The sequence below is a fragment of the Streptomyces gamaensis genome, from assembly GCF_042656465.1.
Lineage (GTDB): Bacteria > Actinomycetota > Actinomycetes > Streptomycetales > Streptomycetaceae > Streptomyces > Streptomyces gamaensis.
Genome location: NZ_JBHSPB010000029.1, coordinates 1 through 57,671, shown reverse-complemented (window position 1 = coordinate 57,671; position 57,671 = coordinate 1). Strand labels below are relative to the sequence as shown.

At 72.6% G+C, this 57,671-nt stretch carries 45 protein-coding genes and 1 pseudogene (1 of these 46 running past the window's edge); 24 read left to right on the top strand and 22 right to left on the bottom strand.

All coding sequences use genetic code 11. From position 1 onward, the window contains the following. A protein-coding gene (locus ACFP1Z_RS30685; protein ID WP_390320990.1) for a sensor histidine kinase crosses the window boundary here: on the bottom strand, nt 1-315 show its 5' end (the start). The gene continues 954 nt to the left of window position 1, outside the view; the window shows 315 of its 1,269 coding nt (coding positions 1-315); its start codon is at nt 313-315; its stop codon lies beyond the left edge, outside the window. Between the two features lie 329 nt (nt 316-644). Here ACFP1Z_RS30685 and ACFP1Z_RS30680 point away from each other — a divergent pair, with 329 nt between their 5' ends. The 3 genes from ACFP1Z_RS30680 (at nt 645) to ACFP1Z_RS30670 (ending at nt 3,931) form a co-directional block, all read left to right on the top strand. Beyond that, nucleotides 645-1,322 (top strand): response regulator transcription factor, encoded by a 678-nt coding sequence (locus ACFP1Z_RS30680; RefSeq protein ID WP_390320989.1) that lies wholly within the window; start codon nt 645-647, stop codon nt 1,320-1,322. A gap of 672 nt (nt 1,323-1,994) precedes the next feature. Beyond that, on the top strand, nt 1,995-3,281 hold the full coding sequence (locus tag ACFP1Z_RS30675; protein WP_390320988.1) for a sensor histidine kinase: 1,287 nt from the start codon (nt 1,995-1,997) through the stop codon (nt 3,279-3,281). After that, complete coding sequence (locus ACFP1Z_RS30670; RefSeq protein ID WP_390320987.1) at nt 3,278-3,931, top strand: response regulator; 654 nt, start codon at nt 3,278-3,280, stop codon at nt 3,929-3,931. The genes ACFP1Z_RS30675 and ACFP1Z_RS30670 overlap by 4 nt, the downstream gene beginning before the upstream one ends. An 80-nt stretch (nt 3,932-4,011) precedes the next feature. On the opposite strand, the gene ACFP1Z_RS30665 is transcribed toward ACFP1Z_RS30670, so the two are convergent. Beyond that, the gene (locus ACFP1Z_RS30665) at nt 4,012-4,827 is read right to left on the bottom strand and encodes an NAD(P)H-binding protein (protein WP_390320986.1); all 816 of its coding nucleotides are present in this window, start codon (nt 4,825-4,827) and stop codon (nt 4,012-4,014) included. A gap of 73 nt (nt 4,828-4,900) precedes the next feature. Here ACFP1Z_RS30665 and ACFP1Z_RS30660 point away from each other — a divergent pair, with 73 nt between their 5' ends. Both ACFP1Z_RS30660 and ACFP1Z_RS30655 read left to right on the top strand, forming a co-directional pair. Next, entirely contained in the window at nt 4,901-5,884 is a 984-nt protein-coding gene (locus tag ACFP1Z_RS30660; protein WP_390320985.1) for an AraC family transcriptional regulator, read from the top strand. A gap of 143 nt (nt 5,885-6,027) precedes the next feature. Then, entirely contained in the window at nt 6,028-6,942 is a 915-nt protein-coding gene (locus ACFP1Z_RS30655; protein ID WP_390320984.1) for a hypothetical protein, read from the top strand. Nucleotides 6,943-7,168: 226 nt separating this feature from the next. Here ACFP1Z_RS30655 and ACFP1Z_RS30650 read toward each other — a convergent pair whose 3' ends face one another. Beyond that, the gene (locus tag ACFP1Z_RS30650) at nt 7,169-8,515 is read right to left on the bottom strand and encodes a hypothetical protein (protein WP_390320983.1); all 1,347 of its coding nucleotides are present in this window, start codon (nt 8,513-8,515) and stop codon (nt 7,169-7,171) included. Between the two features lie 370 nt (nt 8,516-8,885). Between ACFP1Z_RS30650 and ACFP1Z_RS30645 the strand changes: the two genes are divergently transcribed. Beyond that, nucleotides 8,886-9,461: a TetR/AcrR family transcriptional regulator gene (locus ACFP1Z_RS30645; RefSeq protein WP_390320982.1), complete on the top strand. Its 576-nt coding sequence runs from the start codon at nt 8,886-8,888 to the stop codon at nt 9,459-9,461. A gap of 105 nt (nt 9,462-9,566) precedes the next feature. Here the strand turns inward: ACFP1Z_RS30645 and ACFP1Z_RS30640 are convergent, their stop codons facing one another. Then, nucleotides 9,567-10,226, bottom strand: coding sequence for a signal peptidase I (locus tag ACFP1Z_RS30640; RefSeq protein ID WP_390320981.1), 660 nt, complete (start codon nt 10,224-10,226; stop codon nt 9,567-9,569). 161 nt (nt 10,227-10,387) lie between these two features. Between ACFP1Z_RS30640 and ACFP1Z_RS30635 the strand changes: the two are divergent. Then, nucleotides 10,388-10,514, top strand: a pseudogene (locus ACFP1Z_RS30635) (IS5/IS1182 family transposase); the annotation flags it as partial. Nucleotides 10,515-10,593: 79 nt separating this feature from the next. Here the strand turns inward: ACFP1Z_RS30635 and ACFP1Z_RS30630 are convergent. From ACFP1Z_RS30630 to ACFP1Z_RS30610, 5 genes are all read right to left on the bottom strand, one after another. Then, nucleotides 10,594-10,833 (bottom strand): peptidoglycan recognition protein family protein, encoded by a 240-nt coding sequence (locus ACFP1Z_RS30630; protein ID WP_390320980.1) that lies wholly within the window; start codon nt 10,831-10,833, stop codon nt 10,594-10,596. Nucleotides 10,834-11,400: 567 nt separating this feature from the next. Next, on the bottom strand, nt 11,401-11,967 hold the full coding sequence (locus ACFP1Z_RS30625; protein WP_390320979.1) for an RNA polymerase sigma factor: 567 nt from the start codon (nt 11,965-11,967) through the stop codon (nt 11,401-11,403). Nucleotides 11,968-12,575: 608 nt separating this feature from the next. Continuing rightward, entirely contained in the window at nt 12,576-13,028 is a 453-nt protein-coding gene (locus ACFP1Z_RS30620) for a hypothetical protein (protein WP_390320978.1), read from the bottom strand. A 97-nt stretch (nt 13,029-13,125) separates the two neighbouring features. Next, nucleotides 13,126-13,782 carry a class I SAM-dependent DNA methyltransferase gene (locus tag ACFP1Z_RS30615; protein ID WP_390320977.1) on the bottom strand — a complete coding sequence of 219 codons (657 nt, stop codon included), beginning with the start codon at nt 13,780-13,782 and terminating at the stop codon, nt 13,126-13,128. Nucleotides 13,783-13,857: 75 nt separating this feature from the next. Next, nucleotides 13,858-15,354, bottom strand: coding sequence for a pyridoxal phosphate-dependent aminotransferase (locus ACFP1Z_RS30610; protein ID WP_390320976.1), 1,497 nt, complete (start codon nt 15,352-15,354; stop codon nt 13,858-13,860). Between the two features lie 218 nt (nt 15,355-15,572). Between ACFP1Z_RS30610 and ACFP1Z_RS30605 the strand changes: the two genes are divergently transcribed. Further along, entirely contained in the window at nt 15,573-16,442 is an 870-nt protein-coding gene (locus ACFP1Z_RS30605; RefSeq protein WP_390320975.1) for an AraC family transcriptional regulator, read from the top strand. A 173-nt stretch (nt 16,443-16,615) separates the two neighbouring features. Here the strand turns inward: ACFP1Z_RS30605 and ACFP1Z_RS30600 are convergent, their stop codons facing one another. After that, on the bottom strand, nt 16,616-17,617 hold the full coding sequence (locus ACFP1Z_RS30600) for an Lrp/AsnC family transcriptional regulator (protein ID WP_390320974.1): 1,002 nt from the start codon (nt 17,615-17,617) through the stop codon (nt 16,616-16,618). A gap of 124 nt (nt 17,618-17,741) precedes the next feature. On the opposite strand from ACFP1Z_RS30600, the gene ACFP1Z_RS30595 reads away from it, so the two are divergent. Beyond that, nucleotides 17,742-19,286 (top strand): MFS transporter, encoded by a 1,545-nt coding sequence (locus tag ACFP1Z_RS30595; RefSeq protein ID WP_390320973.1) that lies wholly within the window; start codon nt 17,742-17,744, stop codon nt 19,284-19,286. Here the strand turns inward: ACFP1Z_RS30595 and ACFP1Z_RS30590 are convergent. Together ACFP1Z_RS30590 and ACFP1Z_RS30585 are read right to left on the bottom strand one after the other, a co-directional pair. Next, on the bottom strand, nt 19,225-19,710 hold the full coding sequence (locus ACFP1Z_RS30590; protein ID WP_390320972.1) for a MarR family winged helix-turn-helix transcriptional regulator: 486 nt from the start codon (nt 19,708-19,710) through the stop codon (nt 19,225-19,227). The genes ACFP1Z_RS30595 and ACFP1Z_RS30590 overlap by 62 nt on opposite strands. Before the next feature lie 97 nt (nt 19,711-19,807). Next, nucleotides 19,808-20,299: a phenolic acid decarboxylase gene (locus ACFP1Z_RS30585; RefSeq protein WP_390320971.1), complete on the bottom strand. Its 492-nt coding sequence runs from the start codon at nt 20,297-20,299 to the stop codon at nt 19,808-19,810. A gap of 376 nt (nt 20,300-20,675) precedes the next feature. On the opposite strand from ACFP1Z_RS30585, the gene ACFP1Z_RS30580 reads away from it, so the two are divergent. Further along, nucleotides 20,676-21,575 carry an LLM class flavin-dependent oxidoreductase gene (locus ACFP1Z_RS30580; protein WP_390320970.1) on the top strand — a complete coding sequence of 300 codons (900 nt, stop codon included), beginning with the start codon at nt 20,676-20,678 and terminating at the stop codon, nt 21,573-21,575. A gap of 292 nt (nt 21,576-21,867) precedes the next feature. Here ACFP1Z_RS30580 and ACFP1Z_RS30575 read toward each other — a convergent pair whose 3' ends face one another. Together ACFP1Z_RS30575 and ACFP1Z_RS30570 are read right to left on the bottom strand one after the other, a co-directional pair. Beyond that, on the bottom strand, nt 21,868-23,127 hold the full coding sequence (locus ACFP1Z_RS30575; protein ID WP_390320969.1) for a cytochrome P450: 1,260 nt from the start codon (nt 23,125-23,127) through the stop codon (nt 21,868-21,870). Between the two features lie 42 nt (nt 23,128-23,169). After that, nucleotides 23,170-24,450 (bottom strand): MFS transporter, encoded by a 1,281-nt coding sequence (locus tag ACFP1Z_RS30570; RefSeq protein WP_390320968.1) that lies wholly within the window; start codon nt 24,448-24,450, stop codon nt 23,170-23,172. A 234-nt stretch (nt 24,451-24,684) separates the two neighbouring features. Here ACFP1Z_RS30570 and ACFP1Z_RS30565 point away from each other — a divergent pair, with 234 nt between their 5' ends. The 3 genes from ACFP1Z_RS30565 to xylB all read left to right on the top strand — a co-directional run bounded on the left by ACFP1Z_RS30565 (nt 24,685) and on the right by xylB (nt 28,084). Next, nucleotides 24,685-25,500 carry a DeoR/GlpR family DNA-binding transcription regulator gene (locus tag ACFP1Z_RS30565; protein WP_390320967.1) on the top strand — a complete coding sequence of 272 codons (816 nt, stop codon included), beginning with the start codon at nt 24,685-24,687 and terminating at the stop codon, nt 25,498-25,500. A gap of 111 nt (nt 25,501-25,611) precedes the next feature. Continuing rightward, a complete protein-coding gene (locus tag ACFP1Z_RS30560; protein WP_390320966.1) occupies nt 25,612-26,610 on the top strand; it encodes a zinc-dependent alcohol dehydrogenase family protein in 999 nt (332 codons plus the stop codon). Nucleotides 26,611-26,644: 34 nt separating this feature from the next. Beyond that, a complete protein-coding gene (gene xylB, locus ACFP1Z_RS30555; RefSeq protein WP_390320965.1) occupies nt 26,645-28,084 on the top strand; it encodes a xylulokinase in 1,440 nt (479 codons plus the stop codon). A gap of 49 nt (nt 28,085-28,133) precedes the next feature. Here the strand turns inward: xylB and ACFP1Z_RS30550 are convergent, their stop codons facing one another. Continuing rightward, nucleotides 28,134-29,132: a carbohydrate-binding protein gene (locus ACFP1Z_RS30550; RefSeq protein ID WP_390320964.1), complete on the bottom strand. Its 999-nt coding sequence runs from the start codon at nt 29,130-29,132 to the stop codon at nt 28,134-28,136. Nucleotides 29,133-29,419: 287 nt separating this feature from the next. On the opposite strand from ACFP1Z_RS30550, the gene ACFP1Z_RS30545 reads away from it, so the two are divergent. The 7 genes from ACFP1Z_RS30545 (at nt 29,420) to ACFP1Z_RS30515 (ending at nt 46,193) form a co-directional block, all read left to right on the top strand. Continuing rightward, a complete protein-coding gene (locus tag ACFP1Z_RS30545) occupies nt 29,420-29,653 on the top strand; it encodes a hypothetical protein (protein ID WP_390320963.1) in 234 nt (77 codons plus the stop codon). A 161-nt stretch (nt 29,654-29,814) separates the two neighbouring features. Next, nucleotides 29,815-31,338, top strand: a complete 1,524-nt coding sequence (locus ACFP1Z_RS30540; protein ID WP_390320962.1) for a glycosyltransferase family 39 protein — start codon at nt 29,815-29,817, stop codon at nt 31,336-31,338. Between the two features lie 1,026 nt (nt 31,339-32,364). Then, nucleotides 32,365-39,339, top strand: coding sequence for an SDR family NAD(P)-dependent oxidoreductase (locus tag ACFP1Z_RS30535; RefSeq protein WP_390321014.1), 6,975 nt, complete (start codon nt 32,365-32,367; stop codon nt 39,337-39,339). Continuing rightward, a complete protein-coding gene (locus ACFP1Z_RS30530) occupies nt 39,336-43,961 on the top strand; it encodes a type I polyketide synthase (protein WP_390320961.1) in 4,626 nt (1,541 codons plus the stop codon). The genes ACFP1Z_RS30535 and ACFP1Z_RS30530 overlap by 4 nt, the downstream gene beginning before the upstream one ends. After that, complete coding sequence (locus ACFP1Z_RS30525) at nt 43,958-44,254, top strand: acyl carrier protein (RefSeq protein WP_390320960.1); 297 nt, start codon at nt 43,958-43,960, stop codon at nt 44,252-44,254. The genes ACFP1Z_RS30530 and ACFP1Z_RS30525 overlap by 4 nt, the downstream gene beginning before the upstream one ends. Before the next feature lie 11 nt (nt 44,255-44,265). Next, nucleotides 44,266-45,042: an alpha/beta fold hydrolase gene (locus tag ACFP1Z_RS30520; RefSeq protein ID WP_390320959.1), complete on the top strand. Its 777-nt coding sequence runs from the start codon at nt 44,266-44,268 to the stop codon at nt 45,040-45,042. Beyond that, nucleotides 45,039-46,193: a glycosyltransferase gene (locus ACFP1Z_RS30515; protein WP_390320958.1), complete on the top strand. Its 1,155-nt coding sequence runs from the start codon at nt 45,039-45,041 to the stop codon at nt 46,191-46,193. Before ACFP1Z_RS30520 ends, ACFP1Z_RS30515 begins: the two co-directional genes overlap by 4 nt. 14 nt (nt 46,194-46,207) lie before the next feature. On the opposite strand, the gene bla is transcribed toward ACFP1Z_RS30515, so the two are convergent. Together bla and ACFP1Z_RS30505 are read right to left on the bottom strand one after the other, a co-directional pair. Further along, nucleotides 46,208-47,134: a class A beta-lactamase gene (bla, locus tag ACFP1Z_RS30510; protein ID WP_390320957.1), complete on the bottom strand. Its 927-nt coding sequence runs from the start codon at nt 47,132-47,134 to the stop codon at nt 46,208-46,210. Between the two features lie 128 nt (nt 47,135-47,262). Next, nucleotides 47,263-48,318, bottom strand: coding sequence for a class I SAM-dependent methyltransferase (locus ACFP1Z_RS30505; protein ID WP_390321013.1), 1,056 nt, complete (start codon nt 48,316-48,318; stop codon nt 47,263-47,265). Nucleotides 48,319-48,541: 223 nt separating this feature from the next. Between ACFP1Z_RS30505 and ACFP1Z_RS30500 the strand changes: the two genes are divergently transcribed. Beyond that, nucleotides 48,542-49,201, top strand: a complete 660-nt coding sequence (locus ACFP1Z_RS30500) for an NADPH-dependent FMN reductase (protein ID WP_390320956.1) — start codon at nt 48,542-48,544, stop codon at nt 49,199-49,201. Between the two features lie 40 nt (nt 49,202-49,241). On the opposite strand, the gene ACFP1Z_RS30495 is transcribed toward ACFP1Z_RS30500, so the two are convergent. Beyond that, nucleotides 49,242-49,673, bottom strand: coding sequence for a phosphatase domain-containing protein (locus ACFP1Z_RS30495; RefSeq protein WP_465269295.1), 432 nt, complete (start codon nt 49,671-49,673; stop codon nt 49,242-49,244). A gap of 211 nt (nt 49,674-49,884) precedes the next feature. Between ACFP1Z_RS30495 and ACFP1Z_RS30490 the strand changes: the two genes are divergently transcribed. After that, the gene (locus tag ACFP1Z_RS30490) at nt 49,885-51,039 is read left to right on the top strand and encodes a site-2 protease family protein (RefSeq protein ID WP_390320954.1); all 1,155 of its coding nucleotides are present in this window, start codon (nt 49,885-49,887) and stop codon (nt 51,037-51,039) included. A 90-nt stretch (nt 51,040-51,129) separates the two neighbouring features. Further along, the gene (locus tag ACFP1Z_RS30485) at nt 51,130-51,570 is read left to right on the top strand and encodes a universal stress protein (protein ID WP_390320953.1); all 441 of its coding nucleotides are present in this window, start codon (nt 51,130-51,132) and stop codon (nt 51,568-51,570) included. A 96-nt stretch (nt 51,571-51,666) separates the two neighbouring features. Here ACFP1Z_RS30485 and ACFP1Z_RS30480 read toward each other — a convergent pair whose 3' ends face one another. Beyond that, on the bottom strand, nt 51,667-52,461 hold the full coding sequence (locus ACFP1Z_RS30480) for a G1 family glutamic endopeptidase (RefSeq protein ID WP_390320952.1): 795 nt from the start codon (nt 52,459-52,461) through the stop codon (nt 51,667-51,669). Between the two features lie 461 nt (nt 52,462-52,922). Here ACFP1Z_RS30480 and ACFP1Z_RS30475 point away from each other — a divergent pair, with 461 nt between their 5' ends. Then, nucleotides 52,923-53,474: a hypothetical protein gene (locus tag ACFP1Z_RS30475; protein WP_390320951.1), complete on the top strand. Its 552-nt coding sequence runs from the start codon at nt 52,923-52,925 to the stop codon at nt 53,472-53,474. Between the two features lie 45 nt (nt 53,475-53,519). Here the strand turns inward: ACFP1Z_RS30475 and ACFP1Z_RS30470 are convergent, their stop codons facing one another. The 3 genes from ACFP1Z_RS30470 to ACFP1Z_RS30460 form a co-directional block, all read right to left on the bottom strand. Beyond that, nucleotides 53,520-54,074, bottom strand: a complete 555-nt coding sequence (locus ACFP1Z_RS30470) for a DUF6328 family protein (RefSeq protein ID WP_390320950.1) — start codon at nt 54,072-54,074, stop codon at nt 53,520-53,522. 11 nt (nt 54,075-54,085) lie between these two features. Continuing rightward, nucleotides 54,086-55,093 (bottom strand): non-homologous end-joining DNA ligase, encoded by a 1,008-nt coding sequence (gene ligD / locus ACFP1Z_RS30465; RefSeq protein ID WP_390320949.1) that lies wholly within the window; start codon nt 55,091-55,093, stop codon nt 54,086-54,088. 120 nt (nt 55,094-55,213) lie between these two features. After that, on the bottom strand, nt 55,214-57,671 hold a 2,458-nt coding region (locus ACFP1Z_RS30460), incomplete at its 5' end, for a LuxR C-terminal-related transcriptional regulator (protein ID WP_390320948.1).

Sequence of the window (57,671 nt, the reverse complement as noted above, 5' to 3'; positions counted from 1 at the left end):
TGGCATGACCGGCGCCACGTGCAAGTGCAACAGCGCGTACTGCGCGGCGACCATGAACAACAGCGTGGAGCGGGGCGCCGCGCTGCGGCACGCCAGCGCCGCGTCGGTGAGCAGCACCAGCGTGGAACCGGCCGCGCCGAACGGGGCGGAGTTCTGCATCCGCCACACCGAGTAGGCCATGAGGCTCGCCGCGAGCGTGATGTCGAGGGCGAGCGGCCACCGCAGGAGATCGGTCGCGAACCAGGCACGGAACCTGGCGCACAGCCCGCCGATGAGCCGGACCGCGGAGCGTCCAGCCGACTGAACCACCGTCATCGCCCTTCCTCGTACGGACCCGTGTCCCCGATGCTGACCAGAAGATGTGAGGGAGATGTCAGGCAGGTGTGTGGCCACGCTGATACCCCGGTGTTGTTCCTGGGCATACGACAGTACGGCCGTGCAACGACAAAGCAAATGTGTGTTCTCGGCATATAGAGCCGGTTTGCCTGTGCGGAGCTCGCCTCTGGACCCGGTAAACCTCGGTAGTAGACCCAAAGGTGTAAAGGGCGGCCGGTGATTGCTTGAGTATGATTGCGCCGGTCCGGCCGGTATCTTCAATTCGCCGGCACCAGCGCGAACCAAGGGCATTTCACATGATTCGAGTCGTGCTCGCCGATGACGAGGAAATCGTCTGCGAAGGGCTGCGTGCGGTGCTGGGTGCGGCGGAGGACATCCAGGTCGTCGCCACGGCAGGCTCCGGAACGGAGGCGCTGACCGCGGTCCGCGAGCACGTACCCGACGTCCTGGTCCTGGACCTGGACATGCCCGGCATGAACGGCGTCGCGGTCGCCCGGCGGCTGCGCGAGACCACCCCCAGGCCGGGCGTCCTCATTCTCACGGCCCACAGCGACGACGAGATGCTGGCGAAGGCATGGCGGGCCGGGGTGTGCGGGTTCATGCTCAAGAGCTCGTCCACGGCCGACCTGTTGCACGCGGTGCGCAGCGTCGCCGCCGAGAGCGCGGTGCTCGCCCCCGCGCTCGTCAGAACCTTGATGGACCGCTTCGCCGAGAACAACGAGCGCCGCCAGACCGACTTCGAGCGGCGCCTGGAGACCCTCTCCGGCCGCGAGCGGGGCACCGTGGTCGGTATCGCGCGAGGGCTGACCAACCGGGAGATCGCCCAGGAGCTGGGCGTCGCCGAGGGAACGATCAAGGCGTACGTGTCGCGCTCTCTGCGCAAGATGAAGCTGCACAACCGCACTCAGCTCGCCGTCCAGGCCAACCGCAGCCTTCCGGTGCCGCCCGGGCCCGGTGACGTCATGTCGACCGGCAGGAGTAGCTGAACGCGCGGGAGTTGAGGGACGGCGCCGTTCGCCGGCCCGGCCGTACGTGGCCGACGGGCTGCGGGTCCATCAGATCGCCCCCGCACTGGGCCGGGAGACGGCGCCCGCCCGCGTAACCGCAGTCCGCCCTCACCAGACGGACGGAGACGTACCTGGCGCGCAGCTGCTCGGGCAGCGGGACGGCGGCATCGCGGTTCTGAACGCTCGCCGCGGTCGCGAGTACAGCCAGGACCGGGCCGAGGCCGTCCACTGCTTACGTACTGGCCGCAATTGCTGTCACTGCCGCTTTGAATTCTGCTGTCGAGTCGGGGGCTGCGTACAGCAGCGAGAATTCGCGGAAAATCTGCTTGGTGAGCTGGACGTCGCGCGGGGTGGCCGGTGACATACAGCCGGGATTGATTCGGTTTGACAGGCGCGAGGCTCAATGCCTAGGGTGTCCAGGCTTCAGCAGAATGGTCCGGCCCTCCCGGCAGCGATTAACTTCAAGATCGTTTCCAGATCATTCCCGAGTTGACGATGCCCATCAGGGACCTCCTGTCCGTGGACAGTTCTTTCCCTGCCCCGAGCACCGTCCGTACCCGGCCGGAGCCGTAGGCGATGCCGCCGGCTCGGGAGGGCCCGCGCCAGTGCTTCGCTGCCGTGCACCATGCCTTGAAGAAAGCGGTAGGCCACGTGAGTGTCGCCGACTGCGATCCCGTAGGTTACCGTGATAATTTCTCGATTCCGGCGGCACGGCTGGGAAGGTTGTGGATGACTTTTTCGATTTCCCCTGGCTCCGGGTGGAGATTTACCCGTGCAGAGTATCTTCCCGCCCTGGCAGCCGCCCTGTTCAATTCTTCGGAGATTCTTACCGACACGGGCAGGGCCCTGGTGCAGCAGCGGACGCTGCACGCGGTGCTGGCCGGAGCGGTGGGTCTGCTCATGATCTTCAGGCTGCGGCTGCCGAGGGCAACAGTCCTGCTGGCCGTGGTCGGGGACTGGTTCGCCTATGCGCCGGCCGCCGTGCTGCTCGCCCTGTTCACACTGGCTCACCAGGGCCAGGTGCGTACGGCACGTACCGTGGCTGCACTTGTTGTGCTGATCGGCGCATTCACGCCGTGGATAACCGGCTATCCGCCCTACGACGCACTGTTTTTCCTTGGCTACCTCGCGGAAGTGATCATCTTCATCGTCGCGCCGGTCGCGGTGGGTTCGTACCTGCATGCCGGGCGTGTGCGGATCATCTCTCTCTCGGAGCACACCGCCCGGCTCGAACGGGAACAGCAGCTGCTTGCCAAAGCCGCCCGGAGCGAGGAACGCACCCGCATCGCCCGGGAGATGCACGACGTGGTGGCGCACCGGGTCACCCACATCGTGATGCACGCGGGCTCGCTGCAGATGAACGTGGGAACGCGTACCCCGGAATGGGCTGCCGGACAGGCCGAGCTCATCAGGACGTCCGCGACCAAGGCGCTGGAAGAACTGCACGACATCCTGAAGGTCCTGCGCCGGGGCCGTGAAGGCGCCGTGCGGCTGGCACCACCGCCCGGGATCGAGGCCGTCGTTCCGCTCATCGAGGAGACCCGCAAGGTAGGGCTCCGGATCGACTACGCGTGCGACGGCGAACAGCGCCCGCTTTCGGCCCAGTTGGGGCAGACGATCTACCGTCTGGTCCAGGAGACCCTGACCAACGCCCTCAAATACGCCGGTGACGCGCCCGTCGTCGTGCGCATCGGCTACCGGCCCGACCGGGTCGACATCAGCGTGAACAGCGGCCCCTCCGCCATGACCGGTGACTCCGGTGTGCCGAGCGGTGGCCAAGGGCTGATCGGGCTGACCGAGCGGGTCGAACTGCTCGGCGGCACCGTCCGCTACGGGCCGACATCGAAGGGAGACTTCCGCTTCGAGGCGTCCCTGCCCACCCTCGTCACGCCACCGCGAGACAGCGGCACACCGCCCCAAGGAAGAGAGACAACATGATCAGAGTGGTTCTCGTCGACGACGACCCCATCGTCCTCCAGGGACTGCGCGGCATCCTGGAATCACAGCAGGACATCCAGGTCGTCGCGGAGGGCCAGGACGGTCTGACGGGCATCGAACTGGCCCGGTCGACGCGCCCCGACGTGGTGCTCACCGACATCCGGATGCCCCGCATGGACGGTCTCGCGCTGACTGCCAAAGCCACTGCCCTGCCCGTACCGCCCAAGGTCATCGTCCTGACCACCTTCGGCGAGGAGGAGTATGTGCGCACGGCGCTGCGCAACGGCGCGGTCGGCTTCCTCCTCAAGGGCGCGGGACCGGGCGAGCTCATCCACGCGGTCCGCGTAGTGGCGGAGGGCAATGCGATGCTCTCGCCGGAGGTCACGATGGGCATGCTCGAAGAATTCCGGGACGCGCAGTGCAGCGCTGTCTCGGCCGACCAGCAGGCCCGTCTGGACACGCTGACCCCCCGGGAGCTGGACGTTCTCGGCGCGGTGGCGCAGGGGCTGTCGAATCTGGAGATCGCCAGGGCCCTGCACATGAGCGAGTCGACGGTGAAGACCCACTTCAGCCGAGTGCTGAGCAAACTGGAGCTCACCAATCGTGTACAAGCCGCGATCCTGGCCCGCGACGTGGGGATGGTCGGCTGACCCGCCCGCGGCCCGGTCGGCTTGCTGGGCGTTCCGGTGCGTGCCGCTGTGGAGGGCGGCACGCACCGGAGGGGGTGGGCTCAGGTCCAGATTCCGGTCGCTGCGGTTGTCTTCACGTAGTCCTCGAAGGTGCGCGCTGCGCGACCGAGGACGTCCTCGACGCCGGTGCTGACGTAGTCGTCCTTGCCCTGGCGGATCTGGTCGAGGAAGGCGGCGATGGCTGCGGCTTCGTCGGCCGGGTGGCCGTGGGCGATCTGGTCGCGTGTGTAGTCGTCGGGGTGCTGGTACTGGTGGTGCAGGGTACGGCCGGTCGCAGTGCCGATGATGGTGAGCGCTTCGGTGAAGGTGAGGGACCGGGGGCCGGAGAGGTCGTATGCCTTGCCGACGTGCACGGGCCGGGTCAGGGCTGCCACCGCCACGTCGGCGATGTCCTCCGCGTCGATGAAGGGTTCGCGGCCGTCGCCGGCAGGGGTCTTGAGGTCGCCCGAGCGGACCCCGGAGAGGAAGAAGTCCGGGGCGGCGAAGTCCTGGGCGAACCAGCACGGTCGCAGCATCGTCCACTCAAGGCCCGAGTCACGGACCGCCGCCTCGGTCCCGGGCACGGTGCCGTCGGTGTCGAGGCCGCGCACCGACAGCTGGACGATCCGCCGCACTCCGGCCTTGCGGGCCTCGTCCACGAACGCGGCACGCTCGGACAGGCCGAGGAGTTCGGTCGGTACGAAATAGACCGCCTCGGCCCCGGTCAGGGCGGGCTGCCAGGTGGACGGGTCGGCCCAGTCGAAGGGGGTGGCGCTGGAACGGGAGGCGGCGCGGACACTGTGGCCCAGCTCCTTGAGGCGGGGAACGACACGGCTGCCGGTCTTGCCGGTGGCACCGGTCACGAGAATCTCTGTCATGCCTTCAGGCAACCACCCCGGATCGGTGCATTCCATGGCTGAAACACGTATATCCATTTGCGATAGTTCCATCATGGATGTTCTGGATGACTACCTCGCCCGTGTGCGGGCGCACGGGGCAGTGTTCTGCAGCACGGTGAGTGTCCCGCCCTGGGGCCTGCGCTTCACCGAACCGGCACCACTCGCCCTGGTCGCGCTGCCCCGTGGCACCGCCTGGATCGTCCCCGACGACGGCCCCCCGGCCGAACTCCGGCAGGGCGACATCGCCCTGGTACGCACCCGGCAGCCCTACACCGTGGCCGACCGGCCCGAGAGCACACCCCAGGTACTGGTCGACGGCGCCGACCACTGCACGATGGTCGGCGGCCCGCACGAGCAGGGGCACAACTGGCGGACGGCCGGACGCACCATCGGACACCCCGCCGACAGCACCACAGACCTCCTGATCACCGCGGGCTACCGGATCGGCGGCCAGCTCTCCCGGCCACTCCTCGACATGCTGCCGCCCGTCGCGGTCGTACGCCCCGAACACCCCGCCGGCGCGCAGCCCCCGCCGGGGCCCGCCGCACTGCTGAGCCTGGTCACCGCCGAGATCGAGCGCGACGCCCCGGGCCAGCAGGTGATCCTGGACCGCTACCTCGACCTGCTGCTCGTCCAGACGCTGCGCTCCTGGTTCGACCGCCCGGACACCCCCGCGCCGACCGGATACCGGGCTTTGGCCGACCCCGACATCGGCCACGTACTGCGCCGGGTGCACGAGGATCCGGCCCGGCCGTGGACCGTCGGCTCGCTGGCCCAGGAGGCAGGCATGTCCCGCACCACATTCGCGCGGCGCTTCTCGGCCCTGGTCGGTCTGCCACCGCTGACCTACGTCACCCAATGGCGCATGGCCCTGGCCGCCGACCGGCTCCGCGCCCCCGGAGCCACGGTCGCCGCGGTCGCCAGGAGCGTCGGATACACCGACGGATTCGCCTTCAGCGCCGCCTTCAAACGCGTACAGGGCATCAGCCCCTCAGCCCACCGGGCCGGCCCGCCCCCTTCCGACACCATCCTGTAGAACGCTGTGCCACGAAAGTTGCATGCCGGTCTCCGCTGAAAGTTCAGGGAAGCGGGTGCGATCGTGTGACGCGCGAAGCCGGGGCCGATCGGAATCATGGACGAGTAACGCCATCACCCCGGATTTTATCGAAGGAATTCTTTATGAAGCGCGTCAGTTCCCGTCGTGGTCACGTCCTTGCCGCTGTTCTCGGCGGTTCGGCCATCGTCTCGATCGCGATGACGGGCATCGCCCAGGCCGCCCCGGCCGGCAGCGGTTCCGGCATGCAGGTGGTCTCGGACCAGACGCAGGCTGCCGACGGCCTGGACGGCCTGAAGGTGCTCCTGGAGAAGCACGGTCTGACGGGCAAGTCGATTGCCAAGGACGCCTCCGGCAGCATCGTGGCCCGGGACGCCAAGACCGGTGCGGAGACGGTCCTGGTCGACAGCACCAAGGGTGCCTACCAGGGGTCGGACTTCCGTTACCTGGGCGAGCAGTCCACCACCGGCGTCCTGCTGTTCCAGGACGCGGTGTCCGGCAAGGTCTTCAAGGTCGATGTCCGCAAGGGCTCCGTCACCGAGATCACCAGCAAGCGCATCCCCGTGACGGTCAGGACCGCCGACGGCAAGTACGCCACGTACGTGGTGGAGAAGGGGGAGAACGGCACCACCGTCACGGACAACAAGGGCAAGCCTGCCCTTGACCTTGAGCAGCGTGAGCCGAAGCCCTCGGTCGGCACGCAGACCGAGGAGACGAAGCCTGGGGCCGAGGGTGGTGACCTGGGTTCGATCCTGGATGGTATTGAGCTGCCGGACTTCTCGGACGAGGCGAATCTGGTGGAGTGGGAGAAGCAGCACAAGGAGTACGAGCAGAAGGCCAAGGAGGCCAAGGGGACCGAGGGAACGAAGCCTGGGGCTGAGGGTGATGGCCTGGGTTCGATCCTGGATGGTATTGAGCTGCCGGACTTCTCGGACGAGGCGAATCTGGTGGAGTGGGAGAAGCAGCACAAGCAGTACGAGCAGAAGGCCAAGGAGGCGGAGTCCAAGCCGGGCAATGGCCCGCAGGCCCAGATCGGCTAAGAGCTTCTGACGCCCTTGGGCGCCCTGTTGCGGGAGCCACCGACCGCCCGGACCTGTCCGGGCGGTCGGTGGCCCACAGCTCGTTCAGCAGCACCCCGCGCGAGACAGCGCCCTCACGGTCTCCGGCTGCGGAACGACGCCCCAGGCCGGCTCTCTCTCGGCCCAACTCATCGGCTCACGAGCCAGTTTGGAAAAGACGGGCTCAACGGGCCTCCACGCAGAGGTGCTAGAGGATGTGGCATACGATGTTGAAGAACGCCCCTGGGTAGAGATGTGTCTGGGCGCTGCCCTGCGACATCTCCGTACCCACGGAGAAGAACGTCTGGTAGGTCTGGTCCCCTCCCGCGTTCATCCAGTCGGAGGATCCGACCGAGGCCGGCTTTCTGCTCGCCTCCTTCTGACTGCGCGACGTTTCACCGTTAAAGACGACGGCCTCCATGGACGGTGGGTAGTCATCGGGCAGCTTCCAGTGCCAGTAACCCGCCCTGCTCGTCCACTTGGTCGTGCAGCCGAATACTTCAGGTTTCGGCAGGCTCCAGCGCTCGGGCGGGATGGTGTTGTGCTCAGCGCTCCGCTTCGCGCTGGTGAGTGTGGCATTCAGCTTCGGCGTGGCGAGATCGTCGTCCTTGAGCTTCACCTTCACCGTCGCCTTGCGCGTGCCGGAAGCCGGGATCGCGCCCACTGGGCAGGTGAGTTTGGTTCCGCTCGCCGTACAGGAAGCACCGCCGTCCACCGATCCCTGAACCTTCGCGAAGCTGCCCGCGAGATCCACCGTCAGAGTTGTCCGGTCGGCGGGATGCTTGGTGTCGGGGTTCGTGACCGTGTAAGTGAAGACGTTGCCCCAGCCGTTGTCCTTCTTCCACGACGGTCCGCTGACGCGGGTGCCGGAGAGCGACAGGTCGGCCTGCTTGGTGTCCTTCACGGAGAAGTGAACCGGCCCGGTGAGCGGGATGTAGTACGTCTCATCACTGTGTGCGATGAGGTAGGCGTCATACGTGCCCTCGGGCAGTCCGGAGGCGGAGACGGAACCGCGCGTGGCACTGGCGGCCGGATCTCTCAGTGAACGGACCGACCCGACCGGGACGCCCCTCTTGTACACACCCACCCAGGTACTGCCGCGGCCTTGAGAGGCCGTGTAGTTGAACTTGACGGACTCGTTCGGTGTGAACTCGGGCTTCGCCGCGGAAAGCGTTCCGGACAGCACGGTGAGCGACGCCGGTTTCGCGATCTGCTGGTAGTCCTTGCCGTCGATGACGGTGAGCAGATGGACGTCGTACTCACCCGCGGTCAACTTCGGGAACGAGAGCGAACCGGACTTGTCGGGCGCCTTCCGCCAGCCAACCCGCTTGTCCTTGTCCGGGCTGGCGCCCTTCTTGTAGACGCCGACCCACGTCTCGCTCCGTGCGACCGAGGCCTTATAGGCGATCTTCGCGTTTCCCTCCGCCACCACGGACGGCGACGGCTCGATCGTCCCGGAGAGCCAATGCCCCGCGCCGAACTGCCCGGACTGTGCCCCCTCGGTCCTGGACCACTTGGCCAGCGCCCCTTGCGCCGGCAGGATCCCCACGGCCACGACTGCGACCGCGATCCAGAGCCATTTCCTGCGTGCTCCCGTGAACCAGCGTCTGCCCAAGGCTCCAAAGCCACCCTTCGGCACCATCGCCTCCCTTCTGTTCAGCGGAGGCCGCCAAAGGGGAGGGAAGCGCGGTGAGCGGGCACATTGCTTCATTCCGCGATTCGGCTCCGGACGGCCAGCCGCACGTTGCACGAGCAACTATGTCGGCGGAAAAGCAGCGAAAGGCTTCGGCCCGAGCGTCATCGCGTAAGCGAAGGGCAACCACCGTCACCGGCGCCGGAGCCACCCGCAGTGACCTATCCTGCGGACTGAGTGAAGTTTCAGTCCGTACGCCGCCGACGCGCGCCCTGAGCACCTGCGAGGCCCCATGCCCGACCGTCAGACCGCCATCCTGGAAGCCGCCGTGCGCGTCATCGCCCGCAGCGGGGTCCGGGGGCTTCGCGTGGAGGAACTGGCCGCCGAGGCCGGGGTGTCGACCGCTCTGATCTACTACCACTTCAAGGACCGCGCCGGGCTGGTGCGCCGGACCCTTGAGTTCGTCAGCCACCGGGCGGAGGAGTACACCGGTGAGGAGCTGACCGGCGACGAGGACCCGCGCACTGAGCTGGAGCAGTGGCTCCTGATGGAGGTGCAGGACACCGCACGGGTGCGCGAGAACAGCATCGCCTGGGGCGAGTTGGTGGCCACGTCGGTCTTTGACGACGGGCTGCGGGCCACGCTGGCCGAGTCCACGCGTACCTGGGTCGAGGACATCGCCGAGTTGATCCGCGAGTCCCAGCGGGCGGGGCTTGCCGATGCCGACGCCGACCCGGTGGAGTCGGCCGAGCGGCTGACCTGCCTGATCGAAGGGATCAGCGGGCGCTGGCTCAGCGGGTCGATGCCCCTGGAGCGGGCCCGGGAACTGATCTCGGGAGCGGTGGACGTGGAACTCGGCACCCGTTGAGACTCCGGGGAGCCCCCGCATCCACCATTCAACACCGTCGCAGGTGTTCCCCCAGGACGGAGAGGATCGTGGGCAGGCGGTGCCGGTGTCGGCGCGCCGGGTGGGTCATGCCCTGCCTCTGTGCCTTCGGTGCGTGACGGTGCGGCGACGGCCGTGTCGCGCGGTGCGCGAACGGTCGTACGCTCCCGGGCCGTACGAAGAGCGGGGGCCGGCGGCCGCGTGGCGGTACAGCGTGGTCACGGCCCAGAGCGCGACGCCGCCGCCGACGGCCGCGAGAGCCCCGGGCATGCCGAGCCGTGCGGCCTGGTGGACCATGCCTCCCACCCCCCGTACGGTGTGGCGGACTTCGTGGTAGCTCCCCTTGCTCAGGTCGATGGACCAGGGATCGACGTCCTGGTTGGCGTCCCCCTTGGTCTTCATGACGCGGGTGCCGTCGCGTTCCTCGACCGAGCGGACGCGGTGCACCACGGGCAGGCCGCCGGGCGGTGTGTAGGGCGGCGGTGGCAGGAAGGCGACGACCTCCCCGACGCGGATGTCGGCCGGATCCATGGGAGAGGTGACCACCAGATCGCCCTGGGCGATCTCCGGGGTCATCGAACCGGTCAGCACCGGAAGGTAGTTGACGTGGAGGAAGACCTTGAGACCGAGCAGGGCGACCACCGCGGTGACGACGAGCAGTGCGGCGGCGCGCAGCGACCACAGGACGGTCGCCACGAGCAGCCGGGTGCGCAGGCGCTCGCGGCGGTGGCCCTTGCGGTGGGACACGGGGATGTCCCGTCCGGCAGCGAGGACGGGGCCTGCGGCAGGTTCGGAGTGCTCCGGCGCTGCGGACAAGGGAATCAGCTCCAGGGCCTCGCGGAGTGCGCGGGCGAGGCGATGCGTTCAAGGACGGATGACGTCGCACGGGACGGGATCGCATGCGGCGCCGGCGGCACGGGGGCCGTGAAGTGCCCGCCGCGATCGTGTTCGTTGCCACGTCGCGTTGCACGTGGCGGCGACTTCCTCCCGGTTTCGGTACGTCCGGGCGTCACCGCATACCGGTGCTTCGCCGAGGGGACCCGTAGCGGCGGCCTGGGGTGTTTTGCTGACGCCCGCACCCACCGGCATCCGGACACTCCGGGACCGGCTTGGGTCACTTCATGCGGTCGGCGACCTGCCGGCGCAGCTCGGGAAGGAAGTCGTACATCTTCTGGCCGGGGCACAGCGTGCTGTTGACATCGCGGTGGCTGGTGATGACGTCGACAGTGAGTCTGGTACCCGACGGGTGCGGATTTCCGCTGCCGCCGCGTGAGGTGAGTTCGGTCCTGCCGAGCGGGTCGAGGTGGTACTGGTCGAGCTTCCAGGCGAGCAGATCGGCGATGCTCTGCTTCATCGCCTGGCTCGGCTCGGGATCGGGGCCGGTGTCCTCGCCGCCTTCGTCGTTGTTCGGTTCGAAGTTGCCGAGTGCCGCGACACCCTTTCGTCTGCGCCCCAGGCGGCGCGTGAGTTGATGTGCGGCCGGCTCGGACGGCCTGTCGTGGCTGTCGGCAGGACGCGCTTCGGCCCGGAGGCTGCGGGGGTCTTCCCCGGGTTGACCATAGCGACCCTCAGGTCCTGCGGCAGGGCTCCGCCCGGGCTGGTGACAGTGAACTCGACGCCGTCGACGTCGCCTGCGAAACAGCTCGGTGCTGCGGCCCGCTCGGCGGCCTCGTTGACCGATTCCTCCTCGGACCCGCTTGCCGACGAAGCAGCTGCCTTGTCGGTCGACTTCCCTGCCCGGTCTGTGAGCGAGACGAAATCGACTCCCCGGGCTTCGGCCGGCTGAGCGGCGGGAGTCGCAGCGTAGGCCGCGGTAGAGGCAGGTGTAGCGATGGCGGCGAGCCACATGCATATCGTGGAAATCTTCCGGCGCGTTCTCATGTTTTCTCTTTCTGCTGGTTGCAGCTTGCTCCGGGCGTACTCAGCCGCGGCCGCGGGAGGCGCCCTGGCAGTGGTTCCGGTCGAGCCGGTGGAGCCTGAAACGGGTGCGGTAGAGGAGCGCGGACACCGCGTTGGCGGTCATACCGAACTGCTCGGCCACGTCCTTGGCGGATCGGCCCTCGACGGCGGAAAACCAGAGCACGGCGCGGGTGCGCACGGGCAGTTCGGCGAGGAGATCGGCAAGGTGACAGCGGTCGGCGACGCGGTCGGGGATCTGGGGACGCGGTTCGGCGGTGTCGTACCGGCTGAAGGTGTCCACCAGGACCTCCTGCGCCATCCGGTGGTGGCGGCGGTTGGCCGCGTTGCCGACCACGGACAGGAGGTAGGAGCGGAACGAGGTGTCGGGGCCGAGTCCCTTGCACAGTGCCTTGAAGACCTGGAGGAAGGCGTCGGCGGCCAGGTCGTCGGCGTCGTGGACGTGGGGCAGCGACCTGGCGAAGGCGAGGGCGGCGCCGGAGTGCCGTCGGTACAGCTCGGCGAACGCCTCGCGGTCACCGGAGCGAGAGCGTTCCAGGAGCTCGGCTTCGGCGTCTTGCTGGGCAATCATGGGGTGCCTTGAGGGGAGAGCAACAGGCTGGCCGGGTCGGGGAGTCGGGGGTGGCCACAGGGGTGCGGAGTCGTGCATCTGGTACGGCTCACGGTTGCTCTTCTCCGGGAAGAAGCCCGGTCGTCGCCGTTCATGCCGTAGCCGATCTCCAGATCCCCGTGCGCGGGGATGGCGGCCATGCCCTTCTTGGGGGTGATGGCGACGTGGTGACCCTTGAGGCGGCGGTCGCGCCCGCCATGATGAACTTCTTGCCGCGACGAGGCAGTTCCATTTCCATCCTTTTTGCGGTCCGGGTAACCGGATAGGACAAGCGCACGGCCCGCATGACTCATTGACGGTGATGCGTGTACGCAAAACCGGCGTACAGGACCTGGATTGCTCTCACGGTATCTGTGCACCGCTTTTCCCCCATCAGACCCGGGGGCGATATCCGTTCTACAGTGTGAGTTGACCAAGGTGTATCGGAAATTGCTTCACCAGTTATCCACGGCGCCGCGGGCGCCCGGGGCCTCGGCGTTCGGCCGTGATGATCGTGCCGCGCCCTCGGCCTCGGCGAGCACGGCGCGCCGGCTCCCTGATTCCTGCGGAGGGTCTCCGCACGGGAGTTGTCACCTCAAGTAATCGCGCACGACGTCCAGGAACTCCCGTCGGCTGGCCCGGATGTACGCCCAGACCTTCTCGTCCTGTGGCTCTCCCGGATCGCCGGGGCCTTCCCTGATGACGTCCTGAATGTCGAACGCGAAGCGCCGTGCCGCCTCGTTGATCTCGGGCGCGCAGAGCATGTGAATCGTCTTCTGCGTGACCCACACCCGGTCAAGGGTCTGTTTCGCCCTCGCTTGCCACTGTTCGTCGGCCAACTTGTGCTGATAGCGGTCCACCGCTACGCGTTCGGCTTCCTGCGCCGCGGACAGGAAGGCGATGAGGTGGGTGAGGCGCTCCTTGCGGCGCGCCTCGCGTACCTCGGCTCGTTCTGATACCCGTTCCGCCGAGTGCTGGGCCAGCCATGACACAAGCCCACCGAGGACGACGCCGATGAGCGGCGCGAGCGTTGTCCATGCCACGCCTCACTGTGGCACTCGCGCAGGCGATGCCGCGGTCCCCTTGGGCATTTCATGGGAGTCCGGCCGGCCGTGCGCGTACCCCGCGGCCGGGCCGCCCTCAGCCCCGCTTGCGGGCGAGCAGGAACGCCTGCGGTGTGCGTTCGGCGAAGGGGCCGTCGTCGGGCTCGCGCAGCGTCCGCGCGCGGACCTCCAGGTCCGCTCGTTCCAGCAGCTCCGCCATCTGCTCCGGCTGCCGCCGGTGGAAGTCGAGTTCGACGGGGCGGCCGAACGCCGTCCGCATCCGCAGGGGCTCGTCGCCGACCTGGAACGCGAGCAGCGCGTACCCGCCGGGCGACAGGATTCGGTGGAACTCGGCGAAGGCCCGCGGCAGTTCCTCCAGCGGCAGGTGGATGGTCGAGTACCAGGCGACGACGCCGCCGAGCGCCCCGTCCGGCACGTCCAGCGCGGTCATCGACCCCACGGAGAAGGACAGCCCCGGGTGCTCGCGCCGGGCTACCTCGATCATCCCCGGCGACAGATCGATCCCGGACACGTCCAGCCCCAGGGCGCGCAGGTGCGCCGTCACGCGGCCGGTCCCGCAGCCGAGTTCGGCGACCGGGCCGCCGCCCGCGCCCCGTACGAGCTCGGCGAAACCGGCGAGCAGCGCGCGGTCGAGGGGCTTGGCGGCCAGCTCGTCGCGGGCGAAGTCGGCGTATTCGACGGCCATGGAGTCGTAGGAGGCGCGGGTGGCGTGCAGGAAGTCGGGTTCGGTCACGGGGAGGCACCGTACCGCACCGGTGCCCGGCCGGCGCTGCCCCGTCCCCGTGCGGGGAGCGGCCGGTGGCGGCCCTCAGCCGAGGGCGGCGACGATCCGGCGGATCGCGTCGGTGACCTCACCGGTGTCGACCGCCGTGTAGCACAGCCGGAAATAGCCCGGCTCCGCGCAGGACAGCAGCTGGCCCGGCAGCAACTGCACCCGCGCGTGTTCGGCGAGGTGCCGGCGCAGCGCCTCCTCCCTGGCGTCGATGTGCGGGAAGAGCACCGGCTGCGTGAGCCCGGCCCCCGGCTTGCTGTCCGACTCGCGCGCGAACTCCCCGGGGATCTCGTCGGGTTGCGGGAAGTACGGTCCGCTGTGCGAGGACATCCCCGCCAGGCCGGTCACCGGCAGGTGCGCGCGCAGGTCGAGCCAGAAGAACTGCGCCGTGTTCTGGCCCTGCCGGTAGCGGTAGGGGATACGGCCCCGGTCGAGCTCGGCGCGTACGCTCCGGAACGCCCCGGAGAGCAGCTCCCGGTACTGCTTCATCAGTTCCAGCGGGTAGGGGGCGTCCCCCACGCGGGTCCGCAGCATCGCGCCGATGACCATCTGCTGGAGGGAGGCGAACGGGCTGAACCAGGAGTACGTCTCCTGCTGGTCCTTCACGCCCGTCATGGCCGACCGCACCACCGGCGACTTGGAGATCACGACCCCGGCCTTGAAGCCTGACAGGCCGAAGTCCTTCGCGAAGCCCCAGACGACGTGCACGCGTTCCCGCGCGTCCTGGATGTCCCGGTAGGCGTCGAGCGCGAGCGCGCTGACGAAGTCCGGGGTGGCGTCGGTGAGCTGGGAATGCGCGTACATCTCGTCGGAGACGATGTGCATCCCGGTCTCGGTGAGCGCCCAGGTGTGGATCTCTTCGAGCAGTTCCTTGGGGTAGTTGACGCCCAGGGGGTTGTGGGGGTTGGTGAGGACGAGCAGCTTCGGTGGCTCGGGCTGGGTGCGGTACGCGCGCTGGAGGTCCTTCAGCGTCAGCTCGAAGTTCTCCCTGCCCGCCTCCCGCAGCTCGACGGGTACGCACAGCAGCCCCGGCCGTTGCTCGAAACACCAGTTGAAGCCCTGCCAGTACGGCGCGGGCAGCAGCACCCGGTCGCCGTCGCGCAGGATCCCGCCGTCCTTGAGCGCGAACGCCAGGCACTCCAGCGCGGCCGAGACCCCGGAGGTGCCGAACACGTCCTGCCAGTCCAGACGGTCGGAGAACACCGGCCGCAGCATCGCGGCGATGTCCTGGCGCAGGGCGTCGCCGCCGTACGCCGGCGCGTACTTGGCGTCCTTCTGCTCGATAACGCCGAGCCGGGAGAACACGTTGTCCCTCAGGGACGGGTAGACGAGGACGTTCTCCGCCGTCGCGAGGTTGGTGACGTCCGGGAACAGCTCCTGGTACAGGGCGAGCCGGTGCTCGGGGTCGGCGGCACCGGCGAGCCGGGCGAGCAACTCGTCCGGGGACCTGCCGTCGGCACCGGAGCGCGGGGCGCGGCTCTTCCCGTTCTTCGCGCTCTTCCCGTTCTTTCCGTTCTTCGCGTGCGTGGCCATGATCCGTTCCCTCCTGGGGTCGGGGCGCCTCCGCCCGGCGGGCGGGCGGCCCCACAGCCTGCTGGAGACCGGGCGGCGGGCCAAGGGGGCGGGGCGCGGAACGGGACACCGCGCGGCGTCCGCGGGTGGCCGATACCGTGCTGCCGTTCCGCGCGCCCCTTGGCGATCATGGTGTGGACGGCGGTCGTCGTCGGACCGGAGCGACCAGGAGGAACGCCGTGACGGACAGCAGGACGCCCGGCCGCTGGCGGATGGTGACCGAGGTGGTGGCCGTCCGTCGGCCGCACCCCCGGCTCACCGGCCATGTCTCGGCCTACGTCGGCGTGGACCAGCTGATGAACCCGCCGGTGCGCCGGCGCATGGTCGCCAGGGCCGCGCCGGCCGTCGTGATCGATTTCGACGCGGCCGTCCGGCGTACGTACGGGCCCGACGGCACGGAACAGTTCTCCCCGCTGCCCTCCCCGGTCAGCGGGGTGCTGGACGCGCCCGCCGACGTCGAGCTGGCCGGGAAGCACTTCGGGGTCGCCCTCTTCCTCACACCGCCCGGTGCCTTCGCGCTGCTGGGCGTCCCCATGCGCGAACTCGCCGGCGTCCACGTCCCGTTGGCCTGCGTCGTGGGGGACCGGCCCCAGGACCGCCTCGCCGACCGGCTCGCCTCCGCGCCCGACTGGCCCGCCCGCTTCGACCTGTTGGACCGCCTGCTGCCCGTGCTCCTCGCGGCGGGCCCCGCCCCCGCCCCGGCCGTCCTGCGGGCCTGGCACACGCTGGAGGAGACCGCCGGGCGGATCCGGATCTCCGAACTCGCCGACGGAGCCGGACTGAGCCGTCGCCGCCTGGAAGCGCTCTTCCGGGAACAGATAGGGGTCTCGCCCAAGACGGCCGCCCGCATCCTGCGCTTCCACCGGGCCTTCCGGATGATCACCGACGAGACGCGCGACGTCGGTCTCGCGGTCGTGGCCGCCCGGTGCGGCTACGCCGACCAGGCCCATCTCTCCCGCGAGGTCCGCGCGCTCTCCGGTGACTCCCCGGCCCGGCCGTCCCAGGACGTCATCCAGCCCACGGCCGTCGGCCCGTCCCCCGCCGGGTGAGCGACGACCTCTTTCTTCAAGACCTTGTTTCAACACCTTGTTTCAACGACGACGCATTTCTTCAAGACCGCCCCACCCGGGCGGACGTACAAATGGACTGCGGGGGACGCCCCCTGGCCCCTCGGGGGGCGGCCAGGGGGCGCGCGATCCGGGAGCGTGAGCGCTCCCACCGCTCAACGCGGCGGATCGAAGAGGCGGTTGCCGTCGCTGAGCAGCCCCGCCCGTTTCACGTGCCGCAGCACCGGGAGCACCTCCAGCCGGTCCACGGTCCGCAGCCCGCCGATGCCCTCCGTCATGTACGTGTACAGGTCGCGCTCGTCGCGGCAGAGCACCGTCGCGGCGAGGTTCGCGCTCCCCGTCGTCGCCGCGACGAAGGCGACCCGCGGGTGCCGGGCGAGCGCCCGGCCCGCCGCGTCCAGGTCACCGGGCGCGACCGTGGCCCACAGCGCGGCCTCGGTGTGATAGCCCAGGTGCCGGGGGAGCACCTCGATGTCGAGGACGAGCGCGCCGGTGCGGCGCAGTTGCTCCAGACGGCGCCGCACCGTGGATTCCGAGCGGCCCGCCGCCTTCGCGAGCTCCGGATACCCGGCCCTGCCGTCCTGGGCCAGGACCGCCAGCATCGCGCGGTCCGGGCCGTCGAGCCGGACCGTACCCGCCTCCTCGGCCGGCGGCGGGGCGAGCGCCGACCGCTGCTCCTCGCTCAGCATGCCCGGGGCCGCCCAGTGCTCCGGCCCGATCGGGAACTGGCGCAGCATGCTCTGCGCGGAGACCCCCGTGACCTGCTGGGTACGCGGCAACTTCCGCAGCAGCAGCGCCTCGTGGTCCTCGCGCGTGGCCGAGGCCACCAGGCAGCCGACCTCCGTACCGCCGGAGAAGATCTTGACCCAGCCGGTGTCGGGGCGGCGCGCCAGTGACTCGGCGATCGCCACGGCCGCACCCGGTACGCACTGGATGCGCAGCCGCGACTCGAACCGTCCCACGCGTTCGGCGACCGGCAGCCCCAGCACCCGCAGCAGCCCGGCGCCGCGCAGCCGCCGGTAGCGGCGGATCACCGTCTGGTCCGTCGTGCCCAGCACGGCGGCGATCCGGCTGAAGGCCGCACGCCCGTCGATCATCAGGGCCTGCACCAGCTGCCGGTCCAGCAGGTCGAACTCCTCGCCATCCATGGTTTCCATCTTCACACGGCCTTGTACGTCGGATTCCGCCGCAGCAGAGGTGCTGGGTTCCGGTAAACGCCACCGTGGTGCGAGTTTCGACGGCATTGTTCGAGTTGTCGACGACGGAACCGTGGAGGTCCGGATGCGCAAGTGGCTGCCGCTCACAGCGGTGTGCCTGGGGACGTTCATGCTGCTGGTGGACGTCACGATCGTCGTGGTGGCCCTGCCCGACATGGCCGGAAGCCTGCACACGTCCTTCGCGGACCTGCAGTGGGTGATGGACCTGTACGCGCTCGCGCTCGCCGCGCTGCTGCTGGGCGTCGGCGCCCTCGCCGACCGGATCGGCCATCGGCGGGTGTACGTGGCCGGGCTGGCCCTGTTCGCCCTGGCCTCGCTCGCGTGCGGGCTGGCGGACGGCCCGGCGGTCCTGATCGCCTTCCGGGGCGTGCAGGGCGTCGGCGGTGCCGCGATGCTCGCCACGACCACGGCCCTGATCGGCCGGCTCTACCAGGGCCGGGACCGGGGCGTCGCCTTCGGCGCGTGGGGCGCGGTCAGCGGGGCCGCCTCGGCCGCCGGGCCGGTCCTGGGCGGACTGCTGACCGAACACCTCGACTGGCGCTGGATCTTCTTCGTCAATCTGCCCATCAGCGTGCTCGCCGTCGTCATGACGCTGAAGTACGTCGCCGCGCTGCCGGGCGCGCCCGCGCGCCGGGTCGACCTGCCCGGCACGGCGGCCTTCACCGTCGCCGCCGGAAGCGCCACCTACGCGCTGATCAAGGGCAGCGACCTGGGCTGGACCTCGGCGCCGACGCTGGGCCTGTTCGCCCTCGCCGCCGTCGCGCTCCTCGCCTTCGTCGGCGTCGAACGGCGCCGCGAGCAGCCGCTGTTGGACCTGGCGCTGTTCCGGCGCGGCACGTTCTCCGGGCTGATGGCCGCCGGTGTGCTGCTGTCCGTGGCCGCCTTCTCCTACCTCGCCTACATCTCGCTGTGGCTGCAGTCGGTCAAGGACATGGGCCCGGTGACCGCCGGGCTGGCCTGCGTGCCCATGAGCGCGGCCGCGTTCGTCGTCGCCTCGCTCTCGGGCCGTTTCCTGCACGGGGTCTCCCCGCGCTGGACGATCGGCTCGGGCATGCTGCTGATCGGCCTCGGCGCCTTCCTCCAGGCCGTCGTGGACGCGGACGCGGACTGGCTCGTCCTCTTCCCCGGCCTGACCGTCACCGGCGTCGGCGTGGGCCTGACCACACCGGTCCTCGCCTCGACCGCGATGGCCTCGGTCACGCCCGACCGCGCGGGCATGGCCAGCGGCGCCGTCAACACCGCCCGTCAGCTCGGCAACGCGCTGGGCATCGCCGTCCTCGGCGTGGTCTTCCACGCCGGGCTGTCCGGCGCGCTCGCGGACCACGGGTCCGCCGTGGCCGATCCGTCGGCGACCGCCGACGCGCTCGCCGGGGGCCAGGCCGCCGCCGTGGCCGCCCACGCGGGCCCGGGGGCGGGGGAGTTGGTGGGCGAGGCCTTCGCCGCCGGGCTGCGGCAGACGTTCCTCGTCTCCGGGACGCTGGGCGTGCTGGGCGGCCTCGTGGCCCTGCTCCTCGTGCGCCGCCCCGTGACCCCGGCGGCGCCGGCGGTCAGCGGTCGGCCCGCAGCTCGGGAGGCAGCGGCGCGGGGCTCAGGTGCGGCAGCACGCTGAGGGCGATGTCGACCAGGTTGGCCTGCTGCTGCGGGGTGAGGTGGTCCAGCAGGTACCGGCGGACGCCGCGTACGTGCACGGGGGCCGCGGCACGCAGCGCCTCGACGCCCCGGTCGGTGAGGACGGCGTGGGCGCGGCGGGGGTCGTCCGCGTCGTCCGCCCGTACCACCAGGCCGCGCTCCTGCATACGGCGGATCTGGTGGGAGACCCGGCTCTTGGACCACTGGGCCTCGGCGCCCAGCTCGCCCAGGCCCAGCCGGTGGCCGGGGGCCTCGGAGAGCAGCACGAGCACGGTGTAGTCGGCGCTCGACAGGCCCGCCTTGCGCAGGTCCTGGCTCAGCCGCGCCTCCAGCATCTCGCTCATCGCGACGTAGCCGCGCCAGGCGCGGGCCTCGTCCCGGTCCAGCCACTCGGTTTCGCTCACGTCGGCACACTGTAGTGAACGGGCCGGGCCGCCCCGGAGGGCGGTCCCGGCCGGACCGGGACGAGGGCGCGGGCGTACCCCGCCTTCGGTACGGCCCTCAGCACGCGACGTCGAAGGTGCCCTTGAGGTCCATCCGCTGCTTGGCGCCGTCCTGCTCGAACTCGATGACGGCCGTCACCGTGTCGTCGTTCCAGTTCTGCACCTGCTCGACGGTCGTGCCGTCGGCCTCGGTCCACTTCAGGCGGTAGACGCCCTCGGACTCCTCGCGGTGCTCGACCTTCACCGTGCCCTCGGCCGGGTCCTGTCCTGCCACGACCTTCCAGTGCGCGGTGTCCGCGCCCTCGAAGCGCAGCTCGAACTTGTAGCCGTTGTCGTAGGAGATCCGCAGGGTCTCGTCGGCGAACTCCGGCTCGGCGTCCTGCGACGCGGCGGTCTGCAACGCGGCGGAGGCCGCGGCCGCCGCCGGGAACCGCTCGGTGTGTGCCGGGGTGTCGGCCTGGGCCATGACCGGCGTGAGGGCCAGCAGTGCGGTGGACAGTGCGGCGGTGGCTCCGAGACCGAGGGCCAGGCGGCGGTGCTTGCGGTTCATGGGGAACCCCTTCCGTTGAGTTGATGTGTCAACCGTGACGTTACGGACCGGGTGGTTGATGTGTCAACTGTGGAGGTCGGCGGCACCGCGCCGGAGCCGGTCGCCACGGTCCCCGGCCCCGTCCCGGGAGGACGGTGCACGGCGGAAAATCGGTGGACGGGGCGGAGTCCGGGCCGGATAGGGTGATCCCACTCCGAAGATCACGCTCCTGGAGAAGGACGCCGCGCGACAGGAGCGGGCCGGTCGACCGTGGGCCGGTCGTGGAGGGGCGGCACCAGGCAGTCCGTTCCCTATGTCCGTTCCATAGGCCCGTTCCATAGGTCCGTTCCGTAGGCCCTTTTCGTCTGCCCTCCCGCCTCCCGAGGAGATGCGTGTCATGAACTCCCGCCCTGCGAGCGCCGGTTCCGAGCGCGACGACCGCCCCAAGGTCGGTCTCGGCCTGCCCGCCGCCGACCCCGCCGTCCTGCTCGACTGGGCCCGGCGCGCGGACGCCGGGCCCTTCAGCAGCCTCGGCCTGCTCGACCGCCTCGTCTACGACAATCCCGAACCGCTCGTCACCCTCGCCGCGTTGGCCACGGCCACCTCGCGGATCCGGCTGCAGACCGAGGTGTTGATCGCCCCCGTGCACAACACGGCGGTGCTCGCCAAACAGACCGCCACCCTCGACCGGATCGCCGGCGGCCGTTTCACGCTCGGTATCGGCGTCGGCGGACGCGAGGACGACTTCCGCGCCGCGGGCACCGACGTCCGCCGCCGCGGGAGCCGGCTCGACGAGCAGATGGCGCTGCTGCGCCGCACCTGGGCCGGCGAGCCCTACGGCGAGGACGCCGGGCCCATCGGCCCGGCTCCGCTCACCCCGGGCGGCCCCGAGGTCCTCTTCGGCGGCTTCGTCCCCGCCGCGCTGGAGCGGGTCGCCCGCTGGGGCGACGGCTTCCTCGGCGCGGGCCTGCCCCCGCAGGCCATGGACGATCTCTTCCGCCAGGTAGAAAGCGTCTGGGACCGGCACGGCCGCGCCGGCCGTCCGCGGCTGGTCGCCCAGGTCAACGCCGTCCTCGGCCCGGACGAGGTGATCGCCGAGGCCCGGCGGAACGCCCACCGCTACTACTCCTTCGGCGGAGACCTCGCCGACCAGGTCGTCGAGAGCATGCTCACCACGGCCGGGCAGATACGCGCCGCCGTCGACGCGTACACCGGCATCGGGGCCGACGAGGTCGTGTTCTACTGCTGGGGAACGGACCCGGGGCAGGTCGAGCGGCTGGCGGAGACCCTGTTCTGAAGGGCTGTCGGCCATCGGCGGCAAATTACCGCTGTTGCCCAGGGGTTGACCCGTCGTATGGTGGACGCGCAGCACGCACCCCGGCCGTGACGGCCGGGCGTTTTCCGAGCAGGGGGAGAAAGGTGCGTGCCCGATGTTCGTCGGGCTTCTGTCTGCGATCGGCGTCCTGGTCTACACGGCGCTCGTCTCCGTTCTCGCGCTCACCGCCACCTTCGCGCGGCGTCCGGCGCTGAGGCGCGAAGCGCGTACCACTTTGGCCGTTCTCCTTCCCGCCCGGGGGGCGGGGCGGGTGTCAGGGCCGGAGAGGGGCGCGCGGCGGTAGGCCCGGGGCGGTCTCCACCCGCAGCTCCGCCAGCCCCCGGATCACGTACCCCTTCTTGCGGCGCGGCTCCGCCGCGAGCCGTATCCCCGGCGCCCGCCGCAGCAGCGCCTCGCACACCGCGCTGAGTTCGAGGCGGGCGAGCGGGGCGCCCAGGCAGTAGTGGACACCCGCGCCGAAGGAGAGGTGGGGGTTGTCGGGGCGGGTGATGTCGAAGCGGTCGGGGGCGGGGAAGCGGGCCGGGTCGCGGTTGGCGGAGCCGAAGAGGAGGGCGACCTCGCTGCCGCGCGGGATACGGGTGCCGGCCACGTCGATGTCGTCGAGGACCCAGCGCTCGAAGAGGTGCAACGGGGTGTCGTAGCGCAGCAGTTCCTCCACCGCGCCCGGCAGCAGTCCCGGGTCGGAGCGCAGCGCGGCGAGCTGCTCCGGGTGCCTCAGGAGCGCGAGCCAGCCGTTTCCGGTGGAGTTGACGGTGGCCTCGTGGCCGGCGTTGAGCAGCAGGACGCAGGTGGAGACCATCTCTTGTTCGGTCAGCCGGTCGCCCGCGTCGTGCACGGCGATCAGCGCGCTGATCAGGTCGGGGCCCGGGGTCCGGCGGCGGTCGGCGATCAACTCGCGCAGGTACGCGGAGAATTCCACGGAGGCCCGTACCGCCCGCCGGGCCGTCTCCTCGGCCGGGTTGAGTTCGTACATCCCGCAGATGTCCGCCGACCAGGGCCGCAGGAGGGGGCGGTCGGCCTCGGGGATGCCGAGGAGATCGGCGATGACGGCGACGGGCAGGGGCTCGGCGACGGCGGTGACGAGGTCGCCGCCGCCGTCCGCGACGAGCGCGGCGACCAGTTCGTCCGCGCGGCGGGTCACGGCGGGCGCGAGTTCCCGTACCCGGCGCGGGGTGAAGGCCTGCGAGACCAGGCGGCGGATCCGGCCGTGGTCGGGGTCCTCCAGGTCGAGCAGCCCGTGGTCGTTGAGGGTGTGGAAGGGCTCGTGCGCGGCCGGGGGCGGGGTGCGGCCGAACTCCTCGTGCGTGAAGCGGTGCAGATACGTCCGGCCCAGGCGGCGGTCGCGCAACAGCGTCTGGACGTCCTGGTGGTGGGGGATCAGCCACTGGCCGGTGGGCTCGTACCAGTGGACGCGGCCGCTCGCGCGCAGGGCCGCGTAGGCGGGGTAGGGGTCGGCGGCGAAGGACGGGGACTGCGGGTCGAAGGCGGTTGCCGTGCCGGTGACTTCGCTCATGCTTCCGGACTGTAGTGGGGGGTCCGGAAGCATGGGGAGCCGTCAGGAGGGTTCCGGCAGGAAGCGCACCAGCACGCTGCTCAGGACGTGCAGCCCCGCGTAGATCCACACCACGCCCGCGACGCCCAGCGGGCCGAGGAACAGGGTGCCCAGCAGCGGGCCGAGGGCCACGCTCGCTCCGGCACCCAGGCTGTAGGCCGCCATCACCTGGCCCTTGCGCTCGGGTGCCTGGGCCGTCATCAGGGGCGGCAGCGGTACGTACCCGGCGAGCCCCGCGCCGAACAGGCCCGCGGCGAGGGCCGCCACCAGGAAGTCGGGGCCCGCGGCCGTGGGCAGGTAGTAGAGCGCGAGGCAGCCCGCCGCGCTGAGGACACCGCCGCACCACATGACCGTCCGCCGCTTGCTCCAGCGGTCGCCGAGCCGCCCGAAGATCAGCACGAAGACGAGGTTGGCGCCCATCATGACCGACAACAGCCGCAGCCACTGCGAGAGTTCGAAGCCGAGCGAGTCGGTGAAGTAGAACGGCAGGAACACCCACAGGCCGAACTGCGAGGTGGTGTTGATCAGCCGGACGGCGGCGCCCGCGCCGACGCGGGGCCGGCTGAACAGGACGGTCACGCTGCCGCGCAGGGCCGCCCGTACGTCCCGCTGCCCGGCGGGCAGCAGCGGCCCGCGTCCGGTGGGTTCCCGCAGCAGGACCAGGGCGAGGGCGGCGCCGGTGAGGACGAGCGCGAGGGAGATCCACAGCGTCTCGTACGCGCCGACGGCGGGCACGAGCGCGGAGGCGAGCAGTGAGCCGAGGGTCGGCAGGCCCAGGGTGAAGGCGAACCAGAACCAGCCCAGTGCCGTGCCGATCGTGCGCCGAGGAGCCGCCGCCATGATCCACACGAGGAAGCCGTAGGCGAACAGCGGATAGCCCAGGCCCCGGATCCCGTAGGCCGCCATGATCAGCGGGTAGCTGCCGAGGGGGATCGCGACGGTGAGCAGCAGGACGTGGCAGCCGGCCCAGAAGGCCGCGCCGACGGCCATCACGCGCCGGGGTCCCCACGCGTCGGCGAGGGCCCCGGCGAGGAAGGCGCCGAGGGCGGCGGCCGCCCCGTACACGGTGAAGACCGCGCCGACGGCGCCCTCGGAGAAGCCCAGGCCGACCAGATAGGGCGAGAGGTAGCCGGTCTCGATGCCGTCGCCCGTCATGAACAGGACCAGGCCCGCGTAGCCCCACACCAGGGGCCGGGGCAGGCCCGCGCGGTCGAGCAGGGAGCGGCGCGCCCCGGGCGCCGCCCCGGGCGGTGCGGGGCAGGGGGTGGCTGGGGCCTGGGACACGGGGCCTCCGTCCGGAGATGGGCAGAAAACGCGCACGGGGCGGGAAGGCCGGAAGGGCCCGGAATGCCGCGCCGGTGCGACGGCCCCCGATAAAAGCCGCAGCAAACACGTTATGTCAATGGAATTGACAGAACTTCTCGGAAAGTGTGTGATCTGAGCGGTGTCCGCAGCGTCGCGGGCACCCTGTTCCGGAAGCTGTCGCATCCAGGACAGCCCGGGAACGAGGAGGAGCCCATGGCCGCGAGCCGGGGGACCGAGGCCGAGGTCGAGCAGCGCAGACAGCTGCTGCTGCGGCGCGTCATGGAGCGGGGCGAAGCCCGCATCGACGCGCTCGCCGACGAACTCGGCGTCAGCGCGATGACCGTCCACCGCGACCTGGCCAACCTCGAATCCCGGCAGCTGCTGCGCAAACGGCGCGGCAGCGCGGTCGCGCTCGCCGACCTCACCATGGAGACCGCCACCCGCTTCCGCGAGCACCGCCAGTCCGCCGTCAAGGAGGCCCTCGCCGCCGCGCTCGTGCGGCACGTACGGCCCGGCCAGACCGTGCTCATGGACTGCGGCAGCACCCTCTTCCCCCTCGCGCGCCGCCTCGCCCGCATCGAGCGCCTGACGGTCGTCACCAACTCGCTGCGCGTCGCGGGCATCGTCGGCAAGGACGCGGCGGACGGCACCACGGTGACCCTGCTCGGCGGGCCCTTCCACGCCGACTTCGAGTCCTGCGCCGGCACCGAGACCCTGCGGCAGCTCGCCCGGATCCGCGCGGACGTGATGTTCGCCTCCGTGACCTCCGTCAGCGACGGACGGCTCTACCACCCCGTACGGGAATGGGCCGACCTCAAGGAGGCCATGCAGGACGCCGCCGAACAGCGCGTCCTGCCCGCCGACCACAGCAAGTTCGGCCGCACCGCCACCCACGGCTACGGCGATGCCACCGGCTACGACCTGGTCGTCACCGACGAGGCCGCCCCCGAACCGGAGATACGCGCGATCGAGGCCCTCGGCGTGACCGTCGAGCGCGTCCCGTTCCCCGGCGACCGGCAGCGCCCGTAACACCCCGCAGTACCCACGACCACCAGCCACCCACTGGTTGACAACCCCCACTGGGCAACCGCCACTTGGCAAGCACCAGTCGACACCCCCACCCCGAAAGGAAGCCGGCCCATGCGTGCTCTCGTCGTCGAGACCCCGGGGACCTTCTCCGTCCAGACGGTCCCCGACCCGGTCCCCGGCCCCGGCGAAGTGGTCGTCGCCGTCGCGGCGGTCGGCATCTGCGGCACCGACATCCACATCGTGGAAGGCGAGTTCGCCCCCACCCCGTACCCGATCATCCCGGGGCACGAGTTCACCGGCGAGGTCGTCGCCCTCGGCGCGGGCGTGAGCGCGGTGCGCGAGGGCGACAAGGTCGCCGTCGACCCCTCGCTGTTCTGCGGCGCCTGCCACTACTGCGCGATCGGCCGGGGCAACCTGTGCGAGAACTGGGGCGCGATCGGCGACACCGTCGACGGCGCCATGGCCCAGTACGTCAAGGTGCCGGCCGCCAACTGCCACCGGCTGCCCGAGAACGTCTCCCTCGCCCAGGGCACCCTCGTCGAACCGCTGTCCTGCGCGGTGCACGGCTTCGACAAGCTGCCCCGCGAACTCGGCTCCCACTACCTGATCATCGGCGCCGGCACCATGGGCCTGATGATGCTCCAGCTCGCCCTGCACGCCGGCGCCGCCTCCGTCTCCGTCGTCGACCTCAACCCGCGGCGACTGGAGATCGCCAGGAAGCTGGGCGCCGACGCGGCCGAGGTGAGCACCGACTCCTTCGGCCGCCCGCAGGGCTGGGAGGTCGTCATCGACTGCACGGGCGCCGTCCCCGCCATCGAGGACGGGCTGCGGCGGGTGCGGCGCGGCGGCACCTTCCAGCAGTTCGGCGTGGCGGCCTCCGGGGCGACCGCCCGCTTCTCCCCGTTCCACGTCTACAACGACGAGATCACCATCGTCGGCTCGATGGCCGTCGTGCACAGCTTCGGCCGCGCCGTGGAACTCATGGGCAAGGGCGTCCTCGACGCCGACACCATGATCACGCACAGCTTCGGGCTGGAGGAATTCCCCGAGGCGCTGCGGACGTTCCGGCAGGGCACCGGCCGTAAGATCCAGATCCGCCCCGCGGCCTGAGCGCCGCACCGGCAGCCGAGGAAGAGGGAACCTCATGGGGACGGTCGTCGGAGTCGACTCCTCCACCCAGTCCTGCAAGGTCGTCGTCTGCGACGCCGAGACCGGGAAGGTGCTGCGGCGCGGCCGCGCCCCGCACCCCGAGGGCACCGCGGTCGACCCCGAGGCGTGGTGGCAGGCACTCCAGCAGGCCCTGCGCGAAGCGCTCGGGGACGGCGGAGCGGACCCGCTGCGGGGCGTGGACGCGATCGCCGTCGCCGGGCAGCAGCACGGACTCGTCGCGGTCGACGCCGACGGCAGGCCCGTCCGCGACGCGCTGCTGTGGAACGACACCCGATCCGCGCCCCAAGCGGCCCGGCTGATCGAGGAGTTGGGCGGACCGCAGGCGTGGGCCGAGGCCGTCGGCACCGTCCCCGTCGCCGCTGTCACCGCCGCCAAACTGCGCTGGCTCGCCGACCACGAACCGGACGCCGCGGACCGTACGGCACGCGTGCTGCTGCCGCACGACTGGCTGACCTGGCGGCTGTGCGGCGGACCCGCCTCGGGCACGGAACCGGCCACCGACCGGGGCGACGCCTCCGGCACGGGCTACTTCTCGCCCGCCGAGGGCCGCTACCGCACGGACCTGCTGGAGCTCGCCCTGCGCGGCCGCAGCCCCCGGCCGCCGCGCGTCCTCGCCCCGCACGAGGCCGCGGGACACACCCCCGGCGGCACCCTCGTCGCCGCCGGCACCGGCGACAACATGGGCGCCGCCCTCGGCCTGGGCCTGGCCCCCGGCGAGGCCGTGCTCTCCCTCGGCACCAGCGGCACCGTCTTCGCCCGCTCCGCGCGCCCCACCGCCGACGCCACCGGCGCCGTGCAGGGATTCGCCGACGCCACCGGGGAGTTCCTGCCCCTGGTGTGCACGCTGAACGCCGCCCGCGTGCTCAGCTCCACGGCCCGCATGCTGGGGGTCGACCTAGACGCCCTGGACACGCTGGCCCGGCGGGCCGTCCCGGGCGCCGACGGGCTCGTCCTGCTGCCCTACCTCGGTGGTGAACGCACCCCCAACCTGCCCGACGCCACGGGGAGTCTGCTCGGCATGCAGGTCGGCAACATGTACCCCCACAACCTCGCCCGCGCCGCCGTCGAGGGCATGCTGTGCGGCATGGCCGACGCGCTCGACGCCCTGCGCGCCCAGGACGTGCCCGTCCGCCGGCTGCTGCTGATCGGCGGCGCCGCCAAGGCCCCTGTCGTCGCCGAGGCCGCCGCCCAGATCTTCGGCGTGCCGGTCACCGTGCCCCGGCCCGACGAGTACGTGGCCCTGGGCGCCGCCCGCCAGGCCGCCTGGGCCCTCGCCGGCACCCCCGAACCCCCCTCCTGGGCCCCGTTCGAGGGCGCCGGGCTGCCCGCCCCGGCGGACGCGGGCACGGCTGGGCGCGCGATCCGCGACGCGTACGCCCGGGCCCGGGAACAGGTCCACGGCGTACGGGCCTGAACGCCCCGCCGGACGGTGGCTGTTGGGGACTATCGGCGGTTAGTGGCGCTTATTGGCGGACGGTCCAGTGGTCGTTCGCCCCCGCCTGGAGGAACTTCAGCGCCGGGCACAGGAACGCGGAACCGTCGGGGTGGGTGTCGGTCCACGGGGAGTCGGCCGGACGGGCCGGCTTCCACGAACCGGCGGCGCGCAGCTGGACCGAGCCGCTGTCGAAGACCGTGGTACGGGCCTCGTCGCAGTAATAGCCGTTGCCCGTCGCGGGGTTGACCGAGGCGTAGATCTCGAACATGTCCCAGCCGTGGTCCAGCCCGCTCTGGTCCCGCCCCGACTGGCGGAAGAGCAGGTCCCAGGCAGAAGCGCGGTAGTTGTACAGGTAGGCGGACCACCGGTTGGCGGCGGGGTCGTCCTGCACCATCTGGACGGTGTAGGCGGGCCGTCCGGTGGCGGTGGTGGTGTAGGTGGCCAGGAAGTCGGCGTTGACCGGCAGGGTCCTGGCAGGGCCGCCGGGGCTGGAGCACCAGTCCCAGGCCCAGATCTCGTTGCCGCTGCTCCAGTAGGCGGTGACGACTTCCATGCAGGAGTTCTGGGCCTTGGTGGTGGGCGCGTACGTGAAGTTGTCGGCGTTGGAGACCTTGTAGCCGGCGTCGACGCTGTGGGTGGCCATGATGCCGTCGTGGGTGCCGGGCTGCGGGAAGACGCCCCACCAGTTGTGCGTGACGTCGGCCCGGGCGGCGGCTGTTCCGTGCCCGGGCATCAGGTGCTGGTGCCGGGCCGCCTCGGCCTGGGCCCTGCGGCCCTCGGCGAAGACGCGTGCGGCTTTCTCCCGTCCGGCGTCGTGTCCGGGGTGGTGCCCGGGGTCGTGTTCGGGGTCGTGCAGCCCGGTGACGACGGTGCTCCGGTGCGGGGCGTCGGGGGAGGGGGCGACGGTCGCGGTCGCTGTCGCTGTCGCTGTCGCCGACGTGGTCGTGGCACTGGCCGTGGTGACGCCGGCCAGTGCCGCCAGTGCGGTGAGCAGGGTCGCGGCCAGGCGTCTGCGGGATCTGTGCATGGGGGGTTCCTCCGGTGGGGGTGGTGCGCGTGGGGGGTGGGAGCGTGCGCGGGCGGCGAACAGCCGTCGCGCCGGAAATGTGCATGACAACTCCTGAGGGTGTCAAGGTTCCGGGAGGAGCGGATGCTTCGCGTGAACTCGCGCGGGGCTGCGGCCAGTTGGCGGCGACGAACGCGACATCCGTGACGGATCGTTTCTTAACGCCGCCGGGCTCGTTGAGGGGTGGCGAGCGCCCCGAGTGGCCGAACCGCGGGGCGACCGAGCATGTCGAGGAGAGGAGAAGCGCTGTGCTTCGGATGACCACGGCCCTGGCCGCGGCCGCCGCGACGGTGGCGATCACGGCGGCGGGCGCCCACGCCGCCGCGCCCCGTACCGCCGCGCGCGTACCCGCCGACCAGCCGCCCTACGCGTACAAGGACTGCGTCAGCGCCGCCAAACAGAAGGGGGAGAGCCCGAGCTATGCGAAGTGGCACTGCGACGAGCTCGTGAAGAAGGGCTGGGTGAAGAAGCCGCACAGCTGACGAGCGCGGTGGCGCGGGCCCCGTGCCCCGGTCCGGTCCTCCGGACCCGGGGCGCGGGGCCGCGTGCTGTCCGGGGTTTGACCGTCGGGGGAGGGGCCCTGCATCATGCTTTCACTAATCACTTAGTGAAAGCATGATGCGATGCAGACGGCAGGGGACCCATGACCCGACTCGCGCCGGCGCCGCCCGCGCGCCGGTACTCCGCACCGGCGCGGGACCAGGACCTCCGGGATCCGGCGCGGGACCGGGACCCGGAGCGGACGTGCCGCCGGTGGCCCGTCGCCGCCGTCCCGGCCGCCGTGATGCTCGCCCTCGGAACCTGGGGGATCACCCGGCAGGGCAGCATGTGGCGCGACGAGGCCGCGACCTGGCAGGTCTCCCACCGCTCGCTCGCCGAGATCCTGCGCCTGCTGCACGAGGTCGACCTCGTGCACGGCCTGTACTACGTGATCGTCCACGCGCTCTTCGCCGTCTTCGGCGACAGCCTCTGGACGCTGCGGCTGCCTTCCGTCCTGGCCATGACCGCTGCCGCCGCCCTCACGGCACGCCTCGGCGCCCGGCTCGCCGGCCCCCGCGCCGGACTCGCGGCCGGGCTGGCCTTCGCGCTGCTGCCGTCGGTGCAGCAGTACGCGCAGGAAGGACGCCCGTACGCGCTCGTCGTCGCCGGGGCCGCGCTAGCGACCCGGCTGCTGGTCACCGCGCTCGACCGGCCCGGCCGGGCGCGCTGGGCCGGCTACGCCGCGACCGTACTGATCACCGCGCACCTCAACTGGCTCTCGCTCCTCGTCCTGCCCGCGCACGCGGCGACGGTGCTGCTCGTCCGGCCCGGACGGCGGCTGCTGCGCCAGTGGACGCTCGCCGCGCTGGCGGCCCTGGCCGGAGCGGCGCCGCTGATCGCCGCCAGCCGCTCGCAGGCGTTCCAGGTGTCGTGGATACGGCCGTTGCAGTGGCCGACAGTGCTGGGGGTGGGGCTGCTGGTGGGGGTGGGGTGCCTGTGCGCGGCGGTCGCGCGCCGGCCGGGGCGCCGTGGGTCGTCCGTCGTCCCGCTCGCGCTCCCGCTGCTCGCCGTGCCGCAACTCGCGCTCGTCCTTGCCTCGTTGGTGCAGCCGATCTATCTGCCCCGGTATGTGCTCTACACGTCCGTGGCGCTGGCCCTGCTGATCGGGGCCGCCGTGGACACCGCCGTGCGGGCCGCCGGGGCGCGGTGGCGGCGGGTACGGCCCTGGGTGCTCGTCGCGGGCGCCGGGGTGTGCGCGTTTGTCGCGCTGCTGCCCGTGGAGCGGCAGTTGCGGCAGCCGCAGAGCCGCGTCGACGACGTACTGGCGGCCGCCGACCGTGTGGCGCGTGTCGCCGACCCCGGTGACGCGGTCCTGTTCATACCGGCCGCGCGCCGCGACACGGCCCTGGTCTCGCCGGGAAAGTTCAGCGGTCTGCGCGACCTGGTCCTCACGCAACGGCCCGCGCCGTCCGGCACGCTCAAGGGATACGAAGCCTCGCCGCGGGGGATACGGGAGGCGATGCTCGCCGTCCCCCGCATCGTGGTCGTCAGCGACGCCCCGGCCGTCGCGTCCCGCACGGCACCGGAGCGGGAGCGGACGAAGACGGCCGTGCTGCGCGAGTACTTCGAGCCGCTGTCCGACGCGGAGGTCAACGGGCGGCGGGTGACGGTGTACGGAAGACGCTGAGGCGGGTGAGGGTGAGGAGCTGACGGGGTTCGGGGTGGCGCGCTATGGTGATACGCACCGGTGACGTCCCATGGCACCAGTTGGTCAGGGCCGTCCGTTCCGAGGGCCTGCGGGACGTGTACGGCCAGGCAAGATTCAGGCCCAGCCGGAGAGCTCTCGGTTCGACGATGGTCGGGCCGTGGAGCTAGGTCGCTCCGGAGAGACAGCAAGTGGCCCCCGTCCCGGCGATCGGTCTATCGCCGGGAACGAGGGCCGACCGATTAGGCGGTTACTGGTCGGGATCCCTCAATGGCGATGAGGACTGCCGACCACCGCCGACCGGTCATCGCTCCACAAAAGAAGAATGGCCCCCTTCCCGGTGATGGTCAGATCGCCGGGAACGTGGGCCGACCGGCTAGGTGGTTAGCGGTCGGGAGTCCTCAGCAAGGTTGAGGATTGCCGACCACCGCCGATCCCGGTACCGTCCAACAAATGAAGAGTGGCCCCCGTCCCGGCGATAGGTCACATCGCCTGGAACGAGGGCCGACCGATTAGGCGGTTACTGGTCGGGAGCCCTCAGTGGCTTTGAGGACTGCCGGCCACCGCCGACCGGTCATCGGCGGAAGCACCTCCCGAGGAACTCGCGGATGGTTTCCACAAATAGCTCGAAGCGTGTCTTCTTCCGATGACGTCCCATGGACGCCCCCTTCCATTTCATTGAACGCGGCTTGACCGGGGCCGCACCGGAGGAGCCCGCCGAATTCGGACTCCACGGAGCAGGAGCCCGACGCGCGGAGGACTGTCCTCCTTTGGAAGGGGGCGCACTGGGTGCGCCGTGCGATCACTTTATCGCCTTGCAGACCCCAACTGCCTTTCCCGTAAGGGTGGTTGCCGGTACGCATGAACGAACCGCCCCCCACTCAGCCGCACACCCGACCACCCCCTCCCCGATCCGGGTGAACTCCCCCCGATCCGGCGCCACTTGCCGTGACCGACTCGGCAGCCTTGCTGTCCGGTCCCAGCGAAGGAGGCGCCTCCTTGGTGAAGGTGGCAGCACAGCGCGCAGTGATCGGTACCGGCCTCTTCGGGGTGCCGGACGCACGGCTCGCGGCGGCTGTCGGCAGAGCCGGAGGGCTCGGCGTCGTCGACCTCGGAAGCGACGGCAGGGCCGCCCGGGAGGCGCTGGAGCTCGTCCGTGCCTGGACCCCCGACGCCTACGGCGTCCGGCTCTCCGCCGACTGCGCCCTCCGCCCCGAGGAGCTGTACGCCCCCGACGGCACCGGCCCGCACGCCGTGCTCCTCGCCCCCGAAACCCCCTACGGCATCGGGCAGTTCCCGCCCGGAGCCGTCCTCGCCGAGGTACGCGGTCTGCGCGAGGGCCGTACGGCGGTCGGCGCGGGCGCCGCTGGGCTGATCGCGCGCGGCAGCGAGTGCGGCGGGCCCGCGGGCGAACTGTCCACGTTCGTGCTGCTCCAGCAACTCCTCGCCGATCACGACGTGACCGTGCCCGTGTGGGCCTGCGGCGGCATCGGGCCGCACACCGCGCCGGCCGCCGTCCTCGCGGGCGCCGCCGGAGTCGTCCTCGACGTGCAGCTCGCGCTGCTCGACGAGGCGGACACCGCGCCCGAACTCGCCACCGTGCTCCGGTCAGTTGACGGTACGGAGACGCGGTATGACAACGGCCGCCGCACCCTCACCCCCGCACACCCCGGACTGCCGCTCCCCCGAAGCGGTGAAAACCTGCCCCTCGGTCAGGACGCCTTCCTCGCCCGCCGCTTCGCCGACCGGTACCGCACGGCCGCCGTAGCCGTACGGGCCGTACGCGAAGCCGTCGACCGGGCCGTACGGGACCGCGGCGCCCCCGCCGCGCTCCGCCCCGGCTCACCCATGTGCGGCAGCGGCAGCCTCGGCACGCGACTCCCCGTCGCCCAGGGGCCCATGACCCGCGTCAGCGACCAGCCGCGCTTCGCGAAGGCCGTCGCCGACGCCGGAGGGCTGCCGTTCCTCGCCCTCGCGCTCGCCGACGCGGAACAGACCCGGGCCCTGCTGAAGGAGACCGGGGACACTCTCGGGGAGCGCCCCTGGGGCGTCGGCATCCTCGGCTTCGCGCCCGAGGAGGTCCGTACCGCCCAGCTCGCGGCCGTGACCGCACTCCGGCCCACCCACGCGATCGTCGCCGGCGGCCGGCCCGCGCAGGCCGCCGAGCTGGAGGCGCACGGCATCCGTACGTTCCTGCACGTGCCCTCGCCCGGGCTGCTGGAGCAGTTCCTCGCGGCGGGCGCCCGGCGCTTCGTCTTCGAGGGCGCCGAGTGCGGAGGACACATCGGACCGCGCAACAGCTTCCCGCTCTGGGAGGCCCAACTCGCCGTCCTGGAGGACTTCCTGGCAGGACAGCAGCAGCCCGCTGTCGATGTGCTCTTCGCCGGCGGCATCCACGACGCGCGCTCCGCCGCCGCCGTCGCCGCCCTCACCACGGGCATCCGCGCCGCCGGCGCCACCACCGGCATCCTCATGGGCACCGCCTACCTCTTCACCGAGGAAGCCGTCCACTGCGGCGCCGTCCAACCCCTCTACCAGCGGCAGGCCCTCGCCGCCGAGCACACCGCCGTCCTGCGCACTGGCCCCGGGCAGGTCACCCGCTGCCTGCCCAGCCCCTACTGCCGCACCCACGAGGCCCGCAAGGCCGAGCTGAGCGAGCGCGGCGTGCCCGAGCGGGAAGCGTGGGAGGAACTGGAGCAGCTCAACCTCGGACGGCTGCGCCTCGCCGGCAAGGGCGTCGAGCGCGTCGGCGACACCCTCGTCGAGGCGGATGAGCAACGGCAGCTCGCCGAGGGCCTGTTCATGGCCGGGGAAGCGGCCGTCCTGCGCAGTACCACGACCGACGTCACGGAACTGCACCGGCAAGTCACCGAAGAGGCAGCGGAGTTCTACGAGCGGCGCGCTGCCGGCACCGCACCGCTGACCCCGCCGGGGGAGCAGCCCGTGCCCGAACCCCTGGGCATCGCGGTCGTCGGTATGGCCTGCGTGTTCCCCGGCGCCCCCGACCTGCCGTCCTACTGGGCCAACGTGCTCGCCGGCACCGACTCCGTCACCGAAGTGCCGCCCGGCCGCTGGGACCCCGCCGTCCACCACGGGCCGCAGGCCACCGCCCACGACGTGACCGCGTCCACCCGGGGCGGATTCCTGCCGCGCATCCCCTTCGACCCGCTGCGCTACGGCATCCCCCCAGCCTCCCTGCCCGCGATCGACCCCGCGCAACTGCTCGCCCTGGAGACCGCCGCCCGGGCCTTGGCCGACGCCGGCTACGACCGCCGCGCCTTCCCCCGCGACCGCACCTGCGTGATCTTCGGTGCCGAAGCCGGCAGCGACAGCGCGGACGCGCTCACCCTGCGCACCGTCCTGCCGTCCTACACCGGCCGCCTCCCCGAGGAACTGGCCGCGCAACTGCCCGCCCTCACCGAGGACTCCTTCCCCGGCCTGCTCGCCAACGTCATCGCCGGACGCATCGCCAACCGCCTCGGCCTCGGCGGCACCGCCTACACCGTCGACGCGGCCTGCGCCTCCTCCCTGACCGCCCTCGATGCCGCCTGCCGGCAACTGCGCACCGGCTCCGCCGACCTCGCCCTGTGCGGGGGCGTCGACCTCCACAACGGCATCAAGGACTATCTGCTCTTCTCCTCCGTCCCCGCGCTCTCCCCGACCGGCCGCTGCCGCCCCTTCGACGCCGACGCCGACGGCATCACGCTCGGCGAGGGCGTCGCCTGCGTCGTACTCAAGCGGCTCGCGGACGCCGAACGCGACGGCGACCGCGTCTACGCCGTCGTCGAAGCCGTCGGCAGCTCCGCCGACGGCCGCTCCCTCGGCCTGACCGCGCCCCGCCGCGAGGGCCAGCGCACCGCCCTCGAACGGGCCTACGCGCAGGCCGGTGTCCCGCCCGCCGCCGCCGGCCTCGTCGAGGCCCACGGCACGGGCACGGTCGTCGGCGACCGCACCGAACTCGCCGCGCTCACCGAGGTGTTCACGGACTCCGGAGCCCGGCCGGGCGGCTGTGTCATCGGCTCCGTCAAGTCCCAGCTCGGGCACACCAAGTGCGCCGCCGGACTCGCCGGAATGATCAAGGCGGCCCTCGCGCTCCACACGGGCGTCAGGCCGCCGACCCTGCACCTGCGCCACCCCAACCCCGGCTGGCAGCCCGACGACAGCCCCTTCGTCTTCCACGACAGGGCCCTGCCCTGGCCCGCCGGACGGCGGGTCGCCGGAGTGAGCGCGTTCGGCTTCGGCGGCACCAACTTCCACGCGGTGCTGCGCGCCGCCGACGGAGCCGTGCCACCCCGCTGCGGCCACGACGCGTGGCCCGCCGAACTGTTCGTCCTGCGGCACACGGACGACGCCCGCGCACTGCTGCGGCTCGTCGAGGCCAACGACGGCGCCGGCCGGCCCTGGCGGCTGCGCGACCTCGCGCTGACCGCCGCGCGGCGTACGGGCACGGGACCGGTGGGCGCGGCCGTGGTCGCGGAATCACTGGACGGGCTGCCGGAGTTGCTGCGATGCGTGGTGGCGGGGGAGGAGCGGCCCGGGGTGTGCCTCGCCGGGGTCTCCGCCCCGCCGCCCGGCAAGGTCGCCCTCCTCTTCCCCGGGCAGGGCAGCCAGTGGCCCGGCATGCTCGCGGAACTGTTCACCGCCTTCCCCGAGACCCAGCGCCATTTGCGCTCCGTACCCTCCGATGTCCTGTTCCCGCCCGCCGCGTTCGACGCAGCCACCCGGGAAGCACAGCGGGCCCGCCTCGCCGACACGCGGAGCGCCCAGCCCGCCCTCGGCGCGGTCTGCCTGGCCGTCCACGACGTGCTGAAGCGGCTCGGCGTACGGGCCGACATGGTGGCCGGACACTCCTACGGAGAACTCGTCGCCCTCGCCGCCGCCGGTGCCCTCGCCCCCGAGACGGTGCCCGACCTCAGTACGGCCCGCGCCCGCGCGATGGCCGCGGCCGCCGACGGCGCCCCCGGAGCCATGGCCGCCGTCGCGGCGGAACCGGAGAAGACCGAAGCGCTCCTCGCGGAGACCGGACTGGCCGAAGCGGTCGTCGTCGCCAACCACAACGCGCCCGCGCAGACAGTGATTTCGGGGCGCGCGGCAGCCGTCGAGCAGGCCCTCGCCGCAGCGGCCGACGCCGGACTGACCGCGCACCGCCTCCCCGTCCCCTGCGCCTTCCACAGCCCCCTCGTCGCCGGAGCGGCGAGCGAATTCGAGGCGGCGCTGGCCGGGCACCCCTTCCGTACGCCCGGCATCCCGGTGTGGTCCAACGCGACCGCCGAGCCCTACCCGGACGACCCGGCCGACGGACGGCGGCGGCTCGCCGCACAACTCGCCGCGCCCGTCCGCTTCGTCGCGCAGATCGAGGCCATGTACGAGGCCGGCGCCCGCGTCTTCGTCGAGGCCGGTCCCGGCACGGTGCTCACCGGCCTGGTCCGCGCGATCCTCGGCGAACGCCCGCACCTCGCCGTCCCCTTCGCACCGCACCCCGACGCCGGGCTCCCCGGACACCTGCACGCGCTCGCCCGGCTCGCGGCGGCCGGCGTGCCCGTCGCGGCCGAGCGGCTGTTCGCCGGGCGCGACGCGGTCGTCGCCGACGCGCGGGCCGTGCCGGTACGGCCGGGCTGGACGGTCGACGGCGCACTGGTCCGTACGGCCGACGGGGAGCCGGTACGGGGTGGGCTGCGCCCGGCCCGACGGATCCGGCTCACCGGCGGGACCCCGGGCGCGCCGGACGCCGAGGGCCCCGACCTGCTGGCCGAATTCCTGCGCGGCAGCCGGGAGATGGTGGCGGCTCAGCGGGACGTACTGCTGGCGTACTTCGGGGCGGGGACGGTGCCGGCGCCGGTGGCGGACGCGCCGGTCGTGCCGGTTGTGGCGTCGCCCGCACCCGACCCTGAACCACGGATCGCGCGGGCCCCCGCGGTGGACATTCTGGACACGGTACGCACCGTGATCAGCGAACGCACCGGCTACCCCCTGGAACTCATCGAGCCCGAACTCGACCTGGAGGCCGACCTGAGCATCGACTCCATCAAGCGCACCGAGATCGTGGGCGAACTGGCCCGCCGCCTCGCGGGACCGCAGGGCCCGGTCCCGGGCGCCTGGCCGGAATGGGCGGAGTCGGGGGTCGAGGAACTGCTCCGGTCCCGCACGGCGAGGGCACTGGCGGAGGGGGTACGGGCCCGGTGGGGAGAGAGCACCGAGGCTCCGGGGCACGGGACCGCCTCCGGCGAGGAGACTGTGCCGGGCCTGCCGCTCCCGGCCGGTCCGCCCGTGCCCGAACCGCCCGGCGAATGGCCGTCCATCGGCGCGGCCGCCCGGGAAGGGCGAGGCCCACTCGACGGTCCGATGCCCCCGCACGTCACGGGCGTTCCGGTGGTAGGGGACGATACGGACGCTTGCCCGGCGGCACTGCCGCACGAGCCGTTGGACCCGGGGCCCGGGGCGGGCGTCGCGGTCGTGCGGGGTGATGCTGTGTCGGACGGCCCGACGCCTCCCCGCCTCGACGTGCCCCGACAAGTCGCTGACGCCCCGACAACTCCCCCCGGCAACCGTCCCCTTGCCCTGCCTCCCGAACGGCATCTCCTCCGGGAGACCCCGCTCGCCGGAGCCCCCGCCCCCGACGACGTCGCTTTCAGCGGCTGGCGGTTCCTTCTCCTCGGGGGCGACTCCCCCCTCGCCCGCGCCCTCCTCGACCGCCTCAACGCCCTCGGCGCCACCGCCACCCGGGCCACCACCCCGCCCGGCACCCACCACGACGGCGTCATTCACGTCGACGCCCTCACCGCCGGTACCGCGCCCCTCCTCCCCGCCGCCTTCTCCCTCTTCCAGGACGTCCTGCGGACCCCACCGCGCTATCTGCTCTGCGCCCGGCCCGAGGCCGAAGAGGCCCGGACCGCCGGGCTGGACGGCCTCTTCCGTTCGCTCGCCCGCGAGTACCCGGACAGCCTCGTCCGGTCCGTCGCTCTCGGCGGTGAGCGGCCCGCCGCCGTGCTCGCGGACGAGCTCGTCGGGGAACTCCTGGCCCCGGACCGGGCCCCGGTCGTCCGTCGGGCCGCGGACGGCACGCGGTACGGGACCGAGCTGTACCGGGCCCCGCTCCCCGCGACCGGCGGCGCCCCCGCGTTCGTCCCCGGCAGTGTGGTCCTGCTCGCCGGCGGGGCCCGGGGGATCACGGCCCGTACGGCCGTCTCCCTCGCCGCCGCCGGATGCCGCGTGGAACTGCTCGGCCGTACCGGCATCCCCACCGGCATCCCCACAGAGGCCGAAGACCCGGCCCTCGCCGCCGCTTCCGGCCTTACCGCCCTGCGCTCCGTGCTCGCCGCGCGCGGCGGCCTCCCGCCCGCCGGTATCGAGCGGGAGGCCCGCCGGATCCTCGCCCGGCGCGAAGTCGTCGCGACACTCGCCGCCATCGAGGCCGTCGGCGGAACGGCCCACTACCACCGCGTCGACCTGCGCGACCACGAAGCCGTACGCGCGACCGTCGGCGCGATCCACGCCGACGCGGCCCGTATCGACGCCGTCGTGCACGCCGCCGGCGTCGTCGAGGACCGGCTGTTCGCCGACAAGGAGCCGGACTCCCTCGCCCGCGTGCACGGCACCAAGGTCGACGGAGCGCACGCGCTGCTCTCCGCGCTGCGTGATCTCCCCGAACCCCCGCACACCACGGTGCTGTTCGGCTCCGTCGCCGCCGTCCTCGGCAACCGGGGCCAGACCGACTACAGCGCCGCCAACGACGCCCTCGCCGTCCTCGGCAGGCAGTGGCGGCAGGACACCGGAAGCCGCACCCTGACCGTCCACTGGGGACCCTGGGCGCCCGACCCCCGCCACCCCGGCATGGTCGGCCCGGAGCTCGCCCGCGCGTACGCCCGGCGCGGGCTCGCCCTGATCGACCCGGAGGAGGGCGTACGGGCGCTGCTGCGGGAACTCGCCCACGGCGACCCGGAGATCACCGAAGTGGTCCTCACCGCCCCGGGGCGGCTCCTGTGACGGCGGCACCCGAACCCGTGGCCGTCGTCGGGATGGCCGTCACCCTGCCCGGAGCGGGGGATCTGGGCACGTACTGGCACAACATCAGCACCGGGGTCGACGCCATCAGTGAGGCTCCGGAAGGGCGTTGGGGCAACGGTCAGGACCGCCCGCGTGGCGGCTTCGTCGACGGAATGGCCGATTTCGACTCCGCCGCTTTCGGGATCGCCCCGGCGGACGTCGCCGGCGGCGAGCCCGACCAGTTCATCGCCCTGCGCACCGCCGCCGCGGCACTCGCCGACGCGGGCGGCACGCTGCCGCAGGACCGTGCCCGCGTGGGGATCGTTCTCGGCCGGGGCGGCTATCTCACCCCCGGACTGGCCCGCCTCGACCAGCGCGTCCGTACCTCGGCCCAACTCGTGAGCACCCTGCGGGAAGTCATGCCCGGCCTGGGCGAGAAACGGCTTGACTCCCTGCGCACCGCCTTCCTCGACGCGCTCGGCCCGCACCGCCCCGACACCGCCCTCGGCCTCGTCCCGAACCTCGCCGCGTCCCGCATCGCCAACCGCCTCGACCTGCGCGGCCCCGCCTACACCGTCGACGCGGCCTGCGCCTCCTCCCTCGTGGCCGTCGACCACGCGGTCACCGAACTGCGGCGCGGGCGCTGCGACGTGATGCTCGCGGGAGGGACGCACCACTGCCACGACATCACCCTGTGGAGCGTCTTCGCCGACCTGAAGGCGCTGTCCCCCACCCAGCGCATCCGGCCCTTCCACCGTGACGCCGACGGCATGCTCCTCGCCGAGGGCACCGGCATCGTCGTGCTCAAACGGCTCGCGGACGCGCGGCGCGCCGGCGACCGGGTGTACGCGCTCGTACGCGGCGTGGGCGTCGCCGCCGACGGACGCGCCTCCTCCCTCGTCGCCCCCGACCCGGCCGGGCAGGCCCGCGCCGTGCGGCTCGCCTGGGCGGAGGCCGGGCTCGATCCCGCTGCCCCGGACGCGCTCGGCCTGCTGGAGGCCCACGGCACGGGCACCTCGCGCGGGGACGCTGCCGAACTCGCCGTGCTGGCCGATGTGTTCGGCCTGCCGGACCGTGGCCCCGACGCCGTCGTCGGCTCGGTGAAGTCGATGATCGGTCACGCCATGCCCGCGGCGGGCGCGGCCTCCCTGGTCAAGGCCGCGCTGGCGATCCACCACCGCATCCTGCCGCCCACCCTGCACTGTGAACTCCCGCACCCGGCCCTGGCCGCCACCCGCTTCCGGCCGCTCGCGGCCGCCCGGCCCTGGGAGGCGGAGGTACGCCGGGCGGGTGTCAACGCGTTCGGGTTCGGCGGGATCAACGCCCATGTGGTGCTGGAGGAGTTGCCGGTTCCCGCTCCGGTCCGCACGAGACGGGCCACCGTCGCCACCGCGCGCGAACCGGTACTGCGCCTCGCGGCGGACACCCCCCGGGCCCTGGCCGCGCTGCTGGACACCGACGACGCCGCCCTGCGTGCCTGCTCCGTACGGGGCAGCGGCCCGGCCCGGCTCGCCGTCGCCGGCCCCGGGGCGAAGCAACTCGCGCTGGCCCGCAGGGCTGTGGCCCGGGGGAGGCTGTGGGGCGGGCGCGGGGACGTGTGGTTCGTGCCGGAACCGTTGCTCGGGGCGGGTGGGGGACGTACGGCCTTCCTTTTCCCCGGGGTGGAGGCCGGATTCGCACCGCAAGTCGAAGACGTGGCACGACATTTCGGGTGGGCGCACGTCCCGGTCCCTCAGGAGGGGGACGGGAGCCTGGCCGGACACGGCAAAGCCCTGGTCGACGTGGGTGTCCTGCTGACTGTCGCTCTGCATCGCCTCGGTATCCGCCCGGACGCCGTCGCCGGCCACAGCATCGGCGAATGGGCCGCGATGGGCGTGGCCGGAGTGTTCGATGTGGACGAACCGGGTGCTTCGCTGACGGAAGTCTTCGCGCACCGCGTACGGCTTCCCGCACTCCCCTTCCTTCTCCTGGGGGCTCCCGCCGCCCGGGTCGAGACGGAGCTGCACCGCTTCCCCGGCGTCGTGCTCTCCCACGACGACGCCCCCCACCAGTGCGTCGTCTGCGGCCCGGCGGATCTGGTCGACGCCCTGGCGGGCCGGATGCGGGACGAGGGGGTCCTTGGGCGGGTGCTGCCGTTCACCTCGGGCTTCCACACGCCGATGCTCGCCCCGCACCTCGGGCCCGTCCGGGAGACCGTGAGCCGGATGACCGTACGGCCGGGGCGGATTCCCGTGTGGTCCGCAACGACCGCCGCTCCTTTTCCGGACGACGCGGCCGGTATCCGGGAAATGTTCCTGCGGCACCTCCTCGAACCGGTGCGGTTCCGGGAGCTGACCGAGGCTCTGTACGCGGCGGGCTTCCGGGCCTTCGTACAGGCGGGTACGGGCCAGCTGCCCGCGCTCGTCGGTGACACGCTCGGCCGTCGCGCGCACGTGGCCGTGACCGCCAACTCCCCGCAGCGCGCCGGGCTTGCCCAGCTCGACAGGGTCGTCGCGGCCCTGTGGTCGGCCGGTGCGGAACCGGACTTCGGCGCGCTGGGTGTCCGCGGGAAGCCGTTGCGTCTCGGTTCGGGCGCGGGCCCGGTCTCGCTGGCCCCGGACGTCCGCGACCGCCTGCGCGCCGAGTTCGCGAGGGACGGGGGAGGCCCCGCGAGCCCGCTGCGTGCCCTGGCCGGTCACGTCCCGGCGGCCGCCGAGCTGGAGGCGCTGCTCGATGAGACGGCGGCCACCGCGGCGGAGCTGTTCGCGGCGACGGAGCGTACGGACCAGGTGCCCGGTCGTCCGGGAACGGGCTCCGGGCGCGCGGCGCGTGCCGCCGCATCGGTTCCCCGCGACGGGGCAGCGGCCGTGTCCCCGCAGGGCGTGGCGGCCCGTCCGCCCGAGAAGCAGCCTGAGTCCACAACTGGCGGTGCACCCGTGTCCGTCGGCGCCCGCTCCGTCGCGCCGGCGCCCCGCGACGGGGCGGACTCGGCATACCGGTCGGGCACGGCCGACCGCCCCGGCGCGGCGCGAAAGCAACTGCCCGTACACCCGGCCCGCACCGGGCCGCCCTCCGTCCCCGCGGCGCCGGCCGTCACCCGTACCGTGGTCGACATCGACCCCGCCCAGCAGCCGTGGCTCCTCGACCACTGCTTCTTCCGGCAGCGTCCCGGCTGGCCCGAACTCGCCGACCGGTGGCCCGTCGTCCCCGCCACCACCATCGTCCAGTTCATGCTCGACGCCGTCGCGGCCGTCGACAGCGGCCGGACGCCTGTCGCCGTGTACGACGCCCGGTTCCTGGAGTGGGCGGTCGCCGCCCCGCCCACCGCCGTGGACCTCACGGTCACCGCCGGCCCCCACGGGCTCTACGACACCAGGTTCGGCCGGTACGCCCGCGCCCGCGTCCGGACCGCCGTCAACCACCCGGAGCCGCCCGCCCCTTGGGCCTGCGACGCGCCCGAGACCGGCCCGCCCGTCTCCGCCCGTGAGATGTACGACCGCCGGTGGATGTTCCACGGCCCGTGCTTCCAGGGCGTCACGGAGATCACCGCCCTCGGGGAACGCCACGTACGCGGCATCCTCACCACTCCGGACGCACCCGGCGCCCTCCTCGACAACGCCGGGCAGCTGCTGGGCTACTGGCTGCTGGCGCGCCACGGACTACGCTTCACCCCCTTCCCCGTCGGCATCCGGCAGCTCACCCTCCATGGCCCGCACCCCGTCCCTGGCACCCGCGTGGCCTGCCACCTCCGCGTCACTCGGACCGGAGACACCCTGCTGGAGGCTGATGGGCAACTCACCCGCGACGGCAGGGTGTGGGCGATGTTCCACGGCTGGCAGGACCGCCATTTCGACTTGACCCTGGCCACGGTCGCCACCTGTCGCACTCCGGAAAGCCGCACGTTCTCCACTCCGCAACCCGGGGGCTGGCAGCTGCTGTTCGACCACTGGCCCGACCCGGCCTCCTTGGAGCTGATGATGCGCAGCCAGTTCGCCGGTACGGAACGGGACGCCTATGCACGCCACCCTTTGCGTGGCAGACGGCAGTGGCTGCTCGGCAGGGTCGCCGCCAAGGACGCGGTACGGCACCACCTGTGGGCACACGACGCGGGGCCTGTGTTTCCCGGCGAGATCCGGGTGGACAACGCGCCCTCCGGGCGTCCAGTCCCTCACGGCGTGCACGGGCGGCGGCTGCCGCCGCTGGAGCTGTCCCTGGCGCACTGCCGGGAGGCGGCCGTCGCGCTCGCACGCCCCGGGGGCAGCCCGGCCGGCATCGGCATCGAGGAGATCACCGACCGCCCGGCCGTGACCTACGAGGCGATCCTGGCGCCCGCCGAGCGCGCCTCGTTCGAGCGGCTCGGCGGCGGGCCCGAGTGGCTGGCCCGGTTCTGGACGGCCAAGGAGGCGGCGGCCAAGGCCGAGGGGACGGGGCTGCGTGGTGATCCGCACGGCTTCCTGGTGAGTGCCGGGCGGCCCGGCCGTGCCGATCTGCTCGACGTCCGTGCCCCGTCGGGCCATTCGTACCGTTTGCGTCTCGCTCCCGTCGGCAATCCCCCCGGACTGCCGCCCAGGAGCTACGTCGTCGCCTGGACCGAAGCGGACATCGGCCAGGGCCCTGCCCAGAAGGAGGAGCAACAGCCTTGACCACGACCCCTGCGACCAGCAGCGAGTCCGACGTGCTCGCCCGGATCACCGAAGTGCTGCACCGCCTGCTCGACGACTGCGATCCCGTGCCGGGCGGCATCACGCCGGCAACCCGGTTCGTGGACGACTTGGACCTGGAGTCCATCGACCTGGTCACTCTCACTGGCATGCTGCGCGCCCACTACGGGGAACAGGTCGACTTCCCCGGCTGGTTCGCCTCGCTCGGGTTGTCCGAGATCGCCCGCCTCACGGTCGGGCACCTCGTCCGGCACATCGTGGACAGCTTGCGATGACAGCACTGAGTGTGAGCGGCACTCGCCTCAATGTCGAGCGGCTGGGCGATCCCGGTCACCCGGCCGTGGTGTGCGTGCACGGCCTGGTCGCGGACAACCTGGCCGGCTACTACTGCAGTGTCGCCGCCCGGCTCGTGGCAGCGGGACATCACGTGGTGATGTACGACCAGCGTGGGCACGGCCGCAGCGAACGGCCGCCCACCGGTTACCGTCTGGAGGACTTCGGAGCGGACCTCCTGTCCCTCCTGGACACCCTGGGGCTCGACAGGCCCGTGTTGGTCGGGAACTGCTTCGGCGCGGCGGTCGTCCTGGATCTCGCCGTGCACCACCCTGGCCGTCTCGCGGGCCTGGCTCTGATCGAGGCCCTGCTGCCGACCGCCGCCTGGGCGCACGCCTTGAGCGGATGGCTCACCGCGTACGCGGATGGAGTACGGGCCGTCGGCGGGATCGACCGGATCGAGAACAAGTACGGCGCCCAGGTGGCCCGGGTGTCCCGCCGGGCCGTCCCCTTGCTGCACGACACCACCCTGATCGGTGACATCGCGAAGAGCCGTACCCGGAAGACCGACGACTGGGGGGCGGTGCCCGTGCCCGTACTCGCCGTTTACGGCGGGGACTTCGGCCTCGTAGAGGCGGCGCCCGTGCTGGAGCGCGTGCTGCCGCGCTGCCGCACCGCCGTCATACCGGGCTGCGGGCACAACGTGCTCACGGCCGCCCCAGGGACGCTCGGCTCGCTCCTGCTCGACTGGCTGCGCGAGGTCCGGCCGCCGACGGTGCCGACATCATGAGCCGCTTCCTCTTCGTCGTCCCGCCGCTCGCCGGCCACATCAACCCGGCCGCCGCCGTCGCCGCCGAACTGACCGCGCGCGGGCACCGCGTCGCCTGGGCCGGCGTGCCCGAGGCAGTACGGCAGGCGGCGGGCGCCGACGTCGAGTTGTACCCCTGTCCCGTCCCCGCGGACGTGCGCAGACCGCCTGGGGCGCGCGGGGCGGAGGCGCTGAGGTTCCTGTGGGAGGACTTCCTCGTCCCGCTCGCCGAGGCCATGACCCCGGGCACCCGGCGGGCGATCCGGGACTTCCGCCCCGATGCCGTCGTCGCCGACCAGCAGACCCTCGCGGGCGCGCTCGCGGCGGAACGGGCCGGGGTGCCGTGGGCGACCTCGGCCACCACTCCGGCGGGGCTGGGCGGTTCCCTCGCCACCCTGCCCAAGGTCGAAGCATGGGTCGGCGCACAGACGGCGGGGCTGCGCGCACGTTTCGGCGACCCCGCCGCCACCCACGACCCGTGTGTCTCCCCGGACCTCGTGCTGGTCTACACGATCCCCGAGCTGGCGGGCCGCCCCGTACCGGCCCCCGGCGTACGTTTCGTGGGCCCCGCGCTCCCGTCGACCCGGCCCGCCCCGGACTTCCCGTGGGCGCGGCTCGACCCGGACCGGGACACCGTCCTGATCACCCTCGGCACCGTCAACTCCGATGTGGGCGCGCGTTTCCTCGGCGAGTGCGTGGCGGCCGTACGGCAGCGCGCGGAACGCCTGCAGGCCGTGGTCGCCGACCCCGGCGGGGTCCTGGCCGGGGTCGGCGACGACACCGTCCTCGTCCTGCCGAGGATTCCCCAACTCGCCCTGCTGCCCCAGGCATCGGCGGTGATCTGCCACGCCGGGCACAACACCGTCACCGAGTCGCTGTGGCACGGCGTCCCGCTGGTCGTCGCCCCGATCCGGGACGACCAGCCGTTCGTGGCCGAGCAGGTGACGGCGGCGGGGGCGGCCGTACGGGTGCGGTTCGGCCGCGCCGACCGCATACGGGTGGGCGCGGCGCTCGACGCCGTCCTGGACGGGCCGCACCACTGGGACGCCGCCCGCCGGCTGCGCGGCCGCCTGCGGGCGGCCGGGGGAGCGCGGGCGGCCGCAGGCCATCTCGAAGCGCTGGCGGCCCGCTAGCGTCCCGCGCGCGGTCAGGCGAAGGCGTCGGCGACGATCGCGGCCGCGTCCGCGACCAGCTGGTCGTCGCCCTTCTCCTTCTCGCCCTTCTGCGGCTTGGTGCTCAGGACGGACAGCACGATGGGCTTGCGGCGGGGAGGCCGGACGATGCCCACGTCGTTGCGGGTGCCGTAACTCCCGCTGCCCGTCTTGTCGGCGATCTGCCAGCCCTCGGGCAGGCCGGCGCGGAAGGTGTCCTTGTTCGTGGTGTTGGCGAGCAGCCAGCCCTCCAGTCGCTTCTGGTCGGCGCAGTCCAGCGCGTCGCCGAGGACGAGGCGCTCGTAGGTGCTGCCGATGGCCTCAGGCGTCGTGGTGTCGGTCTTGCGGTCCGGCTCCGCCGAGTTCAGGTACGGCTCGATACGGGTGAGATTGGTCGTCCGGTCGCCGATCGACTCGCAGAACCGGGTGATCGCGTCCGGGCCGCCCAGCTCCTGGAGCAGCAGATTGGCGGCGGCGTTGTCGCTCTGGGTGATGGCGGCGTCGCACAGTTCGCCGACGGTCATGCCGTTCGCGAGGTTGTGCGGCTTGCCGGTCTCCGGGTACCAGCCGGAGGCCTTGGCGTACTGCTCGGTGTAGTGCAGACGTTTGGCGAGGAACCCGCCGTCGCGGTCGAGGTCCCGCAGCACGGCGGCGACCGCGATGGTCTTGAACGTCGAGCACATCGGGAAGAGTTCGCCGGCCCGGTACCGTATGGTCGCGCGGCTGCCCGTGTCGTGGGCGAACACCCCGAGGCGTGCGCCGCGTTCGGCCTCCAGCGCCCGCAGGCGTCTGACGGCGGTGTCCGTCCGGGAGGCGGCGAAGGCGGTCCCGCTCGCGCCGAAGGACATCGCGGCGGCCAGGGACGCCCCGGCCCCCACGGCCAGGACCGCGCGGCGGCTCGGGCGTGCTGCCTTGGTCTCCACAGTCGCGTCTCCTCTTTCTCTGCTGTCCGGTGCCGTCCTGTCGGTGGGCTTCTGGCGTCGACAGGACACGGCTCAAGACGCCACAAGTTCTTCACTGGTTCCACTTCCTTCTCTTACATCCCGGTTTCTCAGTCGCGTCGGGCGAGCAGCCGGTAGGCGTTGGAGAAGCCGACGTGCCGCAGGAGAGGGCCCGCCAGCACGTCGAGGCCGTACGCCGCCACCACGAGCGGCGCCGCGCCCGCCCACATCAGCTTCCGGACGTGCCGGGCGGTGGCGGACGGCGGTTGCGGGTGCCAGGGGGCGTCGTCGTAGGGCAGCAGCCGGGAGAGCAGGAGCAGAAGGGCGCAGAACAGTTCCAACGGCTTGTGTGCCGCCCCGCGTTCCGCTGTCACCACGGTGAAGCCGCTTTCCTCCAACGCCCGGCGCAGATTACTCATCGGCATCAGGTGCAGGTGCTGGGGCTGGAGCCATGGCAGCCACCAGCGGCCCAAGAGTCCGGCGAATGCCGACTCGGGGTCGGGCACCTCGATGTGGAGGAGCCCGCCGGGTCGCAACGCGGCACGGGCGGCCCGCAGTTGCGCGTGCGGGTTCGGGGTGTGCTCCAGGTAGTGGTGCATGCTCACCGTGTCGTACCGCTCGGCGAGGGACGGCGCCAGCTCGGTGAACGACCCCCGCAGAGCCCGCTCGATCCGCCCTTCCCGCGCGGCGGCCTCCACCCCCTCGCCCTGGTCCAGGCCCTCGAAGACCGTCTCCGGGAACACGTCCTTGGCCGCTTGCGGGAAGAACCCGTACCCCGTGCCGACGTCCAGCCAGCGAGCGGGCGCGATGGACGGCCGCAGCGAGCGCGCGACCGCCCTGTGACGCCTGGTGCTGCCCGGGGCGCCCAGGATGCTTCGCGCCAACTCCTCGCCCAGCCCGTCGTAACAGTCCCGGTAGTAGAACTCCAGCCCTTCCTCGGTGAGTTGCGGATTCTGGAAGTGATGCCCGCACGAGAGGCACCGGTCGACGACGAACGTCCCCGGCTTGTTCTGCAGCAGATCGCGCGTACGCACCCGCTCACGCAGCCGTCCCGAACCGCACCACGGGCACATGGTGCGGCGGGGTGCGAAGAAGCGTTCCACGCCGGAGGCGAGGTCCTTCTGGTAGCGGGGGCGGAGGGCGGCGATGGTCTCGGCTCGCGTCATGGTCACGCCGTGTGCCGTACCCGGGGCCCGGACGCGCCGAGCGGATCCGTCCCGGGCTTACCCGTGTGGGTGACCGTGCCCCGAAACCGGGACCCGGACGGGCAGGCGCGGACACCGGCGCGCCCGGAGCCGCCCGCGCCGCCCTGCCGCGTGCGCACGCCCGGGTCGCCGCCCCGGCGCCGTCCGTTCAAGATGAAGGGGACGCCCAGTGAGGAGTTCCGCCATGACATCCGGTGCCCCGCCCCCGCCCATGCGGGTGTTCGTCCTCGCCGGCTCGTTCCGCGCCGGTTCCCTCAACATCAAGCTGGCCTCGCTCGTCGCCCGGCTGATCGAGGAGGCCGGGGCCGATGTGGAGGAGGCCCGCATCGGCGAGTTCGGCATGCCCGTCTACGACGGCGACCTGGAGTCGGCCGGGGGCATCCCGGCGGGCACCCGCGCCCTGTGCGAACGGCTGGAGAAGTGCGACGCGTTCGTCATCGCCTCCCCCGAGTACAACGCCTCGGTGCCCGGCGGGCTCAAGAACATGATCGACTGGGTGTCGCGGACCAGCCCCCAGCCCTTCAAGGACAAACAGACCATGCTGGTCTCCGCCTCGCCGTCCATGGTCGGCGGCAACCGCGGACTGTGGGCGCTGCGCGTCCCGCTGGAACACCTGGGCAGCCGCGTCTACCCCGACATGTTCAGCCTCGCGTCCGCGCACGAGGCGTTCAAGGAGGACGGGAACCTCTTCAAGGACGACCTCCAGGAGCGGCTGCGCGAGACACTCACCTCGTTCCTGCGGCTGGTCGAGGCCGACACCCGGTACGTGTGCCTGCGCCGCCGCTGGTACGAGTTCCTCGGCGACCAGACCGGAGCCCATGTCACCCAACGCGCCGAGGGCTGAGGGCAAGTCGGGGCCGGGTCGGCGTCGGGGCCGCGGCGGCTCAGGCGGCGAAGCGGCGCACGTAGCGCTTCTGCCACGGGGTCTCGACGGCGCGCGCGTCGTAGTGCCGGCGCACGAACTCCACGGCCCGCTCCGCCGGTACGCCGTCGAGGACGGCAAGGCAGGCCAGCGCCGTGCCCGTTCGGCCCCGGCCGCCGCCGCAGGCGACCTCGACCCGCTCGCCGGCGGCCCGTTCCCACGCCCCGGTGAGCACGGCGCGGGCCCGCACGGGGTCCCCGGGCAGCCGGAAGTCCGGCCACAGCAGCCAGTCGGCCTCCCACGGCACGTCCGGCGGCCGCTTGCCCAGCAGATGCACGGCGTAGCCGGGCACCGGCCCCGGCGGCAGCGGACGCCGCAGCGCACGCCCCCGCACCAGCCGCCCGGAGGGCAGCCGCAGCACCCCAGGCCCCTCGGAGTCCCAGGTCTCGTTCACCCGTTCACCGTAACGGCCGGGCGGCCCGTCGGCGCGCGCCATCGCCGACCCCGCCCGCCTCCGGCGCGGTCGCGGCGCCCCTGCGGTGACGGGCCCGCCCGGCGGATAATGGAGGCACAGGGCCACCGCGGCCGGTTCCCCGGTGGCCGGGACCGCGTTCCGGCGGCGCCCGCGCGGCGCGGGCCGGGGCCTGGGTGACGGGACACGAGCGATGGGCGGCTCGCTTCCACTGGGCAGGATCTTCGGCATTCCGCTGCGGGTGCACTGGAGCGCGCCCGTCCTCATCGTCTTCCTCAGCCTGGGCCTGGCCGGCGGCACCCTGCCGGCCTGGGTGCCCGGGCACTCCGCGACCGTCTACAGCCTGGCCGGACTGGCCGGTGCCGTCCTGCTGGCCGCGAGTCTGCTGCTGCACGAGTCGGCGCACGCGGTGATCGCCAAGCGGGCCGGGATCCGCGTCGAGGACATCACCGTCTGGGGGCTGGGCGGGGTGACCCGGCTGGGCCGCGCCGGCACCCCGCGCGTGCAGTTCGCCGTCTCCGTCGCCGGGCCGCTGACCAGCCTCGTCCTGGGCGGTCTCGCGCTCGCCGCGGGCTTCGGCACCGGGCACGTGCTGCGCTGGACGCTGCCGGCGGCCGTCCTGGTGTGGGCGGGCTGGGCCAATGTGTTCCTGGGCGCCTTCAATCTGCTGCCCGCCGCGCCCCTGGACGGCGGGCGGATCCTGCAGGCGGCCCTGTGGTGGCGCGGCGGCGACCGGTTCAGGGCCCAGCGGATCGCCGGCCGCTGCGGACAGGCCGCCGGGTTCGTGCTCATGGCCCTGGGCTGGCTCGCCCTGACCCGGGGTGCCGGCTCCGGGCTGTGGCTGATGCTCGTCGGCGGCTTCGTCGGACTGTCGGCCGCGACCGAGGTACGGCAGGCCGCGCTCGTCTCCGCGCTGGAGGGCGTACGCGTCGCGGACGTCATGACGGCGTCGGCGCCCTCGGGACCCGACTGGCACACTGTGGACCGTTTCCTCACCGAGGTCATGGCGCACACCGACCGTCCGGCGGCCGCCCTCTACGACTTCGAGGGCCGCCCCAGCGGACTGGCCGAGCGCATGCGGCTGTCGATGGTCCCGGCGTCCCGGCGGGAGGAGGTGCGCGTGCGCGACGTGGCCGTCCCGATCGCCCAGTGCACCGTCGCCGCACCGCAGGAAGAACTCGTCGCGGTGCTGGAGAGGGCCACACCGGCCGCGCGGCTGGCGATCCTCGTCGTCGAGGACGGCCGGCTCGCCGGCGCCGTCACCGCCCAGGACATCGACCGCTTCGTGCGCCACCGCGAGCGGGAACGCGCACAGGAACGCGAGCACCGTGACGGACCCCGGTGGTGACCCGTTCGGCGCCGCCCGGACGACCGGCCCGTGCCCCGGGCGTTAGGCTGCCGCTGCGGGACCCACCGGATCGAGAGGGCGTAGGGCGCCATGGCCGACGAACCGCCGCAGGAGCATCGCATCGTGGTGGGCGTGGACGCCTCGCCCCCCTCCAAACGGGCCCTGAACTGGGCCCTGCGGCAGGCCCGTTGCACCGGCGCCGTCGTCGAGGCCGTCCTGTGCTGGTCCCACCCGGCCGTCTTCGGCGGGTCCATGACCAAGGCCGACCCCGTGCTCGACCACGCCGCCGAGGAGGCCCTCGCGCAGACCGTCGCCGAGGCCGTGGCCGACGACCCGAAGGCCGAGGTCCGCCAGAGCGTGGTCCCCGGCAACGCCGCCGAGATCCTCCTCGAACGCGCCCGTGGGGCCGACCTCCTCGTCCTCGGCCACCGCGGCCACGGCGGCTTCCAGGGCGCCCTCCTCGGCTCGGTCGGCCAGCACTGCGTCCAGCACGCGCCGTGCCCGGTCGTGGTGGTGCGGGGCGACAACTGACGGGTGTTCGCGGCTGCTTGAGCGGAAGACCGGGGCGGCTGCGGGTCGAACGCGCCTGTGCCGAGGGGTAGTTGGCGGTGGTTCCGGACGGAGCCGTCAGCGTCCCCGCGCCGCGGCGCCCTCCAGGTGGCGGGCCCTGGCCCGGCCGGCGGGCGTGATCGCGAACGAGCCGCCGTTCAGCGGACCCGGCGCGTAGCCGTCGCTGGTGAGCGGCACGGGGCTCGGGCTGAGGCCGCCGAAGGGCTTGCCGTTCACGGTGATGTTCGTGAAGTCCACCTGCTGGAAGTACGGGTAGCTGTGCACCGGTGACTCGATGACCGCTTCCGCGCTGGCGTTGTGGGCGTTGCCGACGGGCGGGCTCACCGTCTCCGTCCAGCCGCGCGTGTTGTCCTTGAGGGTGATGGTGTAGCGGCCGCCGCTGAACGGGAAGGAATTGCCCTGGAAGACGACCGAGGCGGTCATGCTGTCGCCCTCGGCGATGGGATCGCGCCAGTACACCGGGTTCGCCGGGTACATCTCGTACCAGCCGGACAGCTCCGGGGTCCCGCTGGAGCAGTCGATCTGCACACCCGTCTGCTCCACGGTCGACGAGCCGTAGCCGTCCAGGCCGAGCCAGATGCCGAACAGGGAGCCCACCGGGGCGCAGGTGACATGCGGCTGCACCCAGGAGCCGGAGATGCTCGTGTAGTGCCCCTCGGCCGCGTAGCCGCCCCAGTTGCTGCCCTGGAAGATGTCGCCGGGCTTGCCGCCCGGCCCCGGGCCCGGCCCGAAGGCGGTCGGCGCCGGGGCGGCACCCGTCGCGGCCGGCTCGGGGGAGAGCGTCAGCGCGGCGCCGCTCAGGACCGCCGCCGCGACGGCACCCAGCCTTCTCGCGTTCATCCTGAGGTGCATGACCGTCCCCCTTCCATCGGCGGGCCGCCCTGCGCGTCGCGTGGTCGAGGGCCCCAAGGACAACGCCCAGGACAGCGCACGGACATAAGAGACAACAGCGGCCACGCGAGCATTCACCCGAAAGAGAGGCAAATATGGGCAGATTGGTGCGGAGTGTGCTGAGCTCGTTCCGACAGGTGTGACCCGGGCACAGCCCGAACTCCGTTCGCGCCGCCCGCGCGAGGGGGCGTCGCGGGCCCATGTCGCCGTGCTCCGCGTGGAGTTGACGGCCGTACGCGCCTGTGTGCCCGCCGCCCGCGGCGTCCGCCCGGTCCCGCGACGGGACGGACGGACCCGGCGGATGACCCTGTTGCCACAGCCGACGCGCGCTCCGCGCCCGGCCGTGATGGCATGGGGATCTCCCGAGCGCACGTCCGGCGGGCCGGTCGGGTCCCGCCGTGCCTACTCCCGGAGGAACCCCCATGGACACACAGCGCCAGCGGCTCCCGATGGCCGTCGCCGCCCTCGTCACGGTGACCGGGGCCATACTCATGGCCCCCGGCACCACCACCGGGCAGGGCGCCACCCGCCCCGTGGCCCACGCCTCGGCACCGAGCCCCCAGGCCGTACCCACCGCGTCCGCGTCGGCGTCCGCACCCGCGCTCCCCGCGGTCGCCGTCGAACCCGACTACAGCCTGGAACGCACCGGAGCCCTGCACTTCAACAACCTGCAAGTGGACCACGGGGTCAACATCACCTGCCCCGACGGCTACTACGTCGTCGTCGACGGCGTCCTCACCCAGGACAGGACCGACGCCCCCGGCCGGCTCGTGCCCAAGACACCCTGCAACGGCAAGAGCCAGGCGAGCATCATGCGCTTCCTGTCCCTGGTGCCCCTCACGTCGGGCGACGCCCGCGTCAAGGACACCATGGTGATCTGCACGATCGCCGTACCGCACAACTGCCTGCGGCCCGTGCACCGCAGCGCGAACGTCACCCTCAGCGACGGCGCCGCCAAACCCCCGAAGGGCTGACCTCCGGGGGCGGGGCCGGGCGCGTCACACGCCCGGGCCCGGCCGTCACCGTCGCGGACCGCGCCCGTACCGGTGCAGCGCCCAGCCCGGCAGACCGAACCAGCACAGCACCAGCCACGCCAGCACCCCGCCCACCAGCCACGGAACCGCCGCGCTGCGCAGGGCGATCCGCAGGACCAGCAGCAGCGCCGAGGCCATCGTGGCCAGCAGCAGCACCACCCCGGTCATCGTCAGCCGCGCGGCCCAGGCGACGGTCTGCGGCTTGAGCCGGTGCCCGCTGACGATCCGGTGGAAGGAGACCGGGCCGACCAGCGCCCCCGTCGTGGCCGCCCCCAGCACGACCGTGACCACATAGATGGCCCGATCGGTGTGATCCAGCGTCGCGAACCTCGGGGTGAAGACCACCATCAGCAGAAAGCCGAAGAGGATCTGCACGCCGGTCTGGGTGACACGCACCTCCTGCAGCAACTCGGCCCAGTGCCGGTCCGCACGCTCCTCCACCGACTCGACGCGGCCCCGCCGCGCCCCGGCCCCGGACCGCTCCGGACCGTACGGCCCGGACGGGCCGGAGGGACCACCGGGTGTGCCGTTCTCCGCCATACGCCCTTCCCTCACCCTGTCCCGGGCCGCTCGCGGACGACCTCCGCGGCGGGCTTGTCCTCGCGCAGCCCCAGAAAACGCGGATGGCGCAGCTGACCCGCAGGCGTCCACTCCGTGAAGCCGACCTGCGCGACGAGCTCGGGACGCACCCAGTGCGTCCCCCGCTCCGCGACCTCCTCGCAGAACGGCGAACGCTCCCGGACCAGACCGTCCAGCCGACGGCGCAAGGAGCGCAGCAGGGCGTCCGGGAAACCCGTGCCCACCTTCCCCGCGTACCGCAGCCGCCGGCCCTCGTAATAGCCCAGCAGCAGCGCCCCGAAACCGGCACGGCTGCCCGCCGGATCCGTGAAACCACCGACGACGAACTCCTGCCCGGCCGAGCACTTCAGCTTCAGCCAGTCCCGGGAACGGCGGTGGACGTACGCGGAGTCCGCCCGCTTCGCGATCAGCCCCTCCCAGCCCCGGGCACAGGCCGCCGCCAGCAGCTCCGCACCGTCCCCGAGCCGGTGCGGGGTGAACCGCAACGGAGCCCGGAACCGGAACGCGTCCCGCAGCAGCCCCTTGCGCACCCGCAGCGGCAGCCCGGTCACATCGACCCCGTTCAGGCTCAGCAGGTCGAAGACGTAGTACACCACCGCCACCCCGCTCGCCCGCGCCCGCGCCGGATCGGTGATCTGCATCCGCCGCTGCAACCGGGCGAAATCGGTCCGTCCGCCGCTCAGGGCCACCACCTCGCCGTCGACCGTGAAGTCACCGCACCGCTGCGCCTCCAGGGCGTCGACGAGCTCCGGATACGTCCGGTGCAGCGGCTGCCCGCTCCGCGAGACCAGCCGTACCCGCTCGCCCCGCCGCGTCCCCAGCACCCGCACTCCGTCCAGCTTCCGCTCGAACACCCAGCCCGCGCCGACCTCCCGCCGCCCACCGGCCGTCGCCAGCATCGGCTCCCCGGCATCCCCCTCCCGCGCGACCCGCAACCGCCCCCGCTCCTCCTCCCCCAGCCGGCCGAGCAGACCACTCACGACCCACCTCCCCGGACGGGGGCCTTCACCACGCGCCGCGGTGCGTACCGGTACACGCATCACCGTGACATCACGCACCCGCCGGCGCAGGGTGGGGACCGCCGATCGGAGGTGACCCCCTCAGCGGCCCGGCTCCCCGGCCCCCAGGGCCGCCGCCAGTTCCGCGCGGCCCCGTACCGCCAGTTTGCGGTAGACGCGGGTCAGATGCTGCTCGACCGTGCTGCGGGTGACGAACAGTGCGTCGGCTATCTCGCGGTTGGTGCGGCCGAGGGCGGCGAGTTCGGCGACCCGGCGCTCGGCCGCGCTGAGGTCCTCGGCGGTGGCCTGCGCACGGGGGCGGGAGGCCGTGGGGAGGCGGGCGCGCAGTTCGCGGGCGCGGGCGTGGAGCCAGGTGTTGCCGGGGCGCGGGCGGGAGAGTTCCGCGTCGAGCAACTCACCCGCTTCCTCAGGCCTGTTCAGACCGATGAGCGCCTCGGCGGCGGGCACGCGCCACGACACGTACGACGGCAGGTCCAGGCGCCACGCCGCCATCAGGTCCCGGCACGCGTGGAAGTCGCCGAGCGCCGCGTGGTGACGGCCCACCGACAGGTGATGGCAGCCACGCGCCTGCAGATAGTGCAGCGCGGGCAGGGAACGGAACATCGCCTCGGGCACGGCGACGCGGAAGCACTCCGCCGCCGCCTCCGTGTCGCCCTGCGCCGTGCACGCCAGCGCCTTCGCCGCCAGCGGCACGCCCACGGCGACGCCCCACGCGTCCGGGCGCACCAGCGTCAGCGCCTCGTCGGCCCGGCGCCGTCCCAGGTCCGGGTCGCCGACGCGGCAGTGCACGGCCGCGCAGGCGGCCGCGAACAGCGCCCGTACCGTCGGCGTACGGCCCCGCGCCTCCCGGTACAGCAGTTCGCACCAGGCCGCCGCCCGGTCCAGACGGCCGGCCTGGACGAACGACGCGAGCGCGGCGACGGCCGGGGCCACCGGCGGACGGTGCAGCACGACCCCCTGCAACAGCCGTTCCGCCGCCTCGACCGTCCCGTCCTCCGGCCGGTCGGCGAGCAGCGCCCGCAGCAGCGTCGCGCCGTCCGCCTGCGCGTCGATCGCACCCACCCGGCCCGCCTCCCCGTACGCGGACAGGCCGTGGTGGCGTCCGCCGGGGACCGGGTAGGCGCGCGCGTACCAGACGCGGACGGTCTCCAGCCGGTCCCGGCAGTCCTCCGGAAGGTCTGCGGCCGCCGCGTCCAGGTCCCGCAGCACGTCCTCGGCGTCGGCCGGCCTGCCGTGCCACAGCAGGTGGCCGGCGAGGTCGACGCCGCAGCGGGCCGGCAAGTGGCCGTCGTGGTGGGCCCGCAGCAGCGCGTCGAGGTGCCTGCGGGCCGTGGCGGGGTCCATCTCCCATTCTGCTTGCGCCAGTTCGGCCCGTACGGCCGCCCGTACGCGCCCGTCCGGCGCGCACGCCTCGTACGCGGTGCGCAGGCAACGCACCGCCCGCTGCCCGTCGTTGGCGCGCAGCGCCTGCCCGGCGGCCTCCCGCAGCGTCCGGGTCGCCCAGTCCTCGGGCACCGGGCCGGCGGCCACGAGGTGGTGGGAGACCTCGGCCGGATCCGCCCCGTCCTCGTACAGGAAACGGGCGATCTCCCGGTGCGCCGCGGCCCGTTCGGACGGCGGCGTCTCCGCGAGGACGACGTCGCGCGCGGCCTCACAGCGGTACCGGCCGGCCTCGGTGAGCCCCACGGCGTCCAGGACCGCCACGCCCCGCGCGTCCCCGGCCAGCCGCACGATGAGGGCGCCGACCCGGGACGGCGTGGCCGACGGGCCCAGCGCGGCGAGGACACCGGCGCTCCGCAGCGCCTCCGGCCCGAGCCGGCCGAGAAGACGGCGCACGGCCGCGGCGAACGCGGGGCCGGGTACGGGGGCGGGTCCGCCGGCTCCGCCGAGGCGCCGGGCCCGGCGGGCGCCGGGGATTTCGGACGTGAGGGAGGGGGTCGTGTCGGCGTCTTCGGCCAGCGCGTGCAGCAGCAATGGGCTGTCGCTGGTGAGTCGTTGCCATGCGGGGGCGGTCGTGTGCGCCTGTGCCCGGCGGGCGTCGGGGGCTTCGGAGGCGGGGGAGAGGGCCGTGTCGGTGCCCTCGTCCAGCGCGTGCAGCAGCGACGGGTTGCCGCCGGTGGGCTGTTGCCGTGCGGGGGTGGCCGTGTGTGCCTGTGCCTGGCGGGTGCCGGGGGCTTCGGAGGCGGGGGAGAGGGCCGTGTCGGTGCCCTCGTCCAGCGCGCGCCGCAGCGACGGGCTGCCGCCGGTGGGCTGTTGCCATGCGGGGGTGGCCGTGTGTGCCTGTGCCTGGCGGGTGCCGGGGGCTTCGGAGGTGGGGGAGAGGGCCGTGTCGGTGCCCTCGTCCAGCGCGTGCAGCAGCGACGGGTTGCCGCCGGTGGGCTGTTGCCGTGCGGGGGTGGCCGTGTGTGCCTGTGCCTGGCGGGTGCCGGGGGCTTCGGAGGTGGGGGAGAGGGCCGTGTCGGTGCCCTCGTCCAGCGCGCGCCGCAGCGACGGGCTGCCGCCGGTGGGCTGTTGCCATGCGGGGGTGGCCGTGTGTGCC

Excerpts from the sequence above, each read along its gene's own strand:
- ACFP1Z_RS30670 (WP_390320987.1), top strand. The coding sequence starts at position 3,278 with ATGATCAGAGTGGTTCTCGTCGACGACGACCCCATCGTCCTCCAGGGA.
- ACFP1Z_RS30665 (WP_390320986.1), bottom strand. The coding sequence starts at position 4,827 with ATGACAGAGATTCTCGTGACCGGTGCCACCGGCAAGACCGGCAGCCGT.
- ACFP1Z_RS30660 (WP_390320985.1), top strand. The coding sequence starts at position 4,901 with ATGGATGTTCTGGATGACTACCTCGCCCGTGTGCGGGCGCACGGGGCA.
- ACFP1Z_RS30655 (WP_390320984.1), top strand. The coding sequence starts at position 6,028 with ATGAAGCGCGTCAGTTCCCGTCGTGGTCACGTCCTTGCCGCTGTTCTC.
- ACFP1Z_RS30645 (WP_390320982.1), top strand. The coding sequence starts at position 8,886 with ATGCCCGACCGTCAGACCGCCATCCTGGAAGCCGCCGTGCGCGTCATC.
- ACFP1Z_RS30630 (WP_390320980.1), bottom strand. The coding sequence starts at position 10,833 with ATGAAGCAGAGCATCGCCGATCTGCTCGCCTGGAAGCTCGACCAGTAC.
- ACFP1Z_RS30625 (WP_390320979.1), bottom strand. The coding sequence starts at position 11,967 with ATGATTGCCCAGCAAGACGCCGAAGCCGAGCTCCTGGAACGCTCTCGC.
- ACFP1Z_RS30610 (WP_390320976.1), bottom strand. The coding sequence starts at position 15,354 with ATGGCCACGCACGCGAAGAACGGAAAGAACGGGAAGAGCGCGAAGAAC.
- ACFP1Z_RS30600 (WP_390320974.1), bottom strand. The coding sequence starts at position 17,617 with ATGGAAACCATGGATGGCGAGGAGTTCGACCTGCTGGACCGGCAGCTG.
- ACFP1Z_RS30595 (WP_390320973.1), top strand. The coding sequence starts at position 17,742 with ATGCGCAAGTGGCTGCCGCTCACAGCGGTGTGCCTGGGGACGTTCATG.
- ACFP1Z_RS30585 (WP_390320971.1), bottom strand. The coding sequence starts at position 20,299 with ATGAACCGCAAGCACCGCCGCCTGGCCCTCGGTCTCGGAGCCACCGCC.
- ACFP1Z_RS30580 (WP_390320970.1), top strand. The coding sequence starts at position 20,676 with ATGAACTCCCGCCCTGCGAGCGCCGGTTCCGAGCGCGACGACCGCCCC.
- ACFP1Z_RS30575 (WP_390320969.1), bottom strand. The coding sequence starts at position 23,127 with ATGAGCGAAGTCACCGGCACGGCAACCGCCTTCGACCCGCAGTCCCCG.
- ACFP1Z_RS30565 (WP_390320967.1), top strand. The coding sequence starts at position 24,685 with ATGGCCGCGAGCCGGGGGACCGAGGCCGAGGTCGAGCAGCGCAGACAG.
- ACFP1Z_RS30560 (WP_390320966.1), top strand. The coding sequence starts at position 25,612 with ATGCGTGCTCTCGTCGTCGAGACCCCGGGGACCTTCTCCGTCCAGACG.
- xylB (WP_390320965.1), top strand. The coding sequence starts at position 26,645 with ATGGGGACGGTCGTCGGAGTCGACTCCTCCACCCAGTCCTGCAAGGTC.
- ACFP1Z_RS30550 (WP_390320964.1), bottom strand. The coding sequence starts at position 29,132 with ATGCACAGATCCCGCAGACGCCTGGCCGCGACCCTGCTCACCGCACTG.
- ACFP1Z_RS30540 (WP_390320962.1), top strand. The coding sequence starts at position 29,815 with ATGACCCGACTCGCGCCGGCGCCGCCCGCGCGCCGGTACTCCGCACCG.
- ACFP1Z_RS30515 (WP_390320958.1), top strand. The coding sequence starts at position 45,039 with ATGAGCCGCTTCCTCTTCGTCGTCCCGCCGCTCGCCGGCCACATCAAC.
- ACFP1Z_RS30505 (WP_390321013.1), bottom strand. The coding sequence starts at position 48,318 with ATGACGCGAGCCGAGACCATCGCCGCCCTCCGCCCCCGCTACCAGAAG.
- ACFP1Z_RS30500 (WP_390320956.1), top strand. The coding sequence starts at position 48,542 with ATGACATCCGGTGCCCCGCCCCCGCCCATGCGGGTGTTCGTCCTCGCC.
- ACFP1Z_RS30490 (WP_390320954.1), top strand. The coding sequence starts at position 49,885 with ATGGGCGGCTCGCTTCCACTGGGCAGGATCTTCGGCATTCCGCTGCGG.
- ACFP1Z_RS30485 (WP_390320953.1), top strand. The coding sequence starts at position 51,130 with ATGGCCGACGAACCGCCGCAGGAGCATCGCATCGTGGTGGGCGTGGAC.
- ACFP1Z_RS30480 (WP_390320952.1), bottom strand. The coding sequence starts at position 52,461 with ATGCACCTCAGGATGAACGCGAGAAGGCTGGGTGCCGTCGCGGCGGCG.
- ACFP1Z_RS30475 (WP_390320951.1), top strand. The coding sequence starts at position 52,923 with ATGGACACACAGCGCCAGCGGCTCCCGATGGCCGTCGCCGCCCTCGTC.
- ACFP1Z_RS30470 (WP_390320950.1), bottom strand. The coding sequence starts at position 54,074 with ATGGCGGAGAACGGCACACCCGGTGGTCCCTCCGGCCCGTCCGGGCCG.